The sequence below is a fragment of the Paraliobacillus sp. JSM ZJ581 genome (assembly GCF_044383835.1).
In the GTDB taxonomy this organism is placed as follows: Bacteria; Bacillota; Bacilli; order Bacillales; family Amphibacillaceae; genus Paraliobacillus.
The window spans coordinates 1-43,540 of sequence record NZ_JBISEP010000027.1; the positions used below are offsets into that span (position 1 = coordinate 1).

Genomic DNA, 43,540 nt, shown 5'->3' on the forward strand with positions numbered 1-43,540 from the left:
GCTTACCTATCAACGCGATGCGTGATACTCACGTACAACAAGAGATACACACGAGCTTTGCGAAAGTTACTAAGGGTGCGGGTGAAACTATCCAAGTTAAGAACATTAAAGATGAAGTAGTTATTATTGCTGAAAGGGCTAAAGGCTTGGACTTAACTCTAAGAGTAACTCCATATAAAATCATGGGTAGTAAAAAAATGAAACAATTGAACGCAAAGGTAAAAAATAGAACTATCACAAAAGAAGAATGGCAACAATTGATGTGGAACAAGAGATTTAAACGCAGAAGAGATAAAGGTGTAGATGACTTCTGGGAACAAGAAAGAGAACGCTTGTTAAAGGGAGAAGCTACAAGGGTATGGACGGAGAAACAAGCAAAAGACATAATAAATGGTAAGGTGCCAAAATATGAACGTAAAACTATGATTGGTCACCATACTTATAGTGTATCTAAATATCCACAAATCGCCAACAGAGGCGAAATTATATATCCTGTAACATTTAGAGAACATTTGTATCGATGGCATGGTGGTAGCTATAAGAAAAGCCTACCTGGTAAACCACTAAATAATTCAGTTGATAATGAATTTTAAGGAGGATATAAATATGTCGGTAATACTTTTAGTGGTAGAACATGATGAAACTCAAATGAAATATTTACCTACAATAAGAAAAAATACAAATTTAGGATTTTCTGAGATAAAAAAAAGAATTGGAAATGGTAGTCCAATAATGGAATGTAATCTGTTTGAAGATGATGAGGACGATACAAAACTTAAAAAATTAATAAATGAATTGATAAATGTTGGTGCGAAGATAAGACTGTTTGATGGTGAATTAGTTAAAAATAAAGAAGTATCTGTTGAATATTTAATGAATAGATTTGATAGATATAAAGAAATACAACGACAAAATGAAATGTTAGATGATTTAATGTATGGCGAAGATTAATTTGTGGGGATCTTATGTAGAGTTGAGAAAATTCAGCTACAATATTTTGGCGAGATGACATTTTAAACTTATGAAGTATTGTTACAGGTAACATGCCAAAAACTTAAGACATTAAACAGGCTCGTTGGTTTAAAGATAGAAATAATAATGAAATACTTAATATAGCTAATTATAAAGCACTTTGTGATTGAGGTTTGTCAAATAAAGTGTGTAAGTTCTAATTTACGCAAGGTACTTTAATACCCGATTTTTAAATTATCATGGATAAGAAGTTGGTTCATAACCATTGCCCAATTTTGGATGTGGCCACCTTTCCATTTGATCTCAAGTTCTTTAATTCGTAAAAATAATACTTTTAATAGGGCGTTCTCATTTGGGAATGCGCCTTTTTTGGTTACTTTTCTGAAACTGGAATGAATACTTTCTACGGCGTTCGTTGTGTACATTACTTTACGAATCGCACTTCCATTATGCAACAAGCAGGTGCCGCCGCCATGTTAGCAGCTGGCTTGATTCCTGTCTTCGGGTGGGTAGGTAAAGGTGGCGTAGCTATATATAAAACAACAAAAGCGGTTAATGCCACGACAGCGGTATTCGACATGTATAAAACAACGAAAAGCTTACAAGTCATAAAAAACACCGAATATGGTATATATGGATTAATTTCCGCTAATGGCTTTTCTGAGTATTTAACTGGAAAAGATATCTTAGGCAATGCGCTCACTACCAGTCAACGGCAAGCAAGCTTATCACTCGGTTTAGCAGGGATCCTTCCTACGGCGATAGAACTGACACCTGCATCTAAGGCTGTTACCAAAGATATCACTAAAAAAGCACATGAACGCGTCGTTCGAAACACGCAATCGGCAAGATCCTTCGTCGATCATTGGTTTAACGGACTTGTTTCACAAACGGATGTTGCGATGGCAGGAGGCCCACGCTTACCTATCAACGCGATGCGCGATACTCACGTACAACAAGAGATACACACGAGCTTTGCGAAAGTTACTAAGGGTAAAGGTAGTCTTGATAAAACGTATAAAAGACCTTCTGGATATAGAAAAGGCGTTAGAGATGAAGTCTGGGAAAAAGCTAAAGATACAGATGGTAATGTAAGAGACCCACTTACTGGCACACTGATGAATAAAGATGGGCCATGGGATATGGGGCACAAACCAGGTTATGAATTTAGAAAACACCAACAAAGTGCAATGGAACGAGGTATATCAAGGAAAGAATTTTTAGATGAACATAATAACCCAGACCATTATTATCCAGAATTACCTTCCTCAAATAGGAGTCATAAGGGAGAAGATTTAACAGATGATTATTTTGGTGATTAATAATTAATTATGATTGTAGGAGGTTTAGTATGACAGTTACTAAAGCGAACAAAATTATTGCAAGAACTGCTTTAGAAGCATTCGGAGGAAAACCTAGTGTCTCAAAATATTGGGATGAAAATAATGTGAGTGATATTGATATATTATCGACTATAGATAGACCTTATGAGGGTGTTACTTCTTATTCTACAATTGGTTTATCTGATTATTCAATTGGATACTCAGTTGATGAAAAACCTTTGCGAGTAGAAATTGTCGGGGCTGGTGCAACCATGTTTGAACTCTTTCCGAATGTATTATCTACATGTGTTTTCAATATTATAAATACAAAGTTGCCTATCGCTCACGGTGAAATATTTAAAGGGGCAGTAAGAATGTACTATCCAGATAGTGAGATGGAACATGTATTGTTTACTTCACCTTTTTTATGGGAAAAACTTATTTCCCTAGACTTTATAGATAAGAAAGTTACATGGTTACTTGCAGTACCAATTTCTGCAAAAGAGTTATTATTTGCTGAGAGAGAAGGAACAGAAGCCTTAGAAGACTTGTTTGAAGAAAAAGACATAAATATATTTGATATTAGTAGAAATTCAGTTTTATAACTATTATTTAACCCTGACTAGCTTTCGCTTTTCAGGGTTGTTATTTATAGACCTAGTGGCGAATGAAGTAATTGTTAAAGACAGGATACACCTATCTTTTGTTATTCCTATAAAAAGGGTACCCTATCTAGTGAATTTCCTTTGTTGTGAAATAACCTAAAATCATCAGATACTACCATACTTATCCTCAAATACTTACCCTTTGCTTTCTCCCTTACTTTTAAATTTTTCGCAACTTTTACGTACAAAAGAACGATTACTTTATCGAGAGGACTACTCCACCTCGACTAACTCCTGAATGTCGATGTCTAACACTTGGCATACCGTTTCTAATGTGGAGAGATAAACCCTCTCCACATTGTCTGAACAAAGATGGCTAATCGTATTAGGACACAGCCTTGTCAAAGATTCACAAACAAATCAAAGAAGAAGAAAACAAGAAATGGCTTGAAAAGTTCTGGGAAGGAACTAAAATACTTGGTTGCGAGCTTATTGGATATTATGATTTTAAACGGATGGTAGAGGGGATCGATCCAGTTACGGGAGAAAAATTAACTGCTATGCAACAAGCAACTGCCGCCGCCATGTTAGCAGCTGGCTTGATTCCTGTCTTCGGGTGGGTAGGTAAAGGTGGCACAGCCATATATAAAACAACAAAAGCAGTCAATGCCACGACAACGTCATTCGACATGTATAAAACAACGAAAAGCTTACAAATCATAAAAAACACCGAATATGGTATTTATAGATTAGTTTCCGCTAATGGCTTTTCTGAGTATTTAACTGGAAAAGATATCTTAGGCAATGAGCTCACTACCAGTCAACGGCAAGCAAGCTTATCACTGGATTTAGTACGATTCTTCCTATTCTAACTTTAGCAAGGTATGGAAGCATTCCATTACGGCATTATCAAAGCCGTATCTAAACACCAACAACGTGCAATAGAAAAAGTTATCTCAAGGAAATAATTTTTAGATGAACATAATCACCCAGACTCTTATTACATAGAATTACCTGCCTCAAGTCGAAGTCATATGGCTCTATTATATGTCGGGATATGAAAAAATTACGCATATTACAAGAAAAGGTATGAAAACCAATCAATCATTGGTTTCATACCTTTTCTTTTTTAGTTACGAATCAAGTAGTCAAATGCACCTAATGATGCAGCTGCTCCAGTTCCCATGGAAATAATAATTTGCTTATAAGGCGAGTCGGTACAATCACCTGCTGCAAAAACTCCCGGTAAACTTGTAGCACCACGTTTATCAATGACAATTTCACCCATGCGGTTTCGTTCAACAGTATCTCCGAGCCACTCCGTATTTGGCACAAGACCAATTTGTACAAACACACCTGCTAGTTCAATATGATGCGCTTCATTCGTGTCACGATCAACATAGCTTATACCGTTCACTCTTTCATCACCTGTAATTTCAGTTGTCTTTGCATTTTTTATTACGGTGATATTTGGTAAGCTATATAATCTTTCTTGAAGAACAGCATCTGCCTTTAGTTCAGGCATGAATTCTATCACGGTGACATGTTTTACTACACCCGCAAGATCAATAGCTGCTTCTATACCAGAATTACCTCCACCAATAACGGCAACGTGCTTTCCTTCAAATAAAGGCCCGTCACAGTGAGGACAATAAGCAACCCCTTTATTTCTAAATTCTACCTCGCCAGGCACACCAACATTACGCCAACGTGCACCAGTAGAAAGAATAACGGTTTTACTTTGCAAGGTTGCTCCATTTTCAAGTTCTATTTCAAAAAGTTCATTCTTTGTCAATTTATTTACTTTTTGAAGCTTCATCACATCAATATCATAATCATTGACATGAGCTTCCACACTTGCCATTAGTTTTGGCCCTTCTGTGTAAGTGTTACTGATAAAGTTCTCAATTCCTAATGTGTCCATCACTTGACCACCAAAACGTTCAGCTACGATACCTGTTCGAATGCCTTTTCTTGCAGCATAAATAGCTGCGCTAGCTCCAGCCGGTCCGCCGCCAACAACTAATACATCAAATGGATCTTTATCTGTTAGTTCAGATGGATCAGGAGCATCTCCAACTTGAGCTAGTATTTCCTCAAGGGACATACGGCCACTACCGAAGAACTCGCCATTAAGGTACACAGCTGGAACAGCCATTACATTTTTCTGTTCTACTTCTGCTTTATATGCAGCACCATCAATCATTGTATGAGTAATATTTGGATGAACTACACTCATTACATTTAAAGCTTGCACTACATCTGGGCAATTATGACAGCTCAAGCTCACATATGTTTCGAAGTGATACTCACCTTTAACATTTTTAATTTGATCAATTACTTCATCTTCCACTTTCGGTGGACGTCCGCTTACTTGAAGTAAAGCAAGAACTAGCGAAGTAAACTCATGCCCTAATGGAATTCCGGCAAATGTTATACCTGTATCTTCATTGACACGATTTATACTAAAGCTTGGCGTACGCTGTAATTGTGCTTCTTGCACAGATATTTTTCCAGACATATCAGCGATTTCATTAACAAGCTCTTTCATTTCTTTTGAAATATTGTCATCACCTATACTGACTTTAATGACAATATCATTTTCCATTAATTCTAGATATCCAGCAAGCTGCTGTTTAATATCTTGATCTAACATATTTATCGCACTCCTTAGATTTTACCTACAATATCAAGGCTAGGTTTAAGTGTTTCAGAACCTTCTTCCCATTTTGCAGGACAAACTTCACCAGGATTTTGGCGAACATATTGCGCAGCCTTTACTTTATTGATTAGTGTACTTGCATCACGACCAATTCCCCCAGCGTTAATTTCTACAGTTTGAATAACGCCATCTGGATCAATAATAAAAGTACCACGATCCGCTAATCCAGCCTCTTCATCTAACACATCGAAATTACGTGAAATGGTTTGTGATGGATCACCAATCATTGTATATTTAATTTTTCCTACTGCCTCAGAGTGCTCATGCCATGCTTTATGTACAAAGTGTGTATCAGTTGACACAGCATATACTTCAACTCCTAAATCTTTCAATGCAGGATATTCTGTTTGTAAATCTTCTAATTCTGTTGGGCAAACAAACGAGAAGTCTGCTGGGTAAAAGCATACGACGCTCCATTTTCCTTTAAAATCATTTTCTGTTACCTCAAAAAAATCTTCACCAGCTTTGAAAGCTGAAGCTGTAAATGGTAATACTTCTGAACCGATTAATGACATACTATTGTCCTCCTAATATAATTAATTTTTATTGTTTGCAATTTCTATCTAGTAGCACCTCAAACAATAATTATTCTAACTCTATATGAATTATTATAAAGGAATTGTTACGAAAGTCAATCCCTTTTTCTAATTTTATCATCTGTTTAACCATTTTTTATATTTACCTGCATTTCAAACATTTCAAATACACTTTTTAAGCTATTAATGATGAAAAATGTTGGAAAGCAACAGGTATACTTGTTTTAAGCAAGATCTTTACTGATTCTCATTTAAATTGTATGCATGAGAATTTTGTTTTATTTAGATTAAGTCGTGGAACATTTTATATAGTTTCTCATCTATTTCATTTTCCGATTGAACGATTTCATCAAAAGTATGATACGTGATCTCATTCTTTTCCATACCTAATGCAACGCCTGTTACCCCTTTATGAATCAAATCAATTACTTTGTGTCCCATTCGACTGGTAAACAGACGATCAAAAGCTGTCGGCGTCCCCCCTCTTTGGATATGACCTAAAACGGTCGGACGTGTATCTAAATTGGAATGCTGTTCAATTAATGCAGCTATTTCTTCTGCAGTCCCAGCTCCTTCTGCAACCATAACAATACTGTGTGTTTTCCCTCTTTCAAAACCTTGTGTTAATTGGCTAGCCACTGCTTTCATATCATAGCCAAACTCAGGAATTAGAACAGCGTCAACACCGCTAGCTATTCCAGCTTGTAGTGCAATGTCACCACACTTTCTCCCCATTACTTCTATTACACTAACACGCTCATGGCTACTCATCGTGTCACGTAAATTGCTAATTGCATCTTGGATAACATTTAATGTAGTATCAAAACCGATTGTATAATCCGTTAAAGGAATATCATTATCGATAGTACCAGGTAAACCGTATGTGTTGATGCCCTGTTTCAGTAGCGATTGAGCACCGCGATAGCTACCATCCCCACCAATAACAATGAGATGGTTAATTTCATGGTTTTTTAAATTGTTTACCGCTTTGTTTTGTCCCACTTCTGTTTTAAATTCCTCTGATCGCGCTGATTGTAAGAAAGTACCTCCTCGATATAAAATATCACTAACATCCTTACTTCCTAATGTAATAAAATCATTTTCTATTAAACCTTTATATCCTCGTTTTATACCTATCATTTCATAACCATATGCCAATCCAGTCCGAACAACCGAACGTATGGCACTGTTCATACCCTGAGAATCTCCACCTGAAGTCAACACCGCTATTTTTTCCATTCTTCTCACCCTTTCTTATATAATAATGTTTATCTTTCATTTATCTAGTAAGCTTTGAACTACCTAAAAAAAAGGTACTCTCTGTTTGAGAATACCCTTTTTACTGCAAAACTATTACACAAATTTAATTAAAAAATATTTCTTTTTACCCCTGCGAATAATTGTAAACGTATCATCAATTCGATCTTCTGCATTAATAGTGTAGGTCAACTCTTGTTGACGGTCACCATTCACATACACAGCTCCATTGTTTACATCTTCTCTTGCTTGTCGCTTTGATGATGCAATTCCTGCTTCTACTAATAAATCAACAATCAATTTATCCTCTTTTGAAAATTCAACTGTTGGTACATCTTTAAAGCCTTGTTCTATCTCGCTACCGTTCAATGCTTTAATATCTCCACTAAACAAGGCTGCTGTAATTTTTTCTGCTTGTGCCAATGCTGCTTCATTGTGAACTAAGATTGTCATTTCCTCAGCTAGCCTTCTGTGAGGAACACGTTTTTCTGGAGCTAATTCTAATTCTTTCTCAAGTGTTGCTATTTCATCCATGTTCAAAAATGTGAAATATTTCAAGAATTTAATCACATCACGATCATCTGTGTTAATCCAAAATTGATAGAACTCATAAGGAGATGTTTTCTTTGGGTCTAACCATACCGCCCCACCTGCTGTCTTACCAAATTTCGTTCCATCAGCTTTTGTAATTAGTGGCACAGTTAACCCGTAAACCTTCGCATCATCGCTTTCTTCTTTAGCACGACGAATTAACTCCATCCCAGCAGTAATGTTCCCCCACTGATCACTTCCACCAATTTGCAAAGAACAATTCTCTTTTTCATACAGATTTAAGAAATCAAAGGATTGTAGAATCATGTAAGTAAACTCAGTAAATGAAATACCATTTTCTAAACGTGATTGTACCGAGTCTTTAGCAAGCATGTAATTAATCCCAAAATGTTTACCCGTATCACGCAAAAATTCAATTATAGTAATATTATTTAACCATTCTGCATTATTTCTAGCTACTGCCCCATTTTCATGACTTTCAAAATCTAAAATACGTGCTAATTGCTTTGTAATACTATCACTAAAGTACTGTACAGTTTTTTCATCATTTAATTGACGCTCATCTGTTCGGCCACTTGGATCCCCAATCATTCCAGTCCCTCCACCGATCAAAGCAATTGGACGATGCCCTGCACGTTGAAATCTTTTTAACATTAGTGCTGGTACTAGATGTCCAATATGCAAACTATCTGCCGTTGGATCGAAACCGCAATACAGCGTAACTGTTTGATTTGCTAAATGTTCCTTTAATCCCTCTTCATCTGTCATTTGTTGAATTAATCCGCGTTCTTGCAGATCTTTTAAAATATCCATCTAATCACTCCTAAACTTTTACTTTTAACTACAAAAAAAAGAGCAATAATCATCCAAAAAGGGACGAATATTACTCGCGGTACCACCCTAGTTACAACGTATTACTGTTGTCACTCCATTTGTTAACGTTGCAATAAGCACCGTCTTCTATTATAGATAGAAGAAGCTCCAGAGCGTAATTCGCAATCAAACTATACACTAACTTTCACCGACCGTTAGCTCTCTATAGCAGGGAATTTGATTACTACTTCATTCTTTCGTAGCTGTTCATATAATTGTTATTTATATATTAATATCACATTTCCTTTATGAATGCAATTTAAATTCAATTTTTTCATCTTAAATTTCTTATCAATGTTTATTTCTATGCTATAATATAGATTGGAATTTTAGGAGGGTCGATCATGGATATAAAAGAATTTTATCATAAATCGATAAACGCAATAAAGCAGAGATGGAAAACTGGAGTGATTCAACGGACATCGAGAATAACATATGATGTAACGTGGAATGTCATTCTGTTTTTTATCATTATTGGTGTCGTAGGACTATTCTTTGGCGGAGGGTTAGGTGCTGGTTATTTCGCATCGCTTGTTAAGGACGAACCTGTTCGTGCAGAAAAAGACATGAAAAATGCTATTTATAATTATTCAGAAACATCAGAAATATATTTTGCAAACAACGTATATATGGGTGAAGTTAGTTCTGATTTATATCGTGAAGAAATAACGCTAGATAAGGTTTCCCCATTGGTCTTAGACGCAATTGTAGCTACAGAAGATGCCAGTTTTTATGAACATGAAGGTGTTGTTCCAAAAGCAGTATTACGTGCCATGTTTCAAGAAGTTACAAATTCATCAGTAAAAACAGGTGGTAGTACCTTAACGCAACAAATCATTAAAAATCAAATACTAACAAATGAAGTATCATTCGAGCGAAAGGCAAAGGAAATATTACTTGCTTTACGTGCAGAGAATTTTTTGAAAAAAGAAGATATTTTAGAAGTATATCTAAATGTCGTTCCTTTTGGACGTAACGCCAATGGACAGAATATTGCAGGGGTTAAGACAGCTGCAAAAGGAATTTTTGGAGTTGAGCCTAAAGATTTAAACCTACCTCAAGCTGCATTTATTGCAGGCTTACCACAAAGTCCTTTTGCGTATACTCCTTTTACAAACGGTGGTCAAGTAAAAGACGAGAAAGGGCTACAAGCTGGGCTTAATCGAATGAGGACTGTTCTTTCTAGAATGCTAGAAAATAATTTTATCACACAGGAAGAGTATGACGAAGCAATCAATTATGATCTTGTTGCTAGTTTAACAGATTCAAGTCAATCTGTTTTTGATCGTTATCCGTATTTAACACTTGAAATAAAGGATAGAGCAACCGAATTGCTTCGAGACAAGTTAGCGATTGATGATGGTTACAGCATGAAAGATTTAGAAAAAAGTGAATCGTTAAGAGAAGAATATATAATGAAAGCAGGGCGTGCGCTTAGTCAAGGTGGATACAAAATTCATACGACAATAAATAAAGAAATTTACGATGCTTTTCAGAAGATAACAAAAGAACATAATAATTTCGGGGTTGAAAAGGTGGCTCGAAATATTAATACTGGTGAAGTTATTAAAGTTGAGAATGATGAAGGCAAAAAAGAAACATTAGTACAGCCTGTACAAGCCGGTAGTGTATTGATTGATAATGATACAGGAAAAATTATTAGTTTTGTTGGCGGGCGAGACTTTGACGTCGCACAACTCAATCACGCGACACAAGCGCCAAGATCAATTGGTAGTACTGCTAAACCATTGTTAGTCTATGCACCAGCAATGGAAGAAGGAAAACTACAACCAGGATCTATTATTGCAGACTTAGATCTAGGTCCCTATAAATATATACCAAATAACTATGTAACTGGTAGACATTATGGCTTAGTAACAGCTCGAGAAGCATTGTATAAATCACATAACGTTTCTGCTGCAAAAGCTTATCAGGATATTTTAAGCTTAGATCCTGTTGGAAAGTATTTTGCTAAAATGGGATTCAGCAACATCACAGACGTTGACCATGAAAATGCTTCTATGGCTCTTGGTGTGTTTGAGGCTACTGTTGAAGAAACAGTCAATGGATTTTCAACGTTTGGTAACGGGGGACGTTTTGTCGACGCTTATATGATTGAAAGTATTGAAAGTGTTGACGGCGAGAAGGTCTATCAACATAAAAGTGAACCTGTTGATGTATTTACACCTCAAACTAATTATTTGATGTTAGATATGATGCGTGACGTACTTACACAAGGAACTGGGACGTATGCAAGAGCAAGACTAACTAACCCGAGTGTCGATTGGGCTGGTAAAACAGGTACTGGTAATGACTACTCCGATGCATGGTTTGTCGCTACGAATCCAAACGTCTCATTAGGAACATGGATTGGATATGATTATAGACAAAAGTTAGATAGTGGGTATAGCGGGAGAAATCTATCATATTGGGCTAAACTAGTAAATGCAGCTACTAAAATTGACCCAGATTTAATGGCTCCAAGTACTAAATTTAAGAACCCAGGTAATATTGTTTCAAGATCATTCTGTAAAACATCCGGGTTATTACCATCTGATATTTGTAACGATTTAGGTTTGGTTGGATCAGATATATTTAATGCGAAATACGTTCCGACAAAAGAAGATAATAGCCTAATAAGAGGTCGCTACACAATGGTGGATGGTAAGGCTGTGTTAGCAGGTGAAAGTACACCTAGTGAGTTTGTACAAGACGACGGTATTGCATTTAATCCTGAATGGTTAAAAGAAAATCACTATGATAAATTAGGTGATTTATCAAAGCTTTTTCCGAATAGCAATAAAAAATGGGCTACTCTTAAATTACCAGCAGAATCGTCAGATATTAAAAATGATGGCAAGGCACCAAACGCTCCATCATCATTGAAAAAAGCTGGTGGTAAATTAACTTGGAAAAAGTCATCTAGTAAAGATACAGTTGGCTATCGCATTTATCGAGCCACCGATCCTGATAGTAAATCCTCTTTAATTGGACATACGACCGATACACATTATAATATTGGTAATGCACAAGGGGTCTATACAATTAAAGCCGTTGATTACTTCGGACAAGAATCAAAAGTATCTAACAAATTAGAGGTGGGTAATTTCTCTGATAAAGAAGAAAAACCTAAAAATGGAGAAGATAATGAGACTGATAAGCCTAGCAACGGTAACACAGGAGAGCAAGGAAATAACAATGGTGGAGACAATCCAGATAAAGAAGAAGAAGATCAACCTGATGAGGATACAGGAGAAGAAAATCCTTAACTTTTTGAAATAATGACTAACATATACGATCGTCCCACACTCTAATAATCAACATGTTAAATAGCAGATTATATATTAAAAATGTTGGTGTATTTTATTACACCAACATTTTTTATCGCTCTATTCTACCAAGTTGATTTGATTATCTAAACGATATTTTTTCCAAGCGATTTGAACATTTGATAGAGAATTATTAATTAATTGGAACGTTTTTTAAAACGTCAATCGTAAACAAAATTAATTATATCGTATAACACAATATGATAAGAATTCATCCGTGCAGGAGTAAGTTGTTTCTATAAAAAACATGGAAATGAATAATATTATAATTTTTCTGACAACTAATCAATGTTATAATTATATAAAGGGAGGTAGTAGAAATGGATAATTTAGTTGAGGTACATAACGTAACCAAACGTTTTGGTAAAACAACCGCTGTAAATGATATTTCTTTTACGATTGAGAAAGGTAGCACAGTAGCTATCTTAGGGCCAAATGGTGCAGGTAAAACAACTACCATATCCATGATGCTAGGGTTACTTGAGCCAACAGCAGGTGTGGTTACACTATTCGGAGAAGATCCAAAACAAGTAACTGTTCGCAATCGTATTGGGGCTATGTTACAAGAGGTCAGTGTCATTAATCAGCTAAAAGTTCAGGAAGTAATTGAGCTATTTAGGAGCTATTATTCTCATCCACTATCTACAGAAGAGCTTATTTCAGTGACTGGTTTACATGAAGATCTTTTGAAGAAGTGGGCAAATAAGCTTTCAGGCGGACAAAAAAGAAGATTGGGATTTGCGCTTGCACTTGCAGGGAATCCTGACCTCCTATTTTTTGATGAGCCAACGGTAGGATTAGATATTACGGCAAGAAAGAATTTTTGGGATAAAGTAAATATGCTAAAAGAACAAGGCAAAACAGTTATTTTCACTACACACTACCTTCAAGAAGCGGATGATTTCTCCGAAAGAATTATTCTTTTTAACGATGGACAAATTATTGCGGATGGTAGCCCTGATGATATTAAACATAATGTTTCAGCTCGTAGCGTATCGTTCCAAACTTCAAATAACGATGCTGTAATAGCACAGATGCAATCATTTGCAGAGGTTATTCGCTGTTATGAAAAGGAAGGAAGAATTTATGCTGTAACGAATGATACGGATACAGTACTTAGTCGTATTTTTACTCAAGGTCTTGATGTAAAAGATGTGTTTATTGAACAAGGGCGATTGGAAGAAGCATTTGATCATTTAACTTCAAAACAGAAGGAGGTTATCTAGATGCATGCAATTATAACGCAATGCAAGTTTGAAATGATACGTATTTTTCGCAATCCCTACTTTGTATTTTGGTCCTTATTCATGCCAATATTATTTTACTTTATTTTCACGAATATAGTAAATACAGGCGTGCCTGATCAAGGGGAGTGGCAAGCGTATTATCTTATGTCGATGACTACCTTCAGTGTGATGGGATCTGCTATTATGAACTTCGGCATTCGAATGGTGCAAGAACAAACGGAAGGATGGTCTACGTTTATGAAGCTCACCCCCTTTCCTTCTTGGGCATATTTCGCTTCAAAAATGTTTGGCCAATTTATTATCCATTTATTATCGATATTGATTGTTTTTTTAGCAGGCTTTATTATAAACGACGTATCTCTATCTGCTTTTCAATGGATTTTTTCTGGTATATGGATTTTAATTGCTTCGATTCCATTTTTAGCTCTAGGTTCATTGGTGGGAACCATGCGGAAAGTAGAAACTGCCGGTGGAGTGAGTAATATTATCTATTTAGCATTGGCTATTCTAGGTGGTATGTGGATGCCCGTTGACATCTTCCCTTCATTTTTACAGCGACTAGCAGAGTGGCTGCCTTCTTATCATTTCGGTAGTGGGGCTTGGAATATCGTAGAAGGCACATCACCAGATTGGCAAAGCTTCATTATCTTAATCGCTTATTTATGTTTATTCTTACTTCTGGCTATTTTCATTAGACGCAAACAAGAAGCATAAATCATCTTTTCAAAAGGTAAACGGATTAATTAAAATTTATTCCCGTTCAGCTAATATATAACATTCAAATAAAAACTGAAATGGTATAAAAAACTTGAATGAATTTATTTTGAGCGACAAATGACGTTCCTACATTCGATTTCGCTATGAACAGAAAAAAGACATCTTTCTAAAAAAGATGTCTTTTATTCCTCTTTATTCAATTCTAATATAACAATTTCTACTCGTCTATTTTTGCTCCAATTTTCTGCAGAGTTATTTTCTACAATCGGTCTTGTATCACCATACCCTACAGCTATAAATCTATCTTGATTTAAATCACTATTATTTGTAATGTATCGAATCACACTACTTGCTCGTGCTCCTGACAACTCCCAATTAGATGGATATTGCACTGTGGATATTGAACGATTGTCAGTGTGTCCTTCTACACGGATTTCATTTGGAATGTTACGCAATAATAAACTAACTTTCTCTAAAAAAGGCTCACCAGTTGCCTTAATATCGGCTTCTGCGGTATCAAACAAAATACGCTCTTGCAATATTAAAACGATACCTTGATCTGTTCGATTCGCAGTAATCATATTTTCTAAATTGTTTTCTCGTAAAAATGTTTTAATTTCAGCTAGCAGCTTGTCCAATGACTCTTGATTATCATCCATAATATCACTGTTTGTTTCTTCATTTGATTCTTCTTCTGGTTCTGAGTCAGATAAGTTATTAAGAAAATCATCCGATCCTTCATTTTCTTCTCGATGCTCAGAATTTTCAGTAGGATGATCCATTTCTAGTGTGGAAGGATAGCTATCAAAAATCATTCGATTACGAAACGATTCGGCTACAGCTTGGAATTTCACCAAATCAATTTGAGACATAGAAAATAATAAGACAAAGAAAACTAAAATCAATGTAACCATGTCAGCAAAAGTAACCATCCACTTCGGTGCACCTTTATTTACTTTTTTTTTACGACGCATCATTAGCTGGTTCTCCTACAAACTCTTCTTGTTCATCTTCTTGTTTTCTTTTCATATCTTCAGATAAAAAGGCACTCAGTTTTTCTTTAAGAATTCGTGGATTTTGCCCTGATTGTACACCGATAACACCTTCAATAACAATTTGCTTCATAAAAATCTCTTCTTCTGTTTTTAGTTCTAACTTTCCAGCCATCGGTATAAACACAAGGTTGGCTAATAACGAACCATAGAAAGTGGTCAATAACGCAACAGCCATATTCGGTCCTAGTGTAGTTGGATCAGTTAAGTTATTTAACATGAGAACCAAACCAATTAGTGTACCAACCATCCCCCAAGCTGGGGCATAATCTCCTGCTTTTTCTATGATTATCCGCCCTTTTTGGTGACGATCATCCATCGCTCGAATTTCTGCATTCATAATATCATTAATCACTTCTGGTTCAATACCATCCACTGCTAGTAAAACACCTTTTTTGATAAAAGGATCATCTACATTATCCAACTCATTCTCTAGTGCTAGTAATCCTTCTCTTCTAGCTCTTTCAGATAATCGCTCAAACAATTGAATCAATGCTAAAATATCATGTTGATTCTTATTAAAGGATTCCTTCACTACACGACCAGTTAATTTAATTTGCTCCAAATTAAAGTTAATCAATAGTGCAGCTGTTAAGCCTCCTAACACAATAACTACAGATGATACTTGGATAAAGGATACAAATCCTCCTGCACCTCCACTAGAAACAATACCAAATGCAATCATAATAAAGCCTAACGTAATGCCGATCGGTGTTAAAATATCTCTTTTTTTCATATGCTCTCTCCCTAACTAGCTACAAACTTTTTATAAATCACTTATACCAAGGATTTGCATGTTGATATATTTTATATCGGCATTATTTAGATTTTGTTGAGTTTCTTTCCATAATTTGATGCGGAAGTATGACATTTGCATCTTCTACTTCTTCTTTATTCATATATTTAGTCAATAAACGCATCGCTACAGCGCCAATATCATACATTGGTTGCACAATAGTCGATAAAGTAGGACGAACCATCGTTGCCAATCTTGTATTATCAAAACCAAAGACCTCAATATCTTCTGGCACACGTAAACCTTGATCTTGAATACCGTGAATGACACCTAAAGCCATTTCATCTGACGCAACATGAATAGATGATGGTCTGTTTGGAAGATGAACTAACTTTTCTGCAGCATCTTTTCCTGCATCATAAGTAATATCACCTTTAATAACATAAGACATGTCTACTTCTTGGTTCGCCTCCCGCAATGCACGTTCGTACCCTTTAAATTTCAACTCATTTGTTACAGTTTCTTCAGTAGCACAAACATAAGCTGGGTGGCTGTTTCCATTGTCAATTAAATATTTTGTTGCTTCATAGGAAGCTTGTTCATAATCAATATTTACAGAAGAAACCGTATTTGTTGGATCTACTGTAGCAGCAAGTGCAATAGGTACTGGGGATGTCTTAAATTGTTGTATATGCTCTTCTGTAATTTTACCTCCCATAAACACGATACCATCGACTTGTTTTTCTAACATTGTATTAATCAGCTGTACTTCCTTATCTACATTTTGATCAGAGTTACTTAATATGATGTTATATTTATACATATTAGCAATATCATCAATACCACGAGCTAATTCAGAAAAGAAAATACTCGAAATATCTGGTATGATTACTCCAACTGTTGTCGTTTTTTTACTTGCTAATCCTCTTGCCACAGCATTTGGTCTATATCCTAACTGCTCAATTGTATTTAGTACTTTTTTTCGTGTTGCCGGTTTTACATTCGGATTCCCATTCACTACACGAGAGACGGTTGCCATTGAAACATTTGCTTCTCGTGCCACGTCATATATTGTTACATTCACCTTTCATCTACCTCCGTTATTTTAAGTTTCATTTTTTGAAAAATATTTCGATTTCAGCGTTATTTCAGCAAAGCTCCTTAAACACATACATTTTTTTTACTAGACATGTATGATTATAACAAATTTTATATGTTTTTGTTATCCTACTATTGTAAGTTATAAAAATAGATTGTTCAAATTAAACAACATAAAATATACAACTTTATGCATCGTCTATTTTAAAAAATCAACTTGATTTCATCATTACATAAATAATCCTCTTGCACTTTACAGGCAAGAGGATTATTATCTATCCTTTATTTTTTAACTTCATTCATGAACCGGTTAAACATATCAAAATCCATTTGTTGTGCCGCGTCAGAAAGTGCCACTGCTGGATCTGGATGTACTTCTGCCATTACTCCGTCAGCACCAATAGCTAGTGCCGCTTTAGCTGCTGGAATTAATAAATCTCTTCTTCCAGTAGAGTGAGTAACATCAACCATTACTGGTAAATGTGTTTCTTGTTTTAATATTGGAACAGCTGTAATGTCTAACGTGTTACGTGTTGCCTTTTCATATGTGCGAATCCCGCGCTCACATAAAATAATATCGCCATTACCTCTTGAATTAATGTATTCTGCTGCATTAATAAAATCAGAAATCGTTGCCGACATCCCTCTTTTTAGGAGTACAGGTTTGTTCACTTCCCCAGCAGCCTTTAATAATTCAAAGTTTTGCATATTACGTGCTCCGATTTGAATAACATCAATATAATCTATTGCTTTATCCATGTCAGCGGGATTGACAATTTCACTTACAACAGCTAAGTCATATTCATCTGCAACACGTTTTAGAATTTCTAACCCTTCAAAACCAAGTCCTTGGAAATCATAAGGTGATGTTCTTGGTTTAAATGCACCACCACGTAATAACTTTAATCCTTTAGCTTTCACTTGTTCAGCTACTTGAGCTACCTGTTCATAACTTTCCACAGCACACGGGCCAAAAATAAAGTGCTCTTTACCATCACCAAACTTTTCTCCATTGATGTCAATGATAGTATCTTCTGGCTTTTTCTTACGTGATACTAGCAACGCTTTGCTATGATTATCTTCTTGTAATTCTAATCCTGCCTTGAAAATTTCTTTAAACAAGTGAATAATGGTCGCATTTTCAAAAGGACCATTGTTATGTTCTTTGATTAAATCCAACATATCTCGTTCTCGTACTGGATCATAACTACGATTCGCACCCTGCTTTTCTTTTGCTTGCGCCGTTTGTTGAACTAAATCCGCTCGCTTATTGATCAATTCTAATATATCCAAATTCACTTGATCTAATTCTTTTCTTAATAAATCTAATTGCTCATTACTCAAAGTTACTACCCCCTATTATAATTTCACGTTATAATGTAATAAGATATTTTATAATTAGGGATAATTATAGCTAATATTTTGTTCGTTGTCATCATTATGTTTAAATATTTAGTATATTCTTTAATTTTTTTATACTTTTATTATTTTCTTCTGTTTTATGGTTATTTATTAACAATTCTCTCTAGGAAAAAGAAAGGATCAGATCAATGGGTGAACAAATTTTTGCATTAGATATCGGAACACGTTCAGTTATAGGTATTTTATTACACCAAACGGATACAGATTACACAATTACAGACTATGTTGTGCGAGAACATAAAGAACGCTCCATGCTTGACGGACAAATTCATGATGTTGTTTCTGTAGCTACTGTTATACAAGAAGTAAAAGAATATTTAGAGCAAAAACATCAAATTACATTGTCAAAAGTTTGTGTAGCTGCTGCTGGTCGGGCTTTAAAAACAAAACGAACGACAATTACGAAGGATATATCTCTTCAACCGTTAATTTCCAAAGATGATATTGTCATGATGGAGCTTAGCGCTGTTCAGCAAGCACAATTTGAGCTCTCTTTAGAGGAAAGGGAACGTTCTTTAACACATTATTACTGTGTTGGCTATTCGATACTCCAATACAAGCTTGATCAAGATATTATCGGGTCTTTAATTGATCAAAGAGGTGAAGAAGCCGAAGTTGAGATCATTGCAACGTTTCTTCCAAAAGTGGTTGTTGAGTCTCTAATTGCTGCTTTACAACGTGCAGATTTAGAAATGGAAGCATTAACACTAGAACCAATTGCAGCAATTAATGTGTTAATTCCAACCTCTATGAGAAGATTAAATGTTGCCCTAATAGATATTGGAGCAGGAACAAGCGATATCGCTATAACAGATACGGGGACAATCACCGCATATGGAATGGTACCTAAAGCGGGAGATGAAATAACAGAAGCAATTAGTGATCAGTATTTGCTAGATTTTAATGAAGCAGAACGATTTAAAAAAGATATTACAGCAAATAATGAAGCAGTATTAACTGATATATTAGGATTTGAACAAACCATCTCTATAGACGAACTTTCTCTAGCTATTCAACCTGCAATTGATCGACTTGCCAGTGCAATTGCAGAAGAAGTGATTGCATTAAATGCAAAAGCACCAAAAGCAGTTATGCTAGTGGGTGGTGGAAGTCTGACACCAAAATTAACAACCCATATAGCTAACAAATTACAACTTCCTGATAATCGAGTGGCCATTCGAGGAACAGATGCAATACCATCTTTACAATTTGATATAGAAATGCCAGAAGGTCCTACATTTATCACACCAATCGGAATTGCGATAGCCGCAAAACAAAATCCGATACATTATATTAGTGTAACTGTTAATGATCGTGATGTTCGTCTATTTGATGTAAAACAGCTCACTATTGGTGATTGCTTGTTAGCTGCTGGGATTCATGTTGATAAATTATACGGTCTTCCTGGAATGGCCTATATGATTCGCTTTAACAACCAGTCCATTACGTTACCAGGTAGTTATGGAAAACCACCAAAAATAGTATTAAATGGGGATATAGTTAGTGCAGATGAACCGATTCAACATGGTGATATATTGCATGTAGAAAAAGGAAAAGACGGGGAAGAACCAGCAATTACAATAGGAGAACTCGTAGGAGAATTAGATAAATTTAACATTCATTATAATCATCAACCCTATTTCATTCAAGCAGATTTAATCGTAAATAATAACAAAGTTTCTCTGGATTACAAGATCTGTGACAATGATCAGATTCAATTGAAAAAAATTAAAACAGTTGAAGATTTCTTTTTATCCATTAACCAAACAGAAAATATAGTTAATGATCATTCATTTATTTTAGGAATAAACGGAAAAACAAAAAACATCTTAACATTCACACAACAATTATTTGTAAATAATAAATTAGCAACATTTACAACACCGTTAAAGTCTGGAGATCAATTAGAGCTAACAGAAAGTAAAGAGCCGACCGTACATCATTTACTTAAGGAAATAGGTGAAACGATCTATCAGACACTTCCAATCACCTTTAATGGAGAAAAAGTAATCATTCGAAAAAAGATGAAACATGTATTGAGAAATGGTAAAGAAGTTGATTTAAATACAGAGCTAAAACAGAATGACAACATAGAGTTAAAACCAATAGACAATCAACATTTTATTTTTCAAGATATTTTTAATTTTGTATCTATTGATCTTGCTGAAATTAAACCTGGTGTAGAAATAAAAAGGAATGGTCATCCTGCTACTTTCTTAGACCCAATCGAAGCCAATGATGAAATAACCATTCAATAAATAAAAATGGAACCCGTAATAGGTTCCATTTTTTATTTATTGCTTTTTCACATCTTCCACTGCTTCTTCTGTCGCTTCAGCTACTTCTTTTGCTGCCTCTTCTGCAGTTTCTTTTACAACTTCTGCGTTTTCTTTAGCAACGTTTATTTTATCCTGAATTGTTTTTGAAGTATCCTTAAATTTATTACTTAATTCTTGTGATTTTGCTGAAACATTTCTTTGCACTTGAGCAGACGTTTCTTTTGCATAGTCTTTCCACTCATTTCCTTTAACATAAGCAATATCTTTCCATTCATTTGCACGGTCTTTCAACGTGGTAGCACCTTCATTTAAATCTTCACGAAGTTCCTTGCCTGATTTAGGAGCAAACAACAACGCTACAGAAGCACCTACAATCCCACCAATTAGTGAACCAATTAAAAAGTCTTTACTATTAATATTTTCACCATTCTTCACATTATTTTGTTGTTCATTTTTACTCATTTCTATTCCTCCCTATAAATAATAATGATACTTTATATTAATTTTCATTACTACTATTTTTACGTTTTTTAATCACATTCATGATTACCGTACCCCATTTAATTGCTTGAGCTGTCTCTTCTTTGTTCTTTTCAGCTACCGCAGAAACACTATCAGAAACTCTTCGTATCGATTGATTAAAACTTTTTATCGTTTCACCAATACCCTTTACACCATCTACCACTGTATTTAAGCGAACAGACTTATCATTAATGTCTTCAGCAAGCTTATTTGTTTTATTTAATAGAGCTGTTGCTTCTGTTGATACACCTTCCATTTGCTTCCCTAAACCTTCTAAAGTATCTATTACATCGGATTTTGTTTCTTTTATTACCTTAACTAAAATAGCTAAATAAACAACCAATACAGCAAATGCAATAGCAAATATTAGTGCAGCGATATAGAGTAAATTAATCATACTTTCTTACAGCTCCCTTATTTATGTAATTAAATTGCCACATAATTTACTTATATAATGTTATTAACCCAATTTGGGTCATATTAAACATATTCTAGTAATAAAATTCACTTATTTGTTAATAATTATCCCTCATTTTTGTATAAGAAGTAAATTTCTTTTTTGAAAAATGCAAAGGAAGAGCAGGTTCCCTCCTCTTCCTAAATCTATTCACCAATTTTTTTAACTTCAAGACAAGTTCACTTTGTTTTCATATACCACTTGAAATTTTTGGATATCACCTGCACCCATAAATACTAAAACAGCATTAGGATAAGATTGAAGAATATCTATATTATCAAGTGTTAGCAGTTGACTATTTTCTATCAAAGTTCCTAAATCTTGAATAGTTAATTTTCCTGAACCTTCTCTAGCAGAACTAAATATATCACATAAAAATACATGATCAGCTTCTTGTAAACTTACAGCGAATTCATGCAAAAAAGTTTTTGTTCTTGTATACGTGTGTGGTTGAAAGATCGCTATTACTTCTTTATCGGGATACTTTCTACGAGCTGCATCAATAGTCGCTTCAATTTCTTTAGGATGATGTGCATAATCATCAATAAGAATTTGAGTATTAAGCTTTTTCTCTGTAAATCGACGCTTTACTCCAGTAAAAGAGGTGATTTTTTTAATTTCTTCTGCCTGCATACCTTCATAATGACAAATCGTAATAACAGATAATGCATTTAAAATATTATGTTTTCCATACATCGGAATAGTAAACGAATCATAGTAATTATTTCTAACAAACACATCAAAAGTTGTTCCGTTTGGTGTCTCTTCTACGTTTTTAGCTTGAAAATCATTACTTTCTGAAAAGCCATAATATAGAACAGGAACTTTTGCTTGAATTTGTTGTAAATATTCATCATCTCCGCATGCAATAATTCCTTTTTTCACACGTTCAGCCATACTTTGAAACGCTTGAAAAACATCATCAACACTTGTGAAGTAATCCGGATGATCAAAATCAACATTTGTCATGATTGCATAATCGGGATCATACGCTAAAAAATGACGACGATATTCACAAGCTTCAAACACAAAATATTTACTTTCTACATGACCTTGTCCTGTCCCATCACCAATGAGATAAGAAATTGGGTAATTTTGATTGAGTACATGAGCTAATAATCCGGTAGTGGATGTTTTACCATGTGCCCCAGTAACTGCTATACTCGTATATTGCTTCAACCACTGTCCCAAAAAATCATGATAACGATAAAATGGTAAATCAAGCGATCGACAAGCTTTAATTTCTTCATGATCTTCACTAAATGAATTACCAGCAATAACGATTAATTCTGGCTTTATATTATCTTTTGAAAATGGTAATATTGGGATCTGTTTATCCTCTAGTGCACGTTGTGTGAAAAATTCTTTTTCTACATCAGAACCTTGTACGTGTTCTCCAGAATCATGCAATATTTGTGCTAATGCACTCATCCCCGTACCTTTTATACCGATAAAATGGTAAGTTGTCATAACTAAGAACCTCCAAAATAGAGCGTTAAATCTTTTATACGTTTTACTTATTGTTTTGCCCAAATAATTATTCTAGCACAAGCTAATCTGGAAAACACTTATTTTATTATATGCATTATTTTGATTTAACATAATTTACTTTTTCTAATCTTGCATTTGGCCAATATTGTCGACCTTCTTTAGATTGTGGTTTTCCATTAAGTAATACATTATCACCTGTAAAGCCAATATTAATTTGCAATAAATTCCTTCCAATGCCATACATATCAACAGGAACATTTTCTTTTTCAAAAGCACGAATGCGTTCCTCATTAAAGCCACCGCTAGCAATTATTTTTACATGATTGTATCCCTCAGCATCTAAAGCATTTCTTAAAGCAAAAATTAGTTGTGGATTAACCCCTCTAGGGTCGAATGTCCCCATTAAGTGTTGATTTCTTAAAAAATATTTATCAACCATATAATTGGAAGTATCTAAACGAACAGCTTTTAACTTCTCCCCAAATGCTTGAGCCACTTTCAAAGCATCAGTAATGACATCATTATTGTAATCTACTAGAACAGTTAAGTCATCATCGGGATATTGCTCATAATATGCTTTTGAAGCTTGAACAATATCTCCTTCAAAAATTTGAATCATAGCATGCGGCATCGTACCCATACCAGTTTTACCCCACCACTCATTCATAGCATGGGTAGCTTGTGCAGTTGATCCACCGATAAATGCAGCATACCCATCACCAGCTTGTTGTGTATAATGATCATCTCGATCTCCCATAAAAATAATAGGTTTTTGCTTTCCGGATACTCTTGCCGCCTTTACCACATTATATACATTTGTTGCAACTGAAGTTCGGCGAGCTAATATTCCATCAATAATTCCTTCTAAATAGCCAAAAGATTGGTATGGACCAGTTACGGTTAGTACCGGTTCATAAGGGCTAATTTTATCTCCATCTTTTAAAGCATAAATGTCCAACTGTTCAGGATTATCAGCAAACATATGAATTAAGGCTATTGCTTCATCAGTTCCACACAAAACAGCGTTACTTTTTTGAAAAAATTGCATCGTCACTTTATTATTTGGTTTCAGTTTCTCAGCGATTTCTTTTGTTTTAAGAAAATATACCGCTGAAAACCAGCCCTCTTTAATTCGTTCATCAAATTTAAAGGTTTGGTTTGTTAAACGCTCAATCTCACCATTTAGTTTTTTTGTGATTTCTTTATCCATTTCGCTTGCCCCTTGTCGCATTCTAATTATATACCTTCGTCTATCATATAAGATTCATGTCTTATCCACAAGTTTTAAATTTTTTTAGCTGCTGACTAGCTTTAATCGAGTTCAGCCGTTGTTACGAGGACATCTCTTGGCTTACTTCCTTTTTGCGCTGAAATAATACCATTATGCTCCAATGTATCAATTAATCTTGCTGCCCGATTATAGCCGATTTTAAAACGTCGTTGCAACAAAGAGGCGCTAGCACCACTTTGCTCTATAACAAAAGAAAGTACTTCATGGTACAATTCATCCTCTACTTCTTCGGTTTTAACCTGTTGTAATAAATCTTCTTGTTCAAACAAGTAATTCGTAGGTGCTTGTTTTTTTGCATACGAAGTCACACGTTCAATCTCTTCATCAGTAACAAAAGCACCTTGAATACGAACAGGATGCCTTGCCCCATTTTCTACAAATAGCATATCTCCTTTTCCTAAAAGCCGTTCCGCTCCGTTTGTATCAATGATCGTACGCGAATCTACTTGAGATGACACACTAAAAGCAATCCGTGTTGGAATATTCGCTTTAATTAGTCCTGTAATTACATCCACCGAAGGACGTTGTGTTGCTAACAGAAGATGGATTCCACAAGCTCTTGCCTTTTGTGCAATTCGACAAATTGCATCTTCTACATCTTGGGGAGAAACCATCATTAAATCAGCTAATTCATCAATTACAATAACAATATATGGCATCTTATCACTTAATCGTTGCTGTTGTATCATTTTTTGATTGTACCGCTCTATATCTCTTGTTCCCTCTTGAACAAACTTTTCATAACGTTCTTCCATTTCAGATACTGCCCATTTCAGCGCATGTGTTGCAGCTTTTACATCCGTGATAACAGGAGAAACTAAGTGCGGGACTTCATTATACGGTGCTAATTCAACCATTTTTGGATCGATTAACATTAATTTCACATCTTCATGACTCGCTTTATATAATAAACTAATTAAAATAGTATTAATACATACACTCTTCCCAGATCCTGTCGCACCCGCAATCAAGCCATGGGGCATTTTTTTAATATCTGTAACAATCGGGCTTCCAGCAATATCTAAACCAAGTGCAATGTTTAATGGGGATTGATCATTTTGAAATTGACTCGCTTTAAATATCTCCTGTAAACTAACGGCTTTCGCTTGTTGATTCGGAATTTCAATTCCAATTGCATGTTTTCCAGGAATGGGTGCTTCCATACGGATATCTTTTGCTGCCATATTCAATTTTATATCATCACTTAAGTTCTTGATTTTACTTACCTTCACTCCTGCTTCTGGCTGGACTTCAAACCTTGTTACCGTAGGGCCTTGCATAGAGGCAATAACTTTTGCATTTACTTGGAACTGTTTTAATGTATTTTCTAATAAATTTGCTTGTTGCTCTATCCACACATTACTATTTTCTTGTTTAGCAATTGGATCATTCAATAAATGAATTGGTGGGCGTTTCTGTGCTTTATTTTTTTCTTTCTTTTGGTAGTATCGCTTTTTATCACTGGGACGCATTCTTACATTAAAAGGTTGTGGTTTTTTTCTGGCTTGTTTATTTTCGAATGGATGCTGATTTTCAGCAACTATCGTATCTTTTTCCGAATGTAAAGTCGATTCTTCTTGACTCACATGCTGTTCGTTACCAACACCTATTACATCTGGATTTTCTATATTCCGTGTTGATTGTTGCACTTGCTTTTCGCTTTCTGCTACTTGAGGCAATGTGTTTTGTTCAGTAAGCTGACTTCGCTTTTCCTGACGAGAATAAAGTAACTCATTACTTCGATTAACTTGTTCTGTTTTTTCCATTATATCAGCTGTCTGTTTATGTATATCCTTTTTTCTTAAAAATGCCGGTGTTTCTAACTCTTGTTTAATTTCTTCATTTGGACGCTTTCTAAAACCATAGACTGGCGATGGAACAGGAGTTGGACTAAATGGCTTACGTTTCTTTTCTGGCGATGTTTGATCATACGAATCATGCCTGTACTCTTCCCTTTTCATTTCTAAACGGTTACGCTTTATTTTCTTTCGCTCTGGTTGATTTTTAGGTTCATCAGGAATAGCAGGGAAATTGAGCTTTTTTTTGTTCGGGTATTGATAGAGTACTTTTCTATCTAAGTTCTGATCTATCGTATTGTTTTGCTCTCTATTAAAATATGAAAAATCGTTTGTTAATTTTTCATCTGATGAATGAAACCATTTCTTCATTTTATCTTTCCATCGATTAAACATACCTTTTCACTCTTCCATTTTATTTGTTTCCTTTTATTTTAACAGGTTTTCCTTTCGAAACATACTCATACTAAATGATTCTTTCTATTGTCGTATTGATAAATAATATCTATGTATCAGTCAAAGTGTTTTCTAATTAGAAAAGAGTTGCCTTTCACAAGACAACCCTACTTATATACTAATTTTAGTTTGATATAAAAGGATCTCCTGGATTAACGTCATTAGTCAACACATAAATCCCTTTTTCTTCTGGAGCATTCGGTAACCGTAGTTCTTTTTGGGAGCAAATCATGCCAAACGAATCAACACCTCTTAAGTTTGCTTCTTTTATTTCCATTCCGCTTGGCATTACAGCACCTACTTTTGCAACTACAACATGTTGACCTTTCTCCACATTCGGTGCACCACATACAATTTGAACTGTTTCTTGACCTATATTCACCTGACAAACACTTAGCTTATCAGCATTTTCATGTTGCTTTTTCTCTTCTACATAACCAACAACAAATTTTGGCGAAAGGTCGACATCTAAAACATCTGTTAAGCCATTCTTTTCAAAAATAGCATGCATCTGTTGAATTAATGTTTCTGTCACTTCTAGTTTGTTTGTCTGTATTTCCATATCATTTGATACATCAAAAATATTATATCCAAGCACTTCTTTTGTATTTCTATCCGTAATTTTAACAACATTACCAAATCGTTCTTGTTCTAACTCATATCGATCACCTTGTTTCAACATAATAATCAGGCAATCACCAATCCCTTGTTTATTATAGAAAACTTGCATCTTATTCATCCTTTTCTGCATCATTTTTCGGTGTTGGACGATTTTTTGCTAAAATGAATATCGGCTCTAATTTTTTATCCTCATAAATAAAAGATAAAGAAGTAATTGGTACGCGACCTTCAGCAAAAAATTTCATCGTCATTTGTGCTAAAATATCATAACCTGTGTCATTTTGAACATCAACAAGAATGAGTACATCTTGATGCGGCACCGCAACAGCAAGTTCACCTTTCGCATTGAAACGCATTTCTTCTAAAAATGCTTCATTCAATATACGGCTAGCATCATACCCATCATTTGTAGAAATGAAATAAAAATCATTTCCAGCTACTTGTTCTTGTTTAGGAGTAACATCTAATGACCGCAAATTAAAACTTGACACTTCTTTTAATCGGTCTAATGTCCAACCTTCTTCTTCAAGTAATGTTTGATCAATTAATTGATAGGTTTTTCCTAAATCGAGTGCATAATAAACCCGTGTCTCGGCAGTGTGTTCTGTAAACATTAGTGGAATACCAGATTTTGTTTCTGTTGGAAATGACGTAGAACGTATAACCGGAAAAACAGATTTTTCTTTTCCTTCTAATGTAGGAGACTGGTTCATGATCTTTAATGCTTCCGTAATATAATATACCAAATCATCTAGCGCTAGATTACCTTTTTGTTCATATTTAGCAATCACATTGGGTAATGTTACTGTAATTCCTTGATGCGTATCTCGCCATTCCACTCGATAAGTATCTTTATCTCGATTAAAAGATGTTCGCCACTCAGCACGATTTAATTGTTCATCTAGTATTCTTTTCAATTGTATGCTTGTCATTTTCATCGTTTGTTTCTCTCCCTAAAGAGAATGTTTTGTCACGTTAGCTATTCTAGCATGATTTACACATTGTTAAAAGAAAATATCTCTTTTATTGTAACTCATTTAAGAACGATTGGATTTCTTCTTTTGTCTTTTTATCTTTACTTACAAAACGTCCAATTTCTTCTCCATTTTCAAATGCTAAGAAACTTGGAATTCCAAATACATCATGAGCGATACATACATCTATAAATTGATCACGGTCAACATATATAAACTTAAAATTAGCAAATTCTTCTTCAATTTCCGGCATGAACGGTTCGATTAAACGACAATCTGGACACCAATCCGCTGAAAATAACAATACCGTCTTCCCTTCTGCTAAAATAGTTGTTAATTCTTGTTCTGTTTGTAATGTTTGCATAAAATTACCTCCTAGTAATTTACTCATAGTTAATTCGCATATCGCCAGGGCGGATCCAACCTTTTTTTCGCATATATTCAGATATTAATAAGCTAATAATAGCTGGACCAATGATATGTATTCCAAGAACCATCCAAAACACATCAATGCCAAAACCCATTGTATTAAACGCCATGATTTGCCCAACAAAACCTGCTGTACCCATTCCAGCACCTGAAGCATTATTTGTCATATCAAACCAAACAGAAGCAAATGGTGCCATGACAGCACCCGCTATTGTTGGAGGGATAATGATTAATGGCTTCTTTAAAATATTTGCAACTTGTAGCATAGATGTACCAATTCCTTGTGCTAATAATCCACCAACGCCATTATCGCGATAACTTGAAACTGCAAAACCAACCATTTGTGCAGCACAGCCTACTACGGCTGCACCTGCAGCTAAACCGTCTAATGACAACATTAATGATATAGCTACACTGGAAATTGGAGCAGTTAGAGCCCATCCCATTAATACGGCTACAATAATACCCATTATAAATGGTTGTTGTGATGTTGACCAATTTATCACACTACCAAGGCCTGTCATAAATGAATCAATTGGCGGCCCGATAAATTTACCAACGATATAACCAATCGTAATCGTTAATAAAGGTGTTAGTAAAATATCTATCTTTGTTTGTTTATAAATGATCTTACCAATCTCAGTAGCAAACAATGCGCTAATATAACTCCCAACAGGACCAGCTAGCTCGTATCCAAACGCGCCACTAAATAATGCCGAAAACATTACTAACGGTGCAGCCTTTAACCCATAGGCGATTGCTACACCAATCGCACCACCAACAATCTTATTATCCATTGCAAATGATCCAATTTCTATTAAAGATCTCGTTACGATTGTCGATCCTAACATCCCTTCTAATTGCGATCCTAATGTATTAATGATAAGTCCGATAATAAGAGAAGAAAATAACCCTAAAGCCATATAGCTTAATGCAGTAATAAAATACGCGTGAGCAGATAAATATACACCTTTTTTCTTTAAAAAGCTAACCATGCCTAAATCCCCCCTTTTCTTTGTTATATCTTACACAAACCTAGAAACAAACTCAAGAACCAGATTGTCAATAAAAAGCATGTTTTTTTAAAAAAACGAAACCATTTTTCGGGAAATTACGTATGTATTAGTAAATACAATGATAGACATGAGCATATCCAATGATTTTGTAAAGCCTAATAAAATATGACAAATCATTTTTTACATTACAGTAACGTTAAAAATTACTAAACATTTTAAGGAGATGGTTATCGTGAAGAAAATTTTTGCAATTACTTTTGCTACTGTTCTTTTTTTTAGTGGGTGTGCCAATGTAGATCAAGGTAGAATACAAAAAAATAACGTAAACTCTAATATAAGCGAATTAACTACAGCGGAACAAAATTATGTGACTTCAGTACAAGAGATATTCACTACAATTATAGAAGAAATGAATAATATTACTTCAGAGCTCAACAAAGCAACAAACGCCCCTTCATTATATCGGAATGATGAATGGAAATCGGATATAGAGGAAGGATTCAAAATGGCAGATAAGATGGCTGAACAACTAGAGAAGTTAGAAGAAATGAATCATGTACCATCAAGCTTCCGATCAGAGCATAACGTAGCATTAGATACAATTATTCTTATTGTTGATGCGGGAAAGAAAATTATCGATGGTATCAATGAAATAAATCCAAGAACAATTAGAGAAGGAGCAAGTATAATACAAGATAGTATCGATTTCATTCATAATGTGAACAATAAGTTAGTGCAAGAATAAGATGCTAAAACACGAAAAGTAATCCGTTTTTCACAATTCAATTTATACCTTGTTGACAAAAAAATGATCATAAATAAGCCTGAAAGATTTATTGAATCCTTCAGGCCTTTGATTTATTCATTTTGAGACGTATATGCAATGGAATTTGCCATTTTCATCATCTTTTCTGTATCTTCTTCGATATTTCGTAGTGTCGTTTGTGTCGTTACTTTTACGCCGCCAATACCTATTTGCAACTCATAATCCTTCTCAAGCTTAGCAACTTTCACATAACCGAAACGTTCATTATCTTCAAACGATTGCAATAATTGATCGTTTCCATTTGCCTCGGCTGCTTGAAAGTTTAACTTGCTAGTTGTCTCTTCCAATGCATTATAAAAGAAAATGAATGTTTGGTTACCATTCTCAAGTATAAGATTACTTTTTGAAACTTCCGTCACTTCGAAATCGTTTGGAACATACAAACTAATGTTTTCATGAGTTTGGTTTGCTTCCAGTGGTTTTTTTTCAAATTCATTTTTTGCAATACTTTCTACAGATGTCAGTGCCTCTTCTTCTGAAGGAGAGCATCCCACTAAGATAAATAATGCTATGACAAACACTATATGTAATATTTTTATTATTCTTGTCATATTTTCTTCCTCCTTACTCAATCTTAAGGCCACTTCTATCATACTATGAATTCTAAATTTGACAAGGATTGATTTATCATGTCACATAAAATTCATTTTTTCTTCAAAACAAGAAAATAACAGAGGGAAGAATTATTTATTCGCAAATGTATATTGCCCTTTCAGCAAATAAACAATGTGTATGAACATGTCTTTCCGTGAAATATATTGGTTAGTAAAGATTCCAATTGCACCTTCTTTTTTGCTCACATCTTTCTTTCTCGCATAATGCTCCATCACTAGACCTAGCTCATATCCCTTGTTCAGATATATTGATACTTCTTCAGGTAAAGGAATGCGTGCACCACTAGCAACGTATATTTCACCTGTCTTATCAACCAATGCACCCCAATTGCAAAGGAATAATTGATTGTTATAACCAGTAACACCACCTTCTAATCCAATTCCTAAGCTTGCATTTTCATAAGCAATCGCATGTTTCGCTCGGTTTTTAGCACCTAGTAATGTTTCTTCATCAGAAAAAGGTTGTGCAGACACACCTGATAACACATCCATCGCAATCACGTTTGCATCTTGAAATACTGCTTTAACTGCTTCTATTTTCGTTGGATTATGTGAGCCTATCACGATTTCCATTTAATTGACCTCACTTTTGCTATTTCAATTGCTTGTTTCTAACGGACTAACAAATTTATATTACGATAGTTACGCATTCTCTTTGATTTGCTTAACCGTATTTGCATCGGTTTGTTTGACTAATTCAACAATCAAAGCTTTTGCTGCTGCATAATCATCCACATGGATAATTGATCCATGTGTATGTATGTAACGAGATGCAATACCGACAACTGCAGACGGTACACCTTGATTAGATAAATGCACTCGTCCTGCATCTGTTCCACCTTGAGAAATAAAGTATTGATAAGGAATATTATTAGATTCTGCTGTATCAAGTACAAAATCACGCATACCACGATGTGTAATCATCGATCGATCGAAAATACGCAATAGTGCTCCTTTACCTAACTGACCAAATGCTTTGTCTTCACCTGACATATCATTTGCTGGTGATGCATCTAATGCGTAAAAAATATCTGGTTGAATCTTATTTGCTGCTACTTGCGCACCTCGAAGTCCAACTTCTTCTTGAACCGTTGCGCCAGAGAATAGTTGATTAGGTATAATTTCGCCCTGTAGTTCCTTTAATAGTTCAATCGCCAAGCCACATCCATATCGATTATCCCATGCTTTAGCTAAAACTTTCTTCTTATTTGCCATCGGTGTAAAAGGTGTAACAGGTACAATTTGTTGCCCAGGCTTTATACCTATTTGTTTCGCATTTTCTTCATCGTCAGCACCAATATCAATAAGCATGTTTTTTAATTCCATCGGCCTTTTACGCTGCTCCTCTGTTAAATTATGCGGTGGGATAGAAGCAATCACACCGATAACAGGACCGTTGTCAGTCATTATTTGAACGCGTTGAGCTAGAAGTACTTGAGACCACCATCCACCTAACGTTTGAAAACGAAGCATTCCGTTTTTAGTAATCTGCGTTACCATAAAGCCAACTTCATCCATATGACCAGCAACCATTACTTTAGGCCCGGTTCCACGCCTTACTCCAAAAATGCCTCCTAAGTTATCTTGAATGATTTCATCCGTGTATTTGGATATTTCTTTTTTCATAAAATCTCTAACTAAATGCTCATTCCCTGGTGCACCTTGTAATTCTGTTAATGTTTTAAATAATTGAAGTGTTTCCTTTTTCATATGTAAGACCCCCAGTTTATATACACTACTTATCATTGTAACGAACAATTATCTGTGATTCCACTTTTTCTACATATAAAATTCTAACTCCAACATTGTTTATATCATAATGATTCGGTATAAACTACAAATGTATGTTATACTCTGTTTAGAAATTGTATTCATCAACATATAAAACACATACGAGGTGAAAAAATGAATTGGAAAAAACTTTTATGTGCCGCTGGCGCTGGTGCACTTCTCGGATATGCCATACGGGATCAATTATCACAAAAACTGATCAAACCAGAAAATGCTTTAAAATTAGCAAAAGAAGCATTCAAACAACACGGACCAGTTAGTGGTTCATGGATTTACATGAAGCCTGAAGAAGTAACTAAAAACAGCTTAACTTATACCATTTATCGTGGAGGAGTAACTCGTACGATTGATGATACGAATATCCAATATGAATTTTATGTAGACGCTAATACGGGATCCATTATCGACGTAACTGAAACAACATAATAATAAAAAGACAGTACGAGATATAAACATATCCAACTACAAATGGATATACTCATATTAGCACTGTCTTTCTTTTTGTTTTTTAACGAAAAACTGCTCTGCAGCGATAAATTGGTTGTCCTTTAGCAGAAAACTTTTCTTCATATTCTGTTTGAACATTAGTTGGATCGTCGAACTCATGTAAGTCTAACACTACTTCTTTAAGTTCCATATCAAATTGTGAAAAGCTAACTAAAGAATACTCAAATAAGTGTTTATTGTCTGTTTTCAAAATTATTTCGCCGTCAGGCTTTAAAATTTGTTTATATAATTCAAGAAATGATTTATACGTTAAACGACGTTTTTCATGCTTGTTCTTCGGCCATGGATCAGAGAAGTTCAAATATATTTTATCTACTTCATTTTCTTCAAAAATCTCCAATAAGCTTTGCGCATTTTCGTTTATAAAACAAACGTTATTTAGATTTTCTTCTATACCTTTTTGAACAGCACTAACTATAATACTTTTTGCAATTTCCATACCAATAAAGTTTATGTTAGGGAACTGTCTAGCCATTCCTATTATAAATTGACCTTTTCCAGTTCCTATCTCCAAATGGATTGGAGAACTTGAGTCGAAAAGGGATTTCCATTTACCTTTATGAGCGATTGGATCCAACCTTACCAGATGATCATTCTCTTTTAAAAATTCATCTGCCCATGGTTTATTTCTAGCACGCATAATCTGTCTCCTTTTTGATCCAATATTTTTAGTCAAAATTGACAAGTATAATTTGTTTGAAACAACAAAATATATAGCTAAGGCGGTGATGACCAATGACTTTAAATGCTTATAATCAATTAAATCTCTTATCTGATTTGTTAAGTGAACAGGCAGAAGATTGTTGTGGCAGTATTTCTGAATACCAACAAATCAAACGTTTAGTTCAATCATTGATGGCAAATGAAGCCGTTGATGATGAGTATTTAATGCAAGTATTACCAGAAATATACAACTATGGTCGTCAAGGTGAAATTGCTCAAAATTTAGAGCAGCACATCTCAACTAACCAAGAGAACATCAACACTTGGCTACAGCATATTCCTACTTCTTATAACTAACCGCACGATTAAGAAGTCGCTCAAGCTCTTCTAGTTGCTTAGCGGCTTCTGATACTTTATTCGCTCTATAATTGTTTATATATACGTCTAACACTTCTATAATCATATACCAATGCATACGAATAAAAAGGTTATTTTCATTTACAATGCCATAATTATAAAGCCACTGCTCCCAATCTGATTCAGGTATATACCAATGCAACAACATTCCTAAATCTAAGGCAGGATCACCGATTTGCGCATTATCCCAATCAATTAAATACAATTGTCCAACATCTGAAACTAACCAATTATTATGATTCAAATCACAATGACATACCATTTTTTTAATGTGAAATAAATGTTTCATATTGTTAGTTAAGTATGATAAGGATTGATGAATAATCAAAGGAACCACATTTTGTGAAATCTCTGCTATTTTTTTCGCTACATTATTATACATAATAGTAGGATCAATTGGTTTTTTTCCCATTCTAGTCAACATATCTAATAATTCTGTTGAATGATGGATGGTGCTTAACAAGTTTGCTACTGTAGGGTGTTGCATTTCTTCTGGATTTAACTCTTTTCCTTCAAGCCATTCTTGTGCTGTAATTACATCTCCATTTTCCAAGCGTTTTGTCCAGACCAGTTTCGGAACAATGCCTTGTGCAGATAAAACCGCTAGAAATGGTGAAGAATTACGTTTAAGAAAAAGACGCTTATTCTCATTTTGTGCATAATATGCCTCGCCAGTAGATCCGCCAGCTGAAGCAATAATCCATTCTTCTCCAAGAATATCGTACACGTCTTTCACCTACCATTCTCTTCATTCTTTTCTTCACGTTCAAAAAAAGACGTTAATTTAAGATTAACTCATATTAGGGGAAAAGATCAAGAACTAAATATATTTAATGCGCAGAAAAATCATCCATTTCTTGACGTTCCCATTCTGGACGTTGTATAGAAACTGTATCACAATGTTGCAATATCGCTTCTGCAATTTTAAGCTGATTATACTTTAAAGGAGAAATTAATTCCCTTTGATCTTTCAACCACTGTTGGTGTTGTTCCACACCAATAATTTTTGTTAAATAGGGCTCGCTTTTATATTCAATCACATTAGTTCTAGATAATACTATCTTTCGAAATGGAATCGTTTGATTCATTGTTGCTAAAATACTTTTAATTACTGTCTCTGTTCTTTTTAATGAAAGGATTGGGCTTAAAAATTTCGTTTGTATAGCATTTTCTTCTGTATACCATGTACGATCATCACCAACAATGATTTTATATGATGAGGGTCGTTCAATTATTGTGATAATATCAATGCCAATTGGTGTGATTAAAATAATTTCACCATCAATGGAAGCATTTTTAAATTGAAATACCGGATTATACAACAGCAAGAAAGTATCAGGAAATCGTTGTAAAAAATAGCGCAAAGTTAAATTTTCATAATAAATCCGATCTAAAAATGACATTTCATTCATCGTAGTTGACGCCCACTTTAATTGAAAAGGCAGTAATGTATCTAGAAAGTACTGTTTTAAATCATCTTTCGTCTTAGGCAATGCAAACGAATCATCTTCAGGTTCTAAATCATCTTCTTTCCCTTGGAAAATTTTCCTCCATTTGGGCATAGAAGCTTGTTCCCCCTCTTTTTCACCCACTATTTCATTGTTTAATCCTGCTTCTTTCTGGAATTCCCATGTTTGAATTAATTTTTTCCAATTTTCCTGTTTCAAACGAATAAACTGCCCTGGATAATGGAATGGATCTTTTTCATATCGAGAAATATAATTTTCCAATTTAATTAATTGTGCCATACATACACCGCCTCTATTTTACTAGAAAGGAAATAGTTAACATGATTATTCATTTAATTACAACAACTTAAATTTTTGAATAGATTTGTACATCGGTTTTTCATTTGGTTCAATTTGATAGAGTTTAAACGTATCAACTGTTAATAATTGCTTCTCATTTATTTGTTTATTCATTCGATTCCAATCTTGTTGATCTAGATGACCTGTTCTCCATTTTTTAACTAAAGTAATATGTGGCTGATAGAATTTGTTTTCTTTTGGAAAACCAATTTTTTCTGTTATCGATTCGATTTGTTGAAACAAATCAATTAAATGATTATTTAGAGCTACCCGTAACCATAAAACTCTTGGTTGGGTTGGCGAGCCGAAATGACCTATTGATCCAATAGAAAGATGAAATGATTCATTATTTTTTAATTGTTGTAATTGATTAATCATTCTCTGTTTCTTTTGTATAGAAGCAGGTCCTAAAAATTTTATTGTAATATGAAAATCAGCAAAATCAACATGGTGTTTATACGAAAGTTTACTAAGTTGAAGTAATTGTTGTTGCTGCTCTTTCACCCATAATTTCAATTGGTCTGGAATAGAAATAGCTAAAAAATAATGCGAATCATACACCATCATCAATGTCTCCTAATCAATTGTATATGTTATTTTTAATTTTTTCTATTGTATGCTTGTCGCAAATCACATATAACTGTGCCTGTTCAGGTAACGGATTGGTTAGTTTGCGATTAATGCTTAAATCATCTCCATCAGCTACTAATGTAGCACCATGATCTAATAATTCTTCAAAGGCATCTCGATATGTCCTCCATTTACTTGATGAAGGAATATAAAACAAATCTTCTCCATGCGTTCTTCTTAACAGTTGATTATAAACACTTGATATCCCTTTCCGAAACGCAGAGCGCACAAATAAAGAGGATACCGTTTCAGTTGAGATAATAAATTCATCGACATTCATGTAAGTGAAATTCTTCAAGTGTTCTTCATCCATCACTTCAACAATCGTATGTACTTCAGGGGCAATGGATTCAATAGCTGATGCGATTAATAATGTTTTTCCATCTGTTAATTGATCGTCTTCAATCATATCATCAGCAAATACTAATACAGATTGAGCTTTATGAATATTTGCCTTCTCTAACGTTACTGTTTCGGAAGCATTTCCTCGTATATAATGAATATTTTCAGACAAAACCGGCGCTTTTTCTAGATCATCTATCACAACAATTTCAATATCATTTGTCGTATCTAACATTTCCTTAATTGCAAATGATGCTTTTTTTGACCAGCCAATAATGATATAGTGTCCTTGTTCTTTATACATAATATCCCCCGCTTCTTTTTTACGTCGAAATGATGCTAAACCATCAACAACTTTTCCAATTACAACTCCTATTAACCCAATGCCAAATATGTATAAGAATATTGCAATTAATCTGCCGCCTAATGTAATTGGGGAGTAATCACCATACCCCACTGTTGTTACTGTAGTCATTACCCACCAAAATCCATCAAAAACCGTAGGGAAAGTTTCATTTTCTACAACAGAAATGAGATAAGAGCTAATTAATACTAATAACACGCTAGTTGAAAAAATAATACTATTTTGAATTTTAATCATTTTTCCAATTATTTTACGTATAACATACATAGAAGAGTCCCTCCCTTGCAAAATGTTAAAAAATTATTACATCTATTTTATGACTAGTCATATTTCTTAAAAAAGTGTAAAATGTAGATAACTTCAAGATTCAGCATCACCACAAGTTATATGACATCATTAAGGAGTGGTTTTTTGAATCAATCAACAACCCGCATGCTCACACGTGTAAAGGCAATGTACTTATTTATTAGAGAAAACGGGCCTGTATCGACATTAGAAATTGCCGAAGAATTTGGCATTACTGATCGTACAGTCCAAAGAGACCTAAATGTGTTAGAGTATAACGGCCTAGTTAAGAGTCCGAGTCGGGGAAGGTGGAAAGTTACCAATAAGAAAGTAAAGATTTCTTGAGTTATTTTATATACAATTGCTGACTAGTATCAGATCTGTCAGCTTATTTTTTTGCTTCAAGATGTTGAAGATAATGTATTTCTTTCTCATCTAATTCACGATATTCCCCTTTTTCCAGTTGATTATCTAAATACCAATCTCCCATCGCCATTCGTTTTAAGTAAATAACAGTTTTATCAACTGCAGCAAACATTCGCTTAACCTGATGATATTTCCCTTCTGTAATCGTAACATAAATTTCCGACTCTACATCACTAATAATAATTTCTAATCGTGCTGATTTAGTCACATAACCATCATCTAAACGAACGCCTTGTTTAAAAGTAAGAACATCTTCTTCTGTTACTTTTCCATCTATTCTAGCATAGTATGTTTTACCAATATCCTTCTTAGGAGACAACAGTTGATGAGCTAACTTCCCATCATTTGTTATTAATAACAAGCCTTCTGTATCTTTATCCAATCGACCTACTGGAAAAGGCTCACGTAATTGATCCAATGGTTCCAATAAATCAATAACAGTCTCTTCTCGATTGTCTTCCGTAGCGGTAATAACCCCTGCTGGTTTGTGAAGCATGAAATATACAAAAGGTTTATATATCACTTGCTCTCCAAAAACAGTAATAAAATCATTAATAGGATCTATATGTGTTTTACCATTTTTAATCATACAATTATTATTTTGAACAGCTCCTTGTTTAAGTAGCTGCTTGACCTCTTTTCTACTTCCATACCCCTCATTTGCTAATAATTTGTCAATCCGCATGTTTACTTTACCCTTTCTAAAACTATTTTCTCTGAAATAATTTATCTATGATTCGAACTCTTCCACCTAATACGCGCTCTAATAATGTTGAGCTATAACTTAAAAATAAGTATAACCCAGCCCCAATAGTTACTGAAACTACAAGTATAAGAATATTTGCCAGTCTACCATCCGTATAAGTGATCCAGAAGCCAAGTACCCATTTAGATAAAGCAACTGCTCCCCCCATCAATGTAGTGAAAATTCCAATTAGCATGGTTCTTTTTACTAATTGTCGTAATGAAAAGTCAATCGATTTTTTAATTCTCATAATATTTAATAAGACTGTAGTAAATGATGCAAGCATTGTTGAGACGACAGCACCATGTGGGCCAATCAGATGCATCAATGGTATGATTAATAATCCTTTTAAAAATAATCCGGCAATTAAGCTAGTCACCGCATACCGCTGTTGATTAATCGCTTGTAAAATAGATGATGTTACTGTAAACAAGGCGAAAAATAGTGCAGTCGGAGCATACCACCGTAATAATGAACCATTTAGATCGATATATTCCCCCACTCCATAAAAAGCTCCCCAAATTTCATAGGATAAAATTGACATGCCTACAACTGCTGGAACAATTAACAACATGATTATTTGTAATGACTGATTAATTTGTCCAAATAATTGTGCTTTATTTCGATCTACAAATGTTTTTGTTAATGTTGGTAGAGTTGCTAAAGATAATCCTGTAGCTAATGTAATTGGAATCATCACTAATTTATGACCATATAAAATAATATTTGATAGCGCACTATCTATAAATGCACTACTTTCATAGCCAATAGATAATAAGGTTCGTTCAAATGTAATCGAGTCTATTTGTTGATATAAAGGAATAGCTAAACCGACTATTACAAACGGTCCTGCGTAGCGAAATAATTCTTTAATTAATGCACTCGTCTTAATATCGTACGTTTCTACTTGTTGATGCATGGCACGATCTAAGTAAACTTTTCTTTTTTTCCAATATACAAACAGTACTATCGCTGAAGCAATCGCACCGATAAATGCTGAAAATGTTGCAAATCCAACCGCCAAGGTAATATACGTATCATTGATAAAATGAATGATAATAAACACAGACCCAAGTAAAAACACAATTCGTACAATTTGCTCAACCACTTGTGAAATAGCAGTCGGCCCCATTGATTCATGTCCCTGAAAAAAACCTCTAGTAATACTCATCGCTGGAATAACTAATAATGCAAAGCTAATCATTTTAAAAACCATCGAAACGTCATCTTCCGTTATTCCTTGCGCATTTGTTGGTATGTATAATTTAGCTAATAAATCTGATCCAAAAAACATCGTTAAAAAAGCGATAAAACCTGTAAATAGCATAAAGCGAAATGCTACCCTATACATTTTTCTACTTGTGTAATAATCACCTAATGAATTGTATTTCGCTACAAATTTTGACACTGCAAGAGGAATACCTACAGCAGACAAACTAATAAAGATAGTATACGGTCCATAAGCTAAGCCATAAAGCTTTCCACCAGTAGCTCCTACTAAACTTTCAAATGGAATCGTATAAATCATCCCGATAAATTTAGAAAAAAACGTTGCTCCTGTTAATAACAACGTCCCCCGTAAAATTGTTGATTTAGACATATTTTCACCTTAATCCTTTAATTGATCCAATGATTATTATTTTATCATACATATTTAGTTTTTATATTACATTTTATTATTACATTTTTACTGAAAGTTCACAAATATATCTTTTTCATATATGATGAAATATGATTAACACAAAAATAATTACTGTAATATAGGAAGGATGAACATATTGACTTATCAAGTAATCGTTATTGGTGGGGGGCCATCAGGTCTAATGGCAGCAATAGCTGCTGCTGAACAAGGTGCTTCTACTTTATTAATAGAAAAAGGGGATAAATTAGGAAAAAAACTTGCTATTTCAGGTGGGGGAAGATGCAACGTTACCAATCGCCTTCCTAAAGACGAATTAATTAAACACATTCCAGGTAATGGTCGATTTTTATATAGTGCACTTTCTATCTTTAATAATTATGACATCATTGATTTTTTCGAAAACTTAGGTGTTGCTTTAAAAGAAGAAGATCATGGTAGAATGTTTCCAGTCAGTAATCAAGCAAAAGATGTAGTCAATGCTTTATTAGATCGCCTTCAAACACTTCATGTGACTGTTCGAAAAAAAACTACTGTAGAAGCAATAAATTACCAAACAAATGATCATATCATTATTTTAAACGATGGCGAAAAAATCACAACTAAATCGGTAATTATAGCTGTTGGTGGTAAAGCCGTACCTTACACTGGCTCTACTGGAGATGGATATAAATGGGCTAAAATGGCTGGACACACGATTACTGATCTATACCCAACAGAAGTACCTTTGCTTTCTAATGAATTGTTTATTAAAAATAAACAATTACAAGGGTTAGCCTTACGAGATATTGGCTTATCTGTTCTAAATAAAAAAGGAAAGAAAATCATTACGCATAAAATGGACATGCTATTTACACACTTTGGTGTATCAGGACCTGCAGTGCTACGTTGCTCCCAATACGTTGTGAAAGAATTAAGAAAAGGTGAAACAATTGTACCGATGCAAATTGATTGTTTTCCTAATAAAACAGAAGAACAACTATTAGAGGAAATAAATCATTCTATTACATCTAATCCGAAAAGAACATTTCATAATGTTGTTAAAGGGATGATTCCAGAAAGATATATATCATTTTTATTAGGGAAAAATGATATTTCAGATACAATAAAATGCGCTAATATTTCCTGGGAAATGCGAACGAAATTTGTTCATGATTTAAAATCCTTTACATTTAATGTCTATGGGTCACAGCCAATTGAAAAGGCATTTGTAACAGGTGGTGGTGTTTCTATTAAAGAAATCGTTCCTAATTCAATGCAGTCTAAAAAAATGAATCGACTATATTTTTGTGGTGAAATTCTAGATATTCATGGCTACACTGGGGGTTACAACATTACTTCTGCTTTAGTAACAGGGCGTATTGCAGGAATGAATGCTGCTTGGGAAGCACTTAGTTAAAGGAATAATTTAACAAAAAAGTGCTTCTAGAAATAAATGAAGATTCAAAATTTCTAGTATTGCTACTTATTCTTGTTTTCTTATTAATCCATTACTAATTAAACTAAATAAATAGTTCTATAGATTTTACATCAAATGACATTGGTAAAGCACATAGTCAACTGAAATATTATTCGTTCGTAGCCTTGAATCATAGGCTAACATTTCTTGAACAATAGATGCCTCTAATCGTTGATCAAACAAACGATAATAGGTGTAATTGATATAAGGGGTAGTTCGGTTTCTTTCTTGAGTAACAGCCTCCAATCTATTCGCATATTTAAATTCATCAAAAAAAAGGTGATTTAGGAATGTTTGACAATAATGTTTATAGGCTTTCACATCTTCATTCATAATACGTTGTATCGTTGTGTCAGATACACTGCAATCTTTTGAAATACTTTTAATCGACTGCTCCTCTACTGTTTTAATTGGGATATGTGTTTTGGTGTTCCCTGAAATAAAACAATGTGGTTTGCACGAACAAATTGAACATGGTATACCATGATGTTCCCCCATCGTAACGGCATTCTACATGATGTGAATATTTTTATCTTGAATACCTAACAGTTTCTTTATATCATTAGACATAGACATGTGAGTTCCCTCCTAGGATTGGTTTTCGTCTACTTTTATTCTACAGGGGAACTCACTTGTTTTCTATGTTTAAAAGCAAAATCTATGATGAAAAAATTCTCAAAAACATACATCTAAGGGTAAAAGGCACAGAGCTGTGTTTTGCAAATCAGATTGTTAGAAGATTGCAATCAGAAAGTGAGAATGCTGCAACTTGACACTGAGCCTCTGTAAGCATGAATAATTAGCCAAGAAGCCGGCTATATAAAGGCTTGGCTAACTTACAAGGGTATCATGCTCACTTCTCCGTATAAAGTTGCAACACCTTAATCTCATTGCAATATTCATAACTTTTACTTTGCATTAAACAAGAGCGGGAGAAATAGGCGAGACTCCTCGAAAATATAGGACCATTTTCTTCGTCCAACGCGTTGCTGCCGTAGCATTCTTTGTTCTGCAGGAACAGCACGAGCTGAAGATCCTCTTGATAAAAATGTAATAAAAGAGATGGTGGAGTGAAAACCATACCACCACATTTGACAGAGAACCAAAGTTCAGTAACGTCATTTATTGTACAACCAAAAAAACCTTTGAATTTATTTCAAAGGTTTTTCTGGTTGCCTAGCGACGTCCTACTCTTGCAGGGGCAAGGCCCCAACTACCATCGGCGCTGAAGAGCTTAACTACTGTGTTCGGC

Annotated in this window: 41 protein-coding genes, 3 pseudogenes and 1 other annotated feature; of the genes and pseudogenes, 14 read left to right on the forward strand and 30 right to left on the reverse strand. The window is 34.5% G+C overall.

The features are described from left to right. Positions 1–593: pseudogene (locus tag ACH6CY_RS12935) on the forward strand (pre-toxin TG domain-containing protein); the annotation flags it as partial. A gap of 13 nt (positions 594–606) precedes the next feature. Beyond that, positions 607–951 (forward strand): hypothetical protein, encoded by a 345-nt coding sequence (locus ACH6CY_RS12940; protein ID WP_374067747.1) that lies wholly within the window; start codon positions 607–609, stop codon positions 949–951. Positions 952–1,173: 222 nt separating this feature from the next. Here ACH6CY_RS12940 and ACH6CY_RS12945 read toward each other — a convergent pair. Beyond that, positions 1,174–1,418, reverse strand: a pseudogene (locus tag ACH6CY_RS12945) (transposase); the annotation flags it as partial. 558 nt (positions 1,419–1,976) lie between these two features. Between ACH6CY_RS12945 and ACH6CY_RS15705 the strand changes: the two are divergent. Together ACH6CY_RS15705 and ACH6CY_RS12955 are read left to right on the forward strand one after the other, a co-directional pair. Further along, a pseudogene (locus ACH6CY_RS15705) lies at positions 1,977–2,294 on the forward strand (HNH/ENDO VII family nuclease); the annotation flags it as partial. 29 nt (positions 2,295–2,323) lie between these two features. Next, positions 2,324–2,899, forward strand: coding sequence for a suppressor of fused domain protein (locus ACH6CY_RS12955; protein WP_374067749.1), 576 nt, complete (start codon positions 2,324–2,326; stop codon positions 2,897–2,899). A gap of 273 nt (positions 2,900–3,172) precedes the next feature. Here the strand turns inward: ACH6CY_RS12955 and ACH6CY_RS12960 are convergent, their stop codons facing one another. After that, positions 3,173–3,256, reverse strand: a complete 84-nt coding sequence (locus ACH6CY_RS12960; protein ID WP_374067788.1) for a helix-turn-helix domain-containing protein — start codon at positions 3,254–3,256, stop codon at positions 3,173–3,175. 41 nt (positions 3,257–3,297) lie between these two features. Between ACH6CY_RS12960 and ACH6CY_RS12965 the strand changes: the two genes are divergently transcribed. After that, on the forward strand, positions 3,298–3,771 hold the full coding sequence (locus ACH6CY_RS12965; protein ID WP_374067750.1) for a pre-toxin TG domain-containing protein: 474 nt from the start codon (positions 3,298–3,300) through the stop codon (positions 3,769–3,771). A 257-nt stretch (positions 3,772–4,028) separates the two neighbouring features. Here the strand turns inward: ACH6CY_RS12965 and ahpF are convergent, their stop codons facing one another. From ahpF to tyrS, 4 genes are all read right to left on the reverse strand, one after another. Further along, the gene (gene ahpF / locus ACH6CY_RS12970; RefSeq protein WP_374067751.1) at positions 4,029–5,555 is read right to left on the reverse strand and encodes an alkyl hydroperoxide reductase subunit F; all 1,527 of its coding nucleotides are present in this window, start codon (positions 5,553–5,555) and stop codon (positions 4,029–4,031) included. A gap of 14 nt (positions 5,556–5,569) precedes the next feature. After that, the gene (gene ahpC / locus ACH6CY_RS12975; RefSeq protein ID WP_374067752.1) at positions 5,570–6,136 is read right to left on the reverse strand and encodes an alkyl hydroperoxide reductase subunit C; all 567 of its coding nucleotides are present in this window, start codon (positions 6,134–6,136) and stop codon (positions 5,570–5,572) included. A 303-nt stretch (positions 6,137–6,439) separates the two neighbouring features. Beyond that, the gene (gene pfkA / locus ACH6CY_RS12980; RefSeq protein ID WP_374067753.1) at positions 6,440–7,405 is read right to left on the reverse strand and encodes a 6-phosphofructokinase; all 966 of its coding nucleotides are present in this window, start codon (positions 7,403–7,405) and stop codon (positions 6,440–6,442) included. 105 nt (positions 7,406–7,510) lie between these two features. Then, positions 7,511–8,779 (reverse strand): tyrosine--tRNA ligase, encoded by a 1,269-nt coding sequence (tyrS, locus tag ACH6CY_RS12985; RefSeq protein ID WP_374067754.1) that lies wholly within the window; start codon positions 8,777–8,779, stop codon positions 7,511–7,513. A gap of 56 nt (positions 8,780–8,835) precedes the next feature. Continuing rightward, positions 8,836–9,049 (reverse strand) — a binding site (T-box leader). 134 nt (positions 9,050–9,183) lie between these two features. Here tyrS and ACH6CY_RS12990 point away from each other — a divergent pair. From ACH6CY_RS12990 to ACH6CY_RS13000, 3 genes are all read left to right on the forward strand, one after another. Further along, positions 9,184–12,108 (forward strand): transglycosylase domain-containing protein, encoded by a 2,925-nt coding sequence (locus tag ACH6CY_RS12990; protein ID WP_374067755.1) that lies wholly within the window; start codon positions 9,184–9,186, stop codon positions 12,106–12,108. Positions 12,109–12,488: 380 nt separating this feature from the next. Then, on the forward strand, positions 12,489–13,394 hold the full coding sequence (locus ACH6CY_RS12995; protein ID WP_374067756.1) for an ABC transporter ATP-binding protein: 906 nt from the start codon (positions 12,489–12,491) through the stop codon (positions 13,392–13,394). Continuing rightward, a complete protein-coding gene (locus ACH6CY_RS13000) occupies positions 13,395–14,129 on the forward strand; it encodes an ABC transporter permease (RefSeq protein ID WP_374067757.1) in 735 nt (244 codons plus the stop codon). A gap of 185 nt (positions 14,130–14,314) precedes the next feature. On the opposite strand, the gene motS is transcribed toward ACH6CY_RS13000, so the two are convergent. The 4 genes from motS to ACH6CY_RS13020 all read right to left on the reverse strand — a co-directional run bounded on the left by motS (position 14,315) and on the right by ACH6CY_RS13020 (position 18,362). Continuing rightward, on the reverse strand, positions 14,315–15,109 hold the full coding sequence (motS, locus tag ACH6CY_RS13005; RefSeq protein WP_374067758.1) for a flagellar motor protein MotS: 795 nt from the start codon (positions 15,107–15,109) through the stop codon (positions 14,315–14,317). Beyond that, the gene (gene motP, locus ACH6CY_RS13010) at positions 15,096–15,920 is read right to left on the reverse strand and encodes a flagellar motor protein MotP (protein WP_374067759.1); all 825 of its coding nucleotides are present in this window, start codon (positions 15,918–15,920) and stop codon (positions 15,096–15,098) included. Before motP ends, motS begins: the two co-directional genes overlap by 14 nt. Before the next feature lie 82 nt (positions 15,921–16,002). Continuing rightward, positions 16,003–17,004: a catabolite control protein A gene (gene ccpA / locus ACH6CY_RS13015; protein ID WP_374067760.1), complete on the reverse strand. Its 1,002-nt coding sequence runs from the start codon at positions 17,002–17,004 to the stop codon at positions 16,003–16,005. Between the two features lie 296 nt (positions 17,005–17,300). Beyond that, positions 17,301–18,362: a bifunctional 3-deoxy-7-phosphoheptulonate synthase/chorismate mutase gene (locus tag ACH6CY_RS13020; RefSeq protein ID WP_374067761.1), complete on the reverse strand. Its 1,062-nt coding sequence runs from the start codon at positions 18,360–18,362 to the stop codon at positions 17,301–17,303. 206 nt (positions 18,363–18,568) lie between these two features. On the opposite strand from ACH6CY_RS13020, the gene ACH6CY_RS13025 reads away from it, so the two are divergent. Further along, on the forward strand, positions 18,569–20,698 hold the full coding sequence (locus ACH6CY_RS13025) for a cell division protein FtsA (protein ID WP_374067762.1): 2,130 nt from the start codon (positions 18,569–18,571) through the stop codon (positions 20,696–20,698). Between the two features lie 36 nt (positions 20,699–20,734). Here the strand turns inward: ACH6CY_RS13025 and ACH6CY_RS13030 are convergent, their stop codons facing one another. The 9 genes from ACH6CY_RS13030 to ACH6CY_RS13070 form a co-directional block, all read right to left on the reverse strand. Further along, positions 20,735–21,181: a YtxH domain-containing protein gene (locus tag ACH6CY_RS13030; RefSeq protein ID WP_374067763.1), complete on the reverse strand. Its 447-nt coding sequence runs from the start codon at positions 21,179–21,181 to the stop codon at positions 20,735–20,737. A 37-nt stretch (positions 21,182–21,218) separates the two neighbouring features. After that, positions 21,219–21,638 carry a DUF948 domain-containing protein gene (locus tag ACH6CY_RS13035; RefSeq protein ID WP_374067764.1) on the reverse strand — a complete coding sequence of 140 codons (420 nt, stop codon included), beginning with the start codon at positions 21,636–21,638 and terminating at the stop codon, positions 21,219–21,221. Between the two features lie 228 nt (positions 21,639–21,866). Further along, entirely contained in the window at positions 21,867–23,168 is a 1,302-nt protein-coding gene (murC, locus tag ACH6CY_RS13040) for a UDP-N-acetylmuramate--L-alanine ligase (RefSeq protein WP_374067765.1), read from the reverse strand. A 115-nt stretch (positions 23,169–23,283) separates the two neighbouring features. Beyond that, positions 23,284–24,399 carry a nicotinate phosphoribosyltransferase gene (locus ACH6CY_RS13045; protein ID WP_374067766.1) on the reverse strand — a complete coding sequence of 372 codons (1,116 nt, stop codon included), beginning with the start codon at positions 24,397–24,399 and terminating at the stop codon, positions 23,284–23,286. Positions 24,400–24,500: 101 nt separating this feature from the next. Beyond that, positions 24,501–26,672 carry a DNA translocase FtsK gene (locus ACH6CY_RS13050; protein WP_374067767.1) on the reverse strand — a complete coding sequence of 724 codons (2,172 nt, stop codon included), beginning with the start codon at positions 26,670–26,672 and terminating at the stop codon, positions 24,501–24,503. Between the two features lie 184 nt (positions 26,673–26,856). Continuing rightward, entirely contained in the window at positions 26,857–27,462 is a 606-nt protein-coding gene (gene ytpR, locus ACH6CY_RS13055; RefSeq protein WP_374067768.1) for a YtpR family tRNA-binding protein, read from the reverse strand. 1 nt (position 27,463) lies between these two features. After that, positions 27,464–28,291 carry a DUF1444 domain-containing protein gene (locus tag ACH6CY_RS13060; RefSeq protein ID WP_374067769.1) on the reverse strand — a complete coding sequence of 276 codons (828 nt, stop codon included), beginning with the start codon at positions 28,289–28,291 and terminating at the stop codon, positions 27,464–27,466. An 85-nt stretch (positions 28,292–28,376) separates the two neighbouring features. Continuing rightward, entirely contained in the window at positions 28,377–28,691 is a 315-nt protein-coding gene (locus tag ACH6CY_RS13065; protein ID WP_374067770.1) for a thioredoxin family protein, read from the reverse strand. Between the two features lie 19 nt (positions 28,692–28,710). After that, the gene (locus ACH6CY_RS13070; protein ID WP_374067771.1) at positions 28,711–29,751 is read right to left on the reverse strand and encodes a PTS sugar transporter subunit IIC; all 1,041 of its coding nucleotides are present in this window, start codon (positions 29,749–29,751) and stop codon (positions 28,711–28,713) included. Between the two features lie 253 nt (positions 29,752–30,004). Between ACH6CY_RS13070 and ACH6CY_RS13075 the strand changes: the two genes are divergently transcribed. Next, positions 30,005–30,517: a hypothetical protein gene (locus tag ACH6CY_RS13075; RefSeq protein WP_374067772.1), complete on the forward strand. Its 513-nt coding sequence runs from the start codon at positions 30,005–30,007 to the stop codon at positions 30,515–30,517. 113 nt (positions 30,518–30,630) lie between these two features. Here ACH6CY_RS13075 and ACH6CY_RS13080 read toward each other — a convergent pair whose 3' ends face one another. The 3 genes from ACH6CY_RS13080 to ACH6CY_RS13090 form a co-directional block, all read right to left on the reverse strand. After that, a complete protein-coding gene (locus ACH6CY_RS13080) occupies positions 30,631–31,149 on the reverse strand; it encodes a hypothetical protein (protein ID WP_374067773.1) in 519 nt (172 codons plus the stop codon). A gap of 132 nt (positions 31,150–31,281) precedes the next feature. Then, positions 31,282–31,785, reverse strand: a complete 504-nt coding sequence (locus ACH6CY_RS13085; protein WP_374067774.1) for a DUF84 family protein — start codon at positions 31,783–31,785, stop codon at positions 31,282–31,284. Positions 31,786–31,854: 69 nt separating this feature from the next. After that, a complete protein-coding gene (locus tag ACH6CY_RS13090) occupies positions 31,855–32,922 on the reverse strand; it encodes a M42 family metallopeptidase (RefSeq protein WP_374067775.1) in 1,068 nt (355 codons plus the stop codon). Positions 32,923–33,117: 195 nt separating this feature from the next. Here ACH6CY_RS13090 and ACH6CY_RS13095 point away from each other — a divergent pair, with 195 nt between their 5' ends. After that, positions 33,118–33,429, forward strand: coding sequence for a PepSY domain-containing protein (locus ACH6CY_RS13095; protein WP_374067776.1), 312 nt, complete (start codon positions 33,118–33,120; stop codon positions 33,427–33,429). Between the two features lie 82 nt (positions 33,430–33,511). Here the strand turns inward: ACH6CY_RS13095 and trmB are convergent, their stop codons facing one another. Then, on the reverse strand, positions 33,512–34,150 hold the full coding sequence (gene trmB, locus ACH6CY_RS13100; protein WP_374067777.1) for a tRNA (guanosine(46)-N7)-methyltransferase TrmB: 639 nt from the start codon (positions 34,148–34,150) through the stop codon (positions 33,512–33,514). Positions 34,151–34,245: 95 nt separating this feature from the next. On the opposite strand from trmB, the gene ACH6CY_RS13105 reads away from it, so the two are divergent. Then, positions 34,246–34,530, forward strand: coding sequence for a YtzH-like family protein (locus ACH6CY_RS13105; protein ID WP_374067778.1), 285 nt, complete (start codon positions 34,246–34,248; stop codon positions 34,528–34,530). Here ACH6CY_RS13105 and ACH6CY_RS13110 read toward each other — a convergent pair. The 4 genes from ACH6CY_RS13110 to ACH6CY_RS13125 all read right to left on the reverse strand — a co-directional run bounded on the left by ACH6CY_RS13110 (position 34,514) and on the right by ACH6CY_RS13125 (position 38,001). After that, positions 34,514–35,326 (reverse strand): phosphotransferase, encoded by an 813-nt coding sequence (locus ACH6CY_RS13110; protein ID WP_374067779.1) that lies wholly within the window; start codon positions 35,324–35,326, stop codon positions 34,514–34,516. The genes ACH6CY_RS13105 and ACH6CY_RS13110 overlap by 17 nt on opposite strands. Before the next feature lie 94 nt (positions 35,327–35,420). Continuing rightward, positions 35,421–36,338 carry an NERD domain-containing protein gene (locus ACH6CY_RS13115; RefSeq protein ID WP_374067780.1) on the reverse strand — a complete coding sequence of 306 codons (918 nt, stop codon included), beginning with the start codon at positions 36,336–36,338 and terminating at the stop codon, positions 35,421–35,423. A gap of 57 nt (positions 36,339–36,395) precedes the next feature. Next, positions 36,396–36,962: an RNA 2',3'-cyclic phosphodiesterase gene (gene thpR, locus ACH6CY_RS13120; protein ID WP_374067781.1), complete on the reverse strand. Its 567-nt coding sequence runs from the start codon at positions 36,960–36,962 to the stop codon at positions 36,396–36,398. Positions 36,963–36,978: 16 nt separating this feature from the next. Next, positions 36,979–38,001 (reverse strand): potassium channel family protein, encoded by a 1,023-nt coding sequence (locus tag ACH6CY_RS13125; RefSeq protein ID WP_374067782.1) that lies wholly within the window; start codon positions 37,999–38,001, stop codon positions 36,979–36,981. 144 nt (positions 38,002–38,145) lie between these two features. Between ACH6CY_RS13125 and ACH6CY_RS13130 the strand changes: the two genes are divergently transcribed. Beyond that, a complete protein-coding gene (locus ACH6CY_RS13130; RefSeq protein WP_374067783.1) occupies positions 38,146–38,364 on the forward strand; it encodes a DeoR family transcriptional regulator in 219 nt (72 codons plus the stop codon). A gap of 43 nt (positions 38,365–38,407) precedes the next feature. Here the strand turns inward: ACH6CY_RS13130 and ACH6CY_RS13135 are convergent, their stop codons facing one another. Beyond that, a complete protein-coding gene (locus ACH6CY_RS13135) occupies positions 38,408–39,130 on the reverse strand; it encodes a pseudouridine synthase (protein WP_374067784.1) in 723 nt (240 codons plus the stop codon). A 22-nt stretch (positions 39,131–39,152) separates the two neighbouring features. Beyond that, the gene (locus ACH6CY_RS13140; protein ID WP_374067785.1) at positions 39,153–40,790 is read right to left on the reverse strand and encodes a putative polysaccharide biosynthesis protein; all 1,638 of its coding nucleotides are present in this window, start codon (positions 40,788–40,790) and stop codon (positions 39,153–39,155) included. A gap of 178 nt (positions 40,791–40,968) precedes the next feature. Here ACH6CY_RS13140 and ACH6CY_RS13145 point away from each other — a divergent pair, with 178 nt between their 5' ends. Continuing rightward, positions 40,969–42,228: a BaiN/RdsA family NAD(P)/FAD-dependent oxidoreductase gene (locus ACH6CY_RS13145; RefSeq protein WP_374067786.1), complete on the forward strand. Its 1,260-nt coding sequence runs from the start codon at positions 40,969–40,971 to the stop codon at positions 42,226–42,228. A gap of 126 nt (positions 42,229–42,354) precedes the next feature. Here ACH6CY_RS13145 and ACH6CY_RS13150 read toward each other — a convergent pair whose 3' ends face one another. Then, on the reverse strand, positions 42,355–42,786 hold the full coding sequence (locus ACH6CY_RS13150) for a transposase family protein (protein ID WP_374067787.1): 432 nt from the start codon (positions 42,784–42,786) through the stop codon (positions 42,355–42,357). Positions 42,787–43,540 lie beyond the last annotated feature (754 nt).

What these genes read in the sequence shown, in the direction of transcription:
- ACH6CY_RS12940 (WP_374067747.1), top strand. Translation starts at nt 607, where the DNA reads ATGTCGGTAATACTTTTAGTGGTAGAACATGATGAAACTCAAATGAAA.
- ACH6CY_RS12955 (WP_374067749.1), top strand. Translation starts at nt 2,324, where the DNA reads ATGACAGTTACTAAAGCGAACAAAATTATTGCAAGAACTGCTTTAGAA.
- ahpF (WP_374067751.1), bottom strand. Translation starts at nt 5,555, where the DNA reads ATGTTAGATCAAGATATTAAACAGCAGCTTGCTGGATATCTAGAATTA.
- ahpC (WP_374067752.1), bottom strand. Translation starts at nt 6,136, where the DNA reads ATGTCATTAATCGGTTCAGAAGTATTACCATTTACAGCTTCAGCTTTC.
- tyrS (WP_374067754.1), bottom strand. Translation starts at nt 8,779, where the DNA reads ATGGATATTTTAAAAGATCTGCAAGAACGCGGATTAATTCAACAAATG.
- ACH6CY_RS12990 (WP_374067755.1), top strand. Translation starts at nt 9,184, where the DNA reads ATGGATATAAAAGAATTTTATCATAAATCGATAAACGCAATAAAGCAG.
- ACH6CY_RS12995 (WP_374067756.1), top strand. Translation starts at nt 12,489, where the DNA reads ATGGATAATTTAGTTGAGGTACATAACGTAACCAAACGTTTTGGTAAA.
- ACH6CY_RS13000 (WP_374067757.1), top strand. Translation starts at nt 13,395, where the DNA reads ATGCATGCAATTATAACGCAATGCAAGTTTGAAATGATACGTATTTTT.
- motS (WP_374067758.1), bottom strand. Translation starts at nt 15,109, where the DNA reads ATGATGCGTCGTAAAAAAAAAGTAAATAAAGGTGCACCGAAGTGGATG.
- motP (WP_374067759.1), bottom strand. Translation starts at nt 15,920, where the DNA reads ATGAAAAAAAGAGATATTTTAACACCGATCGGCATTACGTTAGGCTTT.
- ACH6CY_RS13025 (WP_374067762.1), top strand. Translation starts at nt 18,569, where the DNA reads ATGGGTGAACAAATTTTTGCATTAGATATCGGAACACGTTCAGTTATA.
- ACH6CY_RS13030 (WP_374067763.1), bottom strand. Translation starts at nt 21,181, where the DNA reads ATGAGTAAAAATGAACAACAAAATAATGTGAAGAATGGTGAAAATATT.
- ACH6CY_RS13035 (WP_374067764.1), bottom strand. Translation starts at nt 21,638, where the DNA reads ATGATTAATTTACTCTATATCGCTGCACTAATATTTGCTATTGCATTT.
- murC (WP_374067765.1), bottom strand. Translation starts at nt 23,168, where the DNA reads ATGACAACTTACCATTTTATCGGTATAAAAGGTACGGGGATGAGTGCA.
- ACH6CY_RS13045 (WP_374067766.1), bottom strand. Translation starts at nt 24,399, where the DNA reads ATGGATAAAGAAATCACAAAAAAACTAAATGGTGAGATTGAGCGTTTA.
- ACH6CY_RS13050 (WP_374067767.1), bottom strand. Translation starts at nt 26,672, where the DNA reads ATGTTTAATCGATGGAAAGATAAAATGAAGAAATGGTTTCATTCATCA.
- ytpR (WP_374067768.1), bottom strand. Translation starts at nt 27,462, where the DNA reads ATGCAAGTTTTCTATAATAAACAAGGGATTGGTGATTGCCTGATTATT.
- ACH6CY_RS13060 (WP_374067769.1), bottom strand. Translation starts at nt 28,291, where the DNA reads ATGAAAATGACAAGCATACAATTGAAAAGAATACTAGATGAACAATTA.
- ACH6CY_RS13065 (WP_374067770.1), bottom strand. Translation starts at nt 28,691, where the DNA reads ATGCAAACATTACAAACAGAACAAGAATTAACAACTATTTTAGCAGAA.
- ACH6CY_RS13070 (WP_374067771.1), bottom strand. Translation starts at nt 29,751, where the DNA reads ATGGTTAGCTTTTTAAAGAAAAAAGGTGTATATTTATCTGCTCACGCG.
- ACH6CY_RS13080 (WP_374067773.1), bottom strand. Translation starts at nt 31,149, where the DNA reads ATGACAAGAATAATAAAAATATTACATATAGTGTTTGTCATAGCATTA.
- ACH6CY_RS13085 (WP_374067774.1), bottom strand. Translation starts at nt 31,785, where the DNA reads ATGGAAATCGTGATAGGCTCACATAATCCAACGAAAATAGAAGCAGTT.
- ACH6CY_RS13090 (WP_374067775.1), bottom strand. Translation starts at nt 32,922, where the DNA reads ATGAAAAAGGAAACACTTCAATTATTTAAAACATTAACAGAATTACAA.
- ACH6CY_RS13095 (WP_374067776.1), top strand. Translation starts at nt 33,118, where the DNA reads ATGAATTGGAAAAAACTTTTATGTGCCGCTGGCGCTGGTGCACTTCTC.
- trmB (WP_374067777.1), bottom strand. Translation starts at nt 34,150, where the DNA reads ATGCGTGCTAGAAATAAACCATGGGCAGATGAATTTTTAAAAGAGAAT.
- ACH6CY_RS13105 (WP_374067778.1), top strand. Translation starts at nt 34,246, where the DNA reads ATGACTTTAAATGCTTATAATCAATTAAATCTCTTATCTGATTTGTTA.
- ACH6CY_RS13115 (WP_374067780.1), bottom strand. Translation starts at nt 36,338, where the DNA reads ATGGCACAATTAATTAAATTGGAAAATTATATTTCTCGATATGAAAAA.
- thpR (WP_374067781.1), bottom strand. Translation starts at nt 36,962, where the DNA reads ATGGTGTATGATTCGCATTATTTTTTAGCTATTTCTATTCCAGACCAA.
- ACH6CY_RS13125 (WP_374067782.1), bottom strand. Translation starts at nt 38,001, where the DNA reads ATGTATGTTATACGTAAAATAATTGGAAAAATGATTAAAATTCAAAAT.
- ACH6CY_RS13135 (WP_374067784.1), bottom strand. Translation starts at nt 39,130, where the DNA reads ATGCGGATTGACAAATTATTAGCAAATGAGGGGTATGGAAGTAGAAAA.
- ACH6CY_RS13140 (WP_374067785.1), bottom strand. Translation starts at nt 40,790, where the DNA reads ATGTCTAAATCAACAATTTTACGGGGGACGTTGTTATTAACAGGAGCA.
- ACH6CY_RS13150 (WP_374067787.1), bottom strand. Translation starts at nt 42,786, where the DNA reads ATGGGGGAACATCATGGTATACCATGTTCAATTTGTTCGTGCAAACCA.